Origin of the sequence: endosymbiont of Galathealinum brachiosum (assembly GCA_003349885.1) — a bacterium.
Classification (GTDB): Bacteria; Pseudomonadota; Gammaproteobacteria; order SZUA-229; family SZUA-229; genus SZUA-229.
The window spans coordinates 519,043-576,713 of the sequence record QFXC01000011.1; the positions used below are offsets into that span (position 1 = coordinate 519,043).

Below are 57,671 nucleotides of genomic sequence, written 5' to 3' on the forward strand. Positions count from 1 at the left end.
ATCTCTCTAAGGGCGCTGGAATACAATTCTCAGGCTTATCAGCCCTTACTGGATCTGTTTGCAGAAATGATTGATTTTCAAATAGAAAAAATGGGTGAGAGGACCTATTTAAAAAATTATTTAGATAAATTGTGATTTTTTTTCAGATAGTTATGGAAAATAAGTCGAGCATCATATAGACTGCGCGCCTCTTTGCAGAAAGAGCTAATTGTGGGTGATTAGCTCAGCTGGTAGAGCGTCGCCCTTACAAGGCGAATGTCGGGGGTTCGACTCCCTCATCACCCACCAACGGACCGGTAGTTCAGCTGGTTAGAATGCCGGCCTGTCACGCCGGAGGTCGCGGGTTCAAATCCCGTCCGGTCCGCCATACAAATAAAAAAGGCCCCCCTGTTTTCAGGGGGGCCTTTTTTATTTGTATGGATAACTGGAGAGCGTTGACGGGAGTCTATTTCGAAAAAATGCCTGAAGCATTTATAAGAACAACAGTACATAACTATCGGGGACAGACCTCGCTTTTTGAGCTCTGTCCCTTTAATCCATACCACCAGGAGTTGACAGGGCAAGTTACCGTCCCCGCAATGCTCTTGATAGCATCAAAGCAGGGTCCGGCTCGAGACTTTACCATTCATTTGAAAAATGACTAATTCAGTTAACCAATATCATTCAATATAAAAAGATTAACTATGACACAATACACATTATGAAATCACCTGTAGATAAATTATTAAAAAAACATCAGAAGCTCAATCAGAGTGACATGATGAAAGTTGAGTCTCATGTGCAGCGTGAGTCAGGTGAATGGATAATTAATACACTGATGATTGAAGGTTATGCTGTGCCTTTTAAATATAAACGTAAAAAGATGTATAAAGACCTGAAAGGGCAGCGGGTCAATTTAACATATTACACGGAAACAGAAAATGTAGCAGGGATGGAAATAGAAGTGATGAACGTGGTAAGAATAAAAGTCTCATAAAAAGTCAATTATTATAGTGGTTTTATTTGGTTAGTAGTAAAAGGTATAAAAATTGTTATTAAGGTTTTTTCTGTTAGTTACTGAGTTTTTTCCAGACTTTGTATTTTCAGGCTTACTTTTTTAGCACGATTAATTAACTGAATTAGCTCTTTGTTTTCAGGTTCTAGTTGAGCGGCCTGTTGCCATATTTTTAGTGCATCATCTATTTTGTTTTCACTGTAAAGTGTTTTCCCAGAAGATATTTTATTAGCTACAAGTTTACTAATTTCAGAATTTAGTGTGGACAGCAGTGCTTTTGCTTTTTCATGTGAAGGAGTCACGGTAAGCAAAGCACTAAGGTGGCTTTGTGCTTTATTGTACTCATGTTTATTATATGTAACTTCATATAAATCCAGCAATTCTTTCTGACGTTTTTTTATAGATTTATCTTTTAACTGTGCATTTATTTTACTAAGCCATAATTGTTTTTGTTTAGAGGGCGCTAGATTATCTGATAAAGCATAACAGTCTCGAGCTATTTCATATTGCATATTTTTTCTGGCCTGATCGCCACATCTTTTTAGATGGCTGGCCACATCAGTTCTATCGGCATTGTATCGATCTATATCAAACTGAGCATTATAGTCATAGGGTATAAGTTTATGAAGTTTGTCATATATTTTTCGATAAGAAATTAAAGAGTGTGCTCGTTTCATGAGCATATCTTTTTTCAGGGCCGTAATTTGTTCATCTCTTTCGCGAAGCAGGTTAGATCTTTCATGGGTTAATCTGGGCTCGTCCTGAATTTTTTCCAGGGCATCATCATAAACATTAAGAGCTTGTTGCCAATCATTAGATGATTTTAATTTTTGCGCGTTAACGGAGGTTTTTTCTATGAATTGATTTTTATTGACGACTATAGTTTCAGTTTTATCCAGAATAGATTTGAATGCTTTATCGTTTTTATCAATGTTCTGTAGTGCGTTATCAATTTCATCGTATTCGTTCTGGGTTAACCATTGTTTTAAGTCATGATCTAGTGATTCAGGTGTTTTATGCAATAGTGAGCAGGCTGGCATAAGAAAATATGCAAACATGAGAATAATAATCTGACAATTTTTTGTTAAAATATTCAACTATCAGTCTCATCAGAAATATTTAAGATATTATCTAGTTGTTTTTGCATGATTTTTTCCTGTTCAGGAACCATATTATTAACAAGCCAGGTTGATACAGGCAGTTCTTTACCGCGCACACGAATTATTTTATGTTTGTTAGCCAGTATCTGTGTCGATATATTATTCTGTTGGTATAACTCTTCAAGAATGAGGATCTGATCACTTTCAGCGATGCCTGCGAGTCGTGAAGCAATATTAACCGGGTCTCCTATTACAGTGTATTCCATTCTATCGCTTGATCCAAGATTGCCAGCTATCATGAGTCCGCTATTAACACCAATTCTAAAATGAATAGGAATTTTATTCTGTTTCTGGCGTATTTTATTAAGCCGGTAAACGGTTTCTCGAATCATAATGGCGCAGTTTATAGCGTTGAGGCTATGATTATCCGAAGAGTCGGGTACGCCAAAGACAACCATCGCACAGTCCCCCATAAATTTGTCTATGTGGCCATTGTATAACTGGGCAATACTTGATATATGTGAAAAATATTCATTGAGTAAATTGGCGATTTCTTCTGGTGGAAGCTTTTCAGATATACTGGTAAAGCCAACAATATCAGCAAATAAAACGGATGCATCAACGTGTTTTCCACCCAGTTCTACATCATTTAGATTTTGCAAAACTTTTTCTGCAACATTGCTGGAAACGTAACGTGAAAATACATCTTCAACCTGTGTCTTTTGTAATAGTCCATGAGCCATCTGGTTAAAAGCACAGGCAAGCTCACCGATTTCATCATTACGCCGTTCATTTAAACGGTATTCAAAATCACCAGAGCCAATTGCTTTACTTGCATCGACCAGGTTATGTATAGGCTTGGATAAGTGCCGACTCATAACAAAGGCAAGTAAAATGGCAATCAGGCTCATCAATAGTGTTGCAAAAATAATTACGAAACGAGAGTTTTTTAAAGAATGAACCATTTGCTGTTTGCTGAAAGTGATAATGACATGTCCAGCGACAAGCTGCTTGAACTTGATAGGACTATCAAAGCATATCAGTTTGTCTTGAGCGTTTTTAACAGCGGCCCACTCAAAAATATGTGCTGTATTTTTATTGCCTAATTGATGCTGAATATAACTAATAGAGGGTGTTAAGCCATTATTGGCCAGAATTTTTTTCTGATCAGATATAATCACAGCGCCTTTTATCTGGTTATTGTCTACAAGATTGTTTACCAGTGTTTGTAAGCCAAGATTGTCATCTGATAAAACCATTTCTGCAGCGCTAATTGAAACCTGTCTTGAAAGTGCAGAACCTATATTATTAATTTGCTGGCTCAAAACCATTTTCTGGTTTTCTAGTATGATAAATCCGAGCGTTGACATGCCGCTTACAATTAATATTGTAATGGCAATGGCGAGCTTTATGGCAATCGGGACTCTTATTTTAAAGCGCTTGTCATCGTTTTTTTCAGGTGTCTGTTTTATGTTCTGATCCAAATGTTACTCATTCGCTAAATTATATTAACCGGCTGAAATCATAGCATGTCTGGGTATGAACAGGTTTCTATTAATTATTTGAAATAGTTTGAACTAATTTAAAATAAATTCGTCTTAATATTTGCAAGCCAGCAAAGTTGGACAGGGGAGATGGTTTGTCCCTGTCCGTTTTTTGTCTGATTCTCGTTAGAGTAAAAATATCCCAGTTTGTTCCATTTCTTGTCTAGAATGTTTCTATATGCCCTATTTACAGAATTCGTTCTATGCAGCCAATACTTCAGGTAAATCAGTTATATAAGCAATTTAATCGGTTAAAAGCGGTTAATGGTATTAGTTTCGACGTGCCAGAAGGAATTTGTCTTGGCCTGTTAGGTCCAAATGGTGCGGGTAAGACTACTACAGTAGAGATGCTGGAAGGTATTAAAAGTCCAGATAAGGGAAGTATACTGTACCGTGGAAAATCGCTGGATTCCGAGTTTAAAAACAGGGCGGGCATTATGTTTCAGTCTACCGCACTGCAGGACTTCATAACCGTGCGTGAGTCTCTTGAGCTATTTCAACAGTTATACCCGAAAGTATCAAATTTAGAGCAAATTATTACGGACTGTGCATTAAACGGTTTTTTAGATCAGGATACAGCAAGTTTAAGTGGTGGCCAGCGCCAGCGCGTATTGCTGGCTATTGCAATGGTGAATGATCCGGAGATTATTTTTCTTGATGAGCCGACAACAGGGCTGGATCCGCAGGCACGTCATAATTTCTGGCGATTAATTGAGAAGATTAAACAGCAAAATAAGACAGTCGTGCTGACTACCCATTATATGGAGGAGGCTTATGAGCTTTGTGACAAAATTATCATTATGGACCATGGTGAAATAATAGCTGAAGGCACACCGGATGATTTGCTGTCAGAGCATTTCAATGATGTTGTGATACAGATGCCTTATTCTACTGCTCTTGAAATGTTACTTGAGCGGCTAAATAGCAGAGGAGTGCTTAGTTTTAGTTGCGAGCAGAAGCAGATTGAAATATGTACTTCAGACGTGAATCAGGCAATTGAATTGCTGCTCGCAGCAGATATTTCGCTGAATGGCTTACAGATAAGAGAGCGAACGCTAGAAGATTTGTTTCTTGAGCTGACAGGTAAGGGGCTCAGGCAATGAAATGGAGTCGATTTATTAGTGTGTTGAGGGCGAGAGACAGGGAGTTTTTGCGTGATAGAAGTGCGCTCGCCTGGAATGTCATATTTCCATTATTAATTATCTTTGGTTTTGCTTTTGCATTTACCGGAGATCAGTTAACTCAGTATAAAGTGGGGGTTGTAAATCAGACTGATGATGCGCAACTCGATTTCTACAGGTCTGAGTACATACAGTTTATACCGATAGTGGTAGCTGATAAAAATTCGGCTATTGATAAAGTGAAACGGCATCAGTTAGATATGCTGTTAGATGCAAAAGAGCGGCGTTATTGGGTGAATGACAGCTCTCCATCAGGTTATATGATAGAGAAAGTATTATCAGGCAGTGGTGGTGCAGGGTATCAGAAGCAGTTAGTGCAAGGTAAACAGATACGTTACGTTGACTGGCTCATTCCCGGTGTACTCGGTATGAATATGATGTTTAGTGCCCTGTTTGGCGTGGGTTATGTTGTTGTTCGATATCGAAAAAATGGCGTGCTTAAACGGCTTAAAGCAACCCCATTAAGTGCATTGGAGTTTCTATCTGCTCAGGTAGTATCCAGGTTGTGGCTGATTATGGTCATTACCACGGCCGTATTTATTGGTTGTGACCTCTTAATTGGCTTCGCTATGCATGGAAGTTATGTCAATTTATTCATAGTATATGTGCTGGGAGCCTTTTCTATGATCAGTATGGGGTTGATAGTGGCTGCGCGCGTTAAATCAGAAGAAATGGCGGGAGGGCTGTTAAATATGCTTTCCTGGCCTATGATGTTCTTATCTGGCGTCTGGTTTTCACTGGAAGGGCTTCATCCCTGGGTTCAAAAGATGGCACTGATATTCCCTCTTACTCACATAACCCATGCAGCGCGTGGTATAATGCTGGACGGAGTCGGCCTGTTAGCTATATTGCCAAATCTGGTTTCTCTACTCGTTATGAGTGTTATTTTTTTACTGCTAGGTGTGCTTTTATTCCGTTGGGAATGAAAGTCATATACTCTCCCCCAGAAAAGTGTATTTGCGTAGCAGATATTGTATTGAGGTTAAAACATGTTTCATTTAAGTGAAGAACGACAGGTTCTGCTAACGCAAAAAATTATGAGTAGTCTGGATGAATGGGGGCTTTGTGCCGCAGATCAGGTAACTGTTCTAAATCTGCCAGAAGGTGTTCGTACGCGTAAATTACGTGCATTTCATGAAAATACTCCGTTGCCAAATGATGATAACGTTGAGTTCAGGGCAATTCGTATTCTGGGTATTATTGATGCTTTACGCACAACCTATCCGAAAAATGAAATGATGGGTGCTCGTTGGATGAAAAAACCGCATCGTCGTTTTCAAAACCGTCCACCGCTTCAGGTGCTGGTTGAAGAGGGTAATACAGGGGTAGATAGCGTATTAGCCGAACTGGATTGCTCATACGCCTGGGAGCTAAGTGCTAAATAACCATTTTGCTTTTTATCCCGGGAAGGCTCATCTCTGCATTAAAGAGCATGTGATTAGCGTTACGAGTATGTTTTTTAAAGTAACCATCGGCCTTTCTGGGTTAGGCAGAGTGATTAATGGCATTATCTACAGCTTTTTCGTTCGCATCGTTGCTGTGAAGCGAGATATTGTTTAAATTCTTGATTAAATCACCGGCAATTATCTTTTCTCCTGTCTATACTCTTTTCCATACTAATAATAATTTTTTAAATTTCTGATTTGTGCTTAACGGGATTGTTGGCACTGTCTATTTCACGTAATTGGGTAATCTATAATGGAAATAACAACTACTATTCTATTATTGGGCTTTGTAGGCGCTCTGGTAATGGGTTTTGTTGCTCATAAAACAAATTACTGCACCATGGGTGGGGTTTCTGACTGGATTAATATGGGCAATACTGCTCGATTAAGTGCCTGGTTTTTCTCTATCGCTATTGCAGTTTTCGGTGTTCTTTTTCTTCAAAGTTTCAATGATGTTTCTGTCGAGAGTACTTTGCCGCCTTTTCTAACGGCTAATTTTGCCTGGCTTAGATATATAGTGGGTGGTCTTATGTTTGGTATAGGTATGGTACTTGCCGGAGGTTGTGGAAATAAGACACTGGTAAATATCGGAGGGGGAAGTCTTCGTTCATTGTTTGTTTTATTGATAGCATCAATAATGGCTTACCTGATGACTAAAACGTCTTTCTATGAAATGTTCTTTCATAGCTGGGTGAGTGCTACGAGTATTAACCTTGCTGACTTTGAAATTCAGAACCAGTCTATTGATCATTTAATTTCTGCTTTAACAGGTATGGAGCCTTCGACAAGTATTCATAATATTGTTGGTGCTTTATTAGGTGCTACTTTTTTATACCTGGCATTACGTTCTAAGCATTTCAGAAAAAACAGACAGTTAATGGCTGGTGCTGGCATTATTGGTTTAATGATCGTTATGGCCTGGTATGTAACAGGTGGTAGCATGGGGCAGGAAGCTATTGAAACGGTTGAGTGGCTGGATGAGAGACCAGTTGGTGTTGGTGTTCAGTCGTATACATTTATAAATCCGATGGGTGATACGCTTGCGTACCTAATGGATCCCGGCAACTTGCTTTTGATTAGTTTTGGAGTCGTAGCATTACTAGGTGTAATATTAGGTTCATTAATTTATTCATTGATAGCCGGCAAATTTCGTATAAGTGCTTTTTCTTCAAAAGAAGATTTTATTAAACACTTAATTGGCGGAATCTTAATGGGAGTTGGTGGTGTATTAGGTATGGGATGTACCATTGGGCAGGGTATAACAGGTGTTTCTACTCTGGCTTTTGGATCATTGCTTGTGCTGGGTTCAATTATTTTTTCTGCAGCGCTGACAATTAAGATCACATATTACAAAATGGCTTATGAAGAAGAAGCCAGTTTTATCGGGGCATTTATTAGTACGCTGGTAGATTTTAAATGTTTACCTGAGTCAGTTCGAAGGTTAGAAGAACCTTAATAAAATTTAATTTTAAATTATAAAAAATATTGGAGTAATTTCATGACAGATTTTCAAGTAGAAGTTGATGCAAGGAACCTTAGTTGCCCTATGCCGGTAATGAAAGCCAAGAAAGCGTTGAAAGGAGTTGCATCAGGTGATGTTTTGCATGTGATCGCAACTGATCCTGCCTCAGTGCAGGATTTAGAGATTTTATTAGAGTCTTTAGATGATGAATTGCTAGAGCAAACTGAAAGTGGCGGCGAGTTTCATTTTTATATTAAGAAAGCGTAAATAAAGATTTCAGCTACTTCTGTCTGATTTATGGACAGAGTAGCTTGATCGTATCATTCTTAACTTTCTTTTCATGTGTAAGTTTATATTAAAGCCAGGCCTGCACATTATGCGCTTCAACCAGGTCGACGAACCCATCATAATCTGTGGTTTCAACTCCTGCAATTAAATCATCAACTCCTCGTGCTTTAATGTCGGCACTAAGTGCATATACCTTGCAGGTTTTTAGTAATGATTCAACAAGATAAGATTTGTTAGTGTTACCTGTGGCGGCATAAACAGCGTCTTCAAATAACAGGACTACATCGTCAGCACTTACAAAACGTATGCAGCTTTCCAGGCTTGATGTGTTAAAGGGGGATTTATTAATAGTATGTAACATAAATATTTCTCAAAATATTGTTTTAAAAAGATAAAATAGTATCCTGCTGTTTCATCATTTCTTTTAGTTGATCTGTAGACAGTGCTCTGGGATAAACAGTTTCTTCTGTTTCATCATCTTCACCAACAGAGATGAGTTGATCTGTAGAAATATTTCTATCTTTAAGTGAATCAGAGTCTACATATACGTTTTTAACATCCCAGTCAGCAAGGGCGCCCAATGATGCGCTGAATCCTTTAATTCCCAGGTCTTTAGTGTCCTGTCCTTTTTTAACTGAGAAAACACCATCATCAATAAAAACGATAGATAAATCCATTTCAAAAGAAGCCATGATAAACATCACCTCTATAGCCTCCTGTACATAAATGGTTCCATGAGGGGCTTTACGTAATGTGATCATAAGTTTGTGAGCATCAGACATTTTTTCTCCTTAATCACCAAAAGTAACTAATCGGTCAGAGTTTTGTATCATATTCGCCAGCTGGCCTAGCCCAGAAATACGTGTGTTTTCTATTAGAATATCTTCGGTCATTCCTCTACGCTTTGCAGCTGCAATACAAACTACAATATCAACTCCCTGACTGCCAACTTCTGACCAGCGATTTGAAATGTGCCGGTCATCCTGGGGTGGCTCCATCATTTTGGTAACATTGTTTACACCATCATGATAAAAAAATATGCCAGTTATCTCGTGTCCCTTCTTTATAGCAGACTGTACAAATTGATAGGCGCTATCAGCAGCCTGATGATTGTATGGTCCCTCCTGAATTAAAATGGTTAATTTCATTATAAAACCCCTTAGTTATAAAATTACTGGTACGCTTTGTCGCATCGCGCAGCCATAATAAAATCGTTAATAAATAAGCCTGACAGGCTATGTGTCCACCAGCTTAAATTTACTGTTCCCCATTCAATACAAATGCAGGGATGGTGGTTCTCTTCTTCAGCAAGGTCGGTCACCATATTGGCAAATTTCATGGCTGACCTGAAATCTTTAAATTTGTAATTTTTTATTATTTTTTGGCTGTCTTGCTGGTAATTAAGAGTCCAGCCGTTGAGTTCCCTCAGGTGTTTTTCAATTTCTATTGTAGACAGTGCTAAACTATCTTTGTCGCAAGTTTTTAATGACTGTTCAGTTAAAGTGATCATGAGAAGGTCTCTTTATTCTAAAGGGAGCATATAAGTCGCTTTTTATTATTAGAAATGCCCTTTAATATATTAGTAGAAAATTAGAAAAAAACGAATTTAAAGAAAAGATGACAATGAAATATATGGCCGAGGTGGAAGAATTTCGTGACAAACTAAAGTCAGGTGGCAAGCCATTTTTATTAAGAAATAGACTGCCAGCCGTAAAAGTAGAGCTAGAGTTTGAAGGGCTACTTAATGGTATGCCTGTGGTATGGCACGCCTGCATTAGAACGGTGGAAGATTGTTCGTTGAATAATCAGGTTTCTGATGATCCAAAGCAATTTATAAAAATTGAAATTATTGACGGTAGACATGAACTTGAAGTTGCTTTAAATCTTAATGTCATTGATATGGCTACGCTAGAGCGTACTATAATTATGATTAGAAAATATAAGCGATTACAGCCCGGATGCCATGAATATGGTGCGCGAAGTAAGACAGAATAGATTTTAAAATTTATGGCTTAGGTTAACTGGTTAAGGATAGATATCAGCAATGAAGCGTATAGTTGTAATTAATACTAAAGGTGGGTGTGGTAAGACGACAGTCTCCACCAATCTGGCGAGCTATTATGCATCTAAAGGATTTAATACCGCATTATTTGATTATGATCCTCAGGGTTCAAGTATGCGCTGGTTGAAGCTTCGGGAAGGTGATATGTCGGATATATATGGTGTGGTTGCGCATAAAAATTCAGCCAAAGCAGTTACCATGAGCTGGCAATTGCGATTACCGGCAGAAACAGAACGGGTTATTATAGATACGCCACCGGGATTAAAAGGCCCGGAGCTCAAGGAGCAATTAAAAGGCGCAGATAAAATTCTAATACCTGTTCTACCTTCCCCTCTGGATATTTTTGCTACAGCTGATTTTATTCGTGATTTGCTGCTTGATGTTAAGGTTCGATTAAATCAGACCAGTATCGGCATTGTGGCAAATCGGGTTAGAAAAAATACGGTTGCTTTTCAATCTTTAGAGCGTTTTTTAAGTTCATTAAATATACCAGTAGTTGCTAGATTAAGGGATACGCAGAATTATTTACGTGCGACTGAAGAGGGTATGGGGATACATGAATTAAAGGGTAAAAATGTGTATCTGGATAGAACGCACTGGAAAGGTATAGTTGAGTGGCTGGACAGGAATGATCAGAATTTATAAATAAAAAAGCCAGCTTAAAGCTGGCTTTTTTATTATAAATCTTATTTCTTTTTTCTTCTGCTTATGAGGCCTAGTCCAGTGATTCCAGACAGGAGCAGTAAGAAGGCGGGTGGTAATGGAACAGGCGTAACGGGTGGAGATATACTTGTTATAGAAGAATTCAAAGCAGCTGTTAATGATAATGCCATTGGGCTAGTTGAGTTTGCCTGCAAATCAATAAACAAAGACTCGTTTAGCGTTTCCCCCAGTGAAATATCAAAATCAGATAAATCTATTGAAGCGGCCATTAACCGAACATTTGAATAAGTTGAGCCATCCCAGTCAACGCGATTAGCAACCTGTTCTGTGCCTGACGTGCTGAAAACATTGGAGACAGTTAATGCCTGGCTTACACCATTTATAGAAACGGTTGCATCATTTTGTGTCTGGTCCCAGATAAAAAAGAAGGCAAGATCATCGCCATTACCATTCAGGGCGAAAGTTTGGCTAAAGTCTAATTCCAGAGACAGGCTGCCGGCACCTTGCATTGCTGCTAAAGACGTGGACAGGTCAGAATCTGTAGTATCGTTAGGTGTATTGGTGTTAGCCCAGGCCTGACCAGTGTATGTTAGCCATGAGTTACTATCTCTGTTTCCTGCGTACCAGGATGTGCCGTTGTATGCTGTGCCCTGACCTGAAATGAGTTGATCGGCAACAGCATTATCTTCAAATGCATATGAGCCAATACTTGCAGCATTAACCTGTGAGCCTGCAGCAAGTGCTGCAAATAACAAAACGGGTTTTAAAATAACGTTAATGTTCATTTTCTTTACTCTTAATTTTTTTATAATTTAAATTTTCAGTATTGAGGTTCTACTGAAAAGGCGCCGGTGGCGGCGGCGGTAGTGTTACAGGAGTTGGTGGGGCAGAGATAACGGGCGTAGATGCATCTATATTGCTGAACCCGGCAATAGTGTTAGGTGTCAGTATTGCTTCACGCAGAAATGCCGAATTCTCATTTGGGCGGAAGTTAACGTTAGGTGTTTTAGCTGGTGGAGGCGTTACTCTGGCAACAGGGCCAGCAGCAGGTTTAAGTCCCTCAGACCATTTCCCCCATGTGTATACAGAGTCCTGCTCTATTGCTGATGCATGCATGGGTACAAGTAATGCGATTGCTAATAAATATATTCTTTTCATATTCTTAAACCTTATTGATATAGAAAGAATTAAAAGCAAATACGATGCCGATAAATATAAAACCTAACGTAAACAGTCACTTGTGTTCAATAGAATTGAAATGCATTTAATCCGTTATTTCTGTGGGCTTCTATCCCAGATTTGGAAGATTATAGTTATCGTAAAATGCCTGTCCATACCCCATTCGAGGGGGCGCTGAGGGATATTTATGTAACTAATTGATAATAAAGCGAATGTTTAAGCGTGAAGTTTGTTTTTTTAGATGAGCTGTTAAATTCAAAATGATTTGTACTTGCCTGTATTGTAAATACTACCGACAATGACTTGATTATAGTGTCGGTAATATTTACAGGGCATGTATATTAGAAGAAATAGCGGCGCATATTTAGCGCATAGGTATCTCTGTCATATTCGGTTTCTGCTATATTTGAATCATTATTAGTAAATGTATATTGAGCATTTAGTGTCCATGATCTCAATAAGCCTGTGCGGAAATCATGACTCACCCCTAATACAACAAGTAATTCTGTTTCATCACGTATTTCAGTAAAGCTATTGGCTGTATCTATGGCTTTATATTTGTAGTCTCGGCTACTGGCAGTTAAATAAGCCAGCGCATCATCCCAGGCGGGCATCTGTCCACCGAGATAATATTCGGCACCTGTGTAGTGAAGTGTGCCATCAACTGCACCATTATCGTGATACCTGATGCCCCCCTGAATCCCTATTGACTGGCGTTCAAAGAATTTTGCAAGGTCAATATTCCATGTTGTCATGGTGCCCCTGAGTCCCTGATCTTCCGGCTGATCATATTCCCGAATTGATGTTTTGTTTTCGAAAGTGATTTCAAGGTCTTTTGTGATGCTGTAGGTCGCTAAAGGATTAATGCCTATATATTGGGCATAGTCTTCCTTGCCAAATATGAGCTTGTCAATTTTAAAATTCAAAGCAGCACGCCATTTTTCTTCAGCTATTAGTGCAGGACCGGTGTTTAAGGTTAATACAGATAAATTGAAGTCAGTATCATCTGAGCCATAAACTCTGCTGAAAGCCGTTGCCTGAGTATGCCATTCAAAATCAACTATGGAGCCGCCCATGTGTAAGGCCTGACTCGCTCTTGAGCGGTGTGAATAAGTGAACATGAACTGGCCACCACTACCACTTTGCTCGAGTGTTTCTGGTGTGACGCCGGTTATATCTTTGCCAGGGCCCAGATTGATATTTGAATCAGTAAACATACCAGCAGAAATATACATGGAAGAGGTAGATCGTTGAGCAGCTGTTTTTATATCACCTGATAATTGAGCTAAATAAGCGGTTATAGATAATTTAACTTCATCAGGTGTTTCCGGGTCATTTAAAACAGTGGTTAATTCATCTTTTGCATCTTGATAACGACGTGTCAGGTGATAAGAGATGGCGAGTTCCAGACGCGCACGATTAAGGCCTGGCTGATTACTTAAAATAGTTTCAAATATTTCAATGGATTTGAATAACTCACCATCCTGACGATAACGCATCGCTTCGTTAAATAAAGTCTCCGGATCTACGGCTTCTTCAGCGTAGACAGGTGGTGCGAGAAGCGCTGTAGATAAACAGGCTGATACCAGAATTCTCCTGATCATTTAAATATCCTCAATACAATAAGTAATTTTTCGTGATATTGACGTTTTTTAGGTGTTTTTACAAGGAAAACCGTGATTCTTATCCCATATGGGGGGGTGTACTAATTAAGTGTGGGCAGATGAATCAGGTGGTATATACATGAAAAATTGATATTAAAGCCCGTCGCTAGCTATAAGCTATTTTTAAAAGCGTCCTTAGGCTATTATATTTAACGGTAATTAGCTTAAGCAGGTATGAGTTGTTGATCTACGTAAAGAAGGCGCAAGTTTGAGGCAAAAAAGTAAATATTTACTACATTTTTTGAGTTTGTTGTTTGTTGTGATTCCAGATATTGCTTTGGCAGGGCTTTTTGGATATCAGGAAAATGAACGTGAAAATTTAAAGATGTTTCCTCAATGGTTATCTGTCTTAGAACGAAATATCAAAGAAAGTGCGCCAGAGGGTAATTGTGAAAGTAGTCGGCTGGATAGTTGTCATGTGAAAAACTGGTTAAGTTTTCTGAAAAGCATTCGGCATCTTTCAAAAATGCAGCAGATAAATAAGGTTAATCTTTATGCCAATGAGCATGACTATATTTTAGATATAGAAAATTACGGTGTTAAAGATTACTGGGCGACTCCCAGAGAGTTTTTATACAATAATGGTGACTGTGAAGATTATGCAATAACTAAAATGCTCTCATTAAAAATGTTAGGTTTTAATATGAAGGGTATTAGGTTGGTAGTATTGCAGGATACAAACTTGAGAACACCTCATGCTGTTTTAGCATTGCACACTAAAAATGATATTTTGATAATGGATAATCAGGTGGATGAGGTTGTGTCACATAAACATATTGTACATTATGTGCCGGTTTATGCAGTGAATGAAAATAAGTGGTGGATGTTTTTGCCGCAACAATAATGCGAAATTAATCTGTTGTTTAGCTTGCTAAAGTATTTATAAGATAAATGTATGAAAGATAAAAGAACTTCAAAAAAAACAAATTCCCCTCCCTTGCTGGCAAGTATTTTTCTGGTGTTTTTTGTCGCGATAAGTTTGTGGTTGATTTTTGAGTATGCAGAAAAAGAGAGAAGTCGTGATTTAATAAACTGGAAAACCCGATTAGCTTTACTGGCTGAGATACGCGCGGCGGCTGTTGAAGACTGGATTGGATTGAGGAAAATCCAGTTGAATAAACTGGCGGAAAATGCCAGTTTAAGATTATATCTTTCGGCATATAATAATCGTGATGAAGTTGATAAAAATGTATTGGGCGCTGAGCAGGGGCACGTAAGAAACTTATTACGAGCAAGCGCGGATCGTTTTGGCTTTGCAGAAAATATAAGCGCGATAAATAAAAATAATTCAAGTGATTATGGACTAGCGATTTTAGATGCAAATCGCCAGCTTGTTATGTCTACAAAAGGTTTTCCAGATAATGTTGATATACATAGCGGTGTTATAGATAAAGTATATTCGACAGCAAAGTCGCTGATAATAGATTTATATGCGGGGGAAAATAAACAACCGGTTTATGGTTACATAATACCTGTATTTCAGATTCAGGATCTTGAAGCAGTGAATCCTGTTGGCGCAGTTATGCTGTTGCTGGATCCACAAAAGAATCTATTTTCTATATTAAAAAACAAACAAAGTGTAACGATTTCTGATGAAACATTGCTTGTTAAAAGAGATGGACCAAGCCTTGTTTTCTTAAGTCCGGTGAAAGGCGAGTTTAAACTGTTTTATCGTCTTCCTGATAATAACAATCAGTTAGCCGCATCTTATGCGTATCATAACCCGGGTGGTTTTAAAGAAATCAAGGATTATAGAGGAAATGACGTACTGGTGACGGGTCGTAAAATCAAGAATAGCCCCTGGGGGTTAGTGCAGAAAATTTCTTCTTCTGAAGCGTTAGCTGAATCGAACAAACATCAGGAGTTTTTAATAACAACATTTATATTGTTTGTGATTGGAGTCGCAGCCGCGTTTGTTGCAATCTGGCGTCACAGTACCAGTTTGCGTTTACAGTCTTTGAGTGATGAGCTTGAAGTTAGAACAGTTTTGCTAGATGCTGTTACGGATAATATAAAAGATAATATTCTTTTACTGGATCATGATTCAAAAATTATTTTTATAAATATTGCATTTGCAAAAGCCTTGTCGCTGGATGTTGATGAAATAAGATCAAAGCACATAACCAGTGTGCTTGGAAAGGAAACGGCAGAATCATTAGTTAATAGTTCATGTGAAGATAGTAAAGCATGTGTTATGGCGTTACAGATAGAGGCCAGTGAGCGTGTATACCATGTGTCATCTACTCGGCTGGAGTCGGGTGCGCATCAAAGTGCAACTTTATATGTATTGCACGATATAAGCGAGTTAAAGCAGGAGCAGGAAAAACGTGAACAACTGGGGCAAGGGATTATTCAAACTTTAGTTAAAGCGGTAGATTTGCATGATCCGTTTTGTATCAATCATTCTGAGCGTACGCGTGATGTTGCAGTAGAAATAGCTAAAGAAATGGATTTAACTAATATTCAGTTAGAGTCTCTTGAAATGGCGTCTTTACTTGCCAATATAGGTAAGTTATTCGTGCCGAAGGAGATCCTGATTAAAATGGAAGCATTGTCAGATGATGAGTCTAAACAATTGAAAAAGCATATTGAGTATGCTGTTGATATATTGTCAGGGCTTTCGTTTAATGGACCTGTTGTTGATATAATTTCACAGAAAAATGAACGACTTGATGGCAGTGGGTATCCTAAAGGTATAACAGGTAATGATATTATGCTTGAATCACGAATCCTGGCTGTAGCAAATGCATTCGTCGCAATGGCTAGTTCGCGAGCGTATCGAGAAGGCCGTGATGTAAAAGAAGTAATGAATATCCTTCTAGAACAGTCTGAATCATTATATGACCGTCATGTTGTTGCTGCTTTATTTCATATATCAGAGAATAAAGCAGACTGGAAAACGTGGCAGAGTATATAATATTTTCTAATTAAAATAAGTATATTAGCATTAACTGTTTGTCTTTTAAGTCAATGACAGACATTATTGATCTGTTAATAGAAATAAACGAAAGAATACAAGTCGGGAGCTTGTCACCACCATGTATGAATCTTTTTATGGGCTTACGGAAAAGCCATTTACATTATTACCTGATCCGGACTATTTATATCTGAGTCCTAAACATCAACGGGCGTTGACGCTTCTTGAATATGGCATGATGAATCAGGCTGGCTTTAGCGTAATCTGTGGTGATACAGGGGCTGGTAAAACAACCCTGATTCGACGTCTCTTGACTGAATTGGGTGATGACACCAAAGTCGGTCTTATAAATAATACCCATCACTCATTTGGTGAATTGCTTAACTGGGTTTTGATGGCATTTGGCATTGATGGTGACGGCAAGAGCAAAGCCCAGATGCACCAGATGTTCATCGACTTTCTGATTGAACAGTATGCTCAGAATAAACACACAGTTTTGATAGTTGATGAAGCGCAGAACATGAAGGCCGATACATTAGAAGAACTGCGCATGTTGTCGAATATTAATTCAGATAAAGATCAGGTGTTACAGGTTATTCTGGCGGGGCAACCTGCACTGCGTGAAACTTTACGCCAGCCTGAGTTAATGCAGTTTGCGCAGCGTATAGCCGTAGATTATTACCTTGAATCACTGAGTGTTGAGGAAACAAATGCTTATATTCATCACCGACTAAAGGTTGCGGGCACTGAAAATACGATTTTCACGGATGCCGCCTGTGAAGCAATATTTAAATACAGTGGTGGGACACCGCGACTAATTAACCTTCTTTGTGATACAGCACTTGTATATGGTTTTGCTGAGCAAAGCGAAGAAATAAGCGAACAATTAGTACATGACGTAGTGCGCGAGCAACATAGCAATAGCATTATACCTACGTTTAACACGGATCATTCTGGTTCGGTTTCCAATCCAGCTAAGAATAGCCCGGATCCTGCCCCATTAGTTGATGTGCCGATTACACAAAGTGATCAGAAAATAAGTGAGCAGAGTGCTGCTTATGAAAAAACAGAAAAAAAGGTCGTAGTTGCTGAGCCACCAGTTAACGAAGAAGATAGAGCAGAGAAATCAGCTGAATTACTTCAGCAAGCCAGTCAACAGACAGCCAGTGTGGTCGGTAGTGCTGAGTCGACAGCTCCAGTTTCTCATACAGAGTCTTTGTCTGGTATAGAAAAGGCACAGATTAGAAATACGGCTAATGACACTTCAAAAGATGAATCTAATGTAACACCGATAAAGGCTGTGCTGTCTGAAGCGGAAGAAGTAATTGAAGAGTTAGATGCGGCTGAATTAGAGGATGATACAGATCAGCAAGTTGCGTCTGACGTTAAAGAGCCTGAGCAGGCGAGATCAGATGAGACGTTTAAAGAGCCAGTTGATCAGGATCAGGAAAGCGGGTCTGGTGAAAGCTCACCAGAAGATATCCTTAGCCATAATGCCCCTGAAATGGGAAGGCGAAAAGAGGATGTTGAAGAAATAGCACCATATATGTCACGTAGAAAGCGTGATAACGAAGATGACGATGTTTATCCGATTGTGCATATAGAAGAGAATCCGAATAAGGGATTCAATATGGTAGTGATTGGCGTTGTTGGGGGAATGTTTGTTGCTTCCATTATAATGATGATAGCTGCCTGGACGATGTTTGGATCAAAAGATAATATTGATCAACAGGCTGTACAGAAAAACTTAAATCAGCAATTACAGTTAGAGGATGAAAGTCGTGAGCTTAAAGCATTGCAAAAAGAGCGTGATGCAGCTTTAGCCGTAACACGCGCGCTTGAAAGAGAGCGTGATGCAGCGATAACTGCAGCAAAAGCACAGGAAGAAATTCGTGCAGCCGAGTTACGTGCAGCCGAGATATTAGCTGAGCAGCAACGTAGAGCGGATAAGAAATTACAGCAGGCTAGAGCCCGAATAAGAGAGGCTGAACTAGCTGAGTCTAAGGCACTGGCACGAGAACATGAAATGCAGCTAGCAGCTGAAAGAAAAGAGTCTGAGTTAGAAAATGAGCGTCTTAGGCTGCTTCGTAAAGAACGGATAAGATTAGAAGCTCTTGCAGTTGATGAAGAAATGGCCGCAATACGTTTGAAAGAAAAACAAAGCCTTATAGAAGAGTCAGAAGTAGTTGATGAAGTAGTTGATGAAGTAGCGGATGAAGTAGCGGATGAAGATAAAGTCCAGACAAAACCCGAAGAAGCTAAGAGTTTTTCATCAAATCCATGTAATAGTCCTTCAGCAAAATTTTTGTCTACCTGTAAAAAGTAACAAACTAGCCCTGCTTATCTAGCAGGGCTGTCTAAAATAGTGATTGTATTAAACAGCAAAATCAAGACTAATTAGAGTCATTTCTAAAAAACTGCATTACTCATATTTATACAAACTCAAAGCTTAATTGAACTACACTATGTATACCTGATTTAATACGAGAATGATATGCAGACGTCTGAGGTTACAGAAAATATACACTTACATTGGCGTAGAACAAAAATCATAGCGACATTGGGGCCGGCGAGTAAAAGTGAAAAAAAAATCACCGAACTGATTGATGCGGGTGTAAATGTATTTCGTTTGAATATGTCGCATGGTACGCATGAAGAGCACAGATTATTAGCAGAGCGTATTCGCAAAATATCAAAACGGAAGAAAGAATATGTAGCCATACTAATGGATTTGTGTGGGCCAAAAATTCGTGTCGGTGACTTTGAAAATGGTGAGATAGAATTAAAATCAGGAGATGATGTTGTTGTGAGTTGCTCGGCAACTATTGGAATGGATGGACTGATAGCGTCACAGTATAGAAGCTTATATAAAGATGTAAAAAAAGATGAAAGAATATTGCTTGATGATGGGAAGATAGAGCTAAAAGTTAAAATGATTGATGAAAAGGATGTTAATTGTGAAGTTATATACGGAGGTATATTAAAAAATAAAAAAGGACTTAACCTTCCCGATTCAAATATTTCAACAAATAGTTTTACAGCTAAAGATAAAAAAGATACAGAATTAGCGATTGAATTAAATGCTGATTTTCTGGCGTTGAGTTTTGTCAGGGATGAAAAGTGCATTAAGACATTAAAGCGATATGTAAAAAAATCGGGTGGAGATATTCCGGTTATAGCAAAAATAGAAAAACCTGAAGCCATAAATAAAATAGAAGAAATTTTGTCTGAAGCAGATGGAATAATGGTGGCGCGTGGCGACTTAGGTATTGAAATGCGAGCACAACAGGTTCCGCTAATACAAAAAGAATTAATCAATAAAGCAAGGTTGCATGGCAAGCCGGTTATAGTGGCAACACAGATGCTTGAATCAATGATAACGAGCTCTAAGCCGACAAGAGCGGAGGTGGGCGATGTTGCAACAGCTGCTCTATCGAGTACAGATGCTGTAATGTTATCAGCGGAAACAGCGAGCGGAGATTATCCTGTACTGGCAGTAAATATGATGGATGATATTTTATGTGAAATGGAGGTGTATCAATGGCAGCATGGGAAGTTTGGAGAAGCTGATTTCGAACAGTGTGCAGAAATGATTGAACCTGATAGAAAAGCCGTAGCAAGAGCGGTTAAGTCATTATCTAATGAGTTAAAGTTGCAGGGAATAATAGTGCCTACAAGAAGCGGATCTACAGCTAGTATTTTGTCAGCAGACAGACCGGGCTCACCGTTAATAGGCGTAAGCAGTAATGAGGCCGTATGTAGAAGACTGGCATTATGCTGGGGTGTCGTGCCAATTTATATTAAAGAAAAAATAACACATGACTGGCAGGGCTTATGTAATAAAGTGGCTGATATGTGTAATATTGCAACCACAGGCAATCGAGTATTGCTTGTGTCAGGTTTTAGTGATGATGTTAGTTTAAATGAACCTGTTTTAAAGCTGATGAGAATTAAAGACTAAAAGACAGGTGAAGTTGTTTTATAAAATTATTAATTATCAGGCTCAGGTGCAAATCCCCGGCGCAATGTATTTTCACTAACACAGTAAGTGTGCATGAATTGCAACAGGTAACCGGCACCGCCTGCTTTGCTACCGGCACCGCTCATTTTGAAACCTCCAAAAGGATGTCTTCCAACAAGAGCGCCAGTGGTTTTTCTGTTCAGGTATAAGTTACCTACATCAAAGTTATCACGCGCATATTGCAGGTGAGATGGTTGTCGAGAGTATACGCCACCGGTTAAAGCGTAACGACTATTGTTTGCTATCTCAACAGCCTGTTTAAAGTCATCTGCTTCAATAACGGATAATACAGGTCCAAATATTTCTTCCTGCGCTAGCGGTGATGAAGGGTCAACATCAACAAAAACACAGGGTTTGATATAGTATCCGTTATCAGGGTTATTGCCATTTTCATAATTATACATAGTTGTGAATAATCGTGCATTTTGAATAGTTTTTAAAATCTTTTCGTATGCAATTTTATCAATGACCGGGCCGATTAAATTGTGAGATTTTTCAGGGCTTCCGAATGTAAGGCTATCTGTAGTTTCAATAAGTCGTTTAACAAATTTTTTATAAATATTACGCAGTACGATGACTCTGGATGCGGCGCTACATTTCTGCCCCTGAAAACAAAATGCAGAATGTACAACGCCCAGAACAGCATCATCCAGATCTGCATCGTTATCAATAATAATGGCATTTTTACCGCCCATTTCTACAATGACTTTTTTAATATGATTTTGTCCGGGTTGTATGTGTGAACCTATGCTTAGTAATTTTGTACCAACCTGTAGTGACCCGGTAAAAGTAATAATATTTATTTCAGTTTTTCTTGCGAGATATTCACCTACTATTTTACCTGGCCCCGGCAGGAAGTTGATGACGCCATCCGGGATGCCCACTTCCTGCCAGAGCTGCATGAATTTGGATGCTACAACAGGTGTAAGGCTGGATGGTTTAAGTATGCAGGTGTTGCCTGTAACAATTGAGGCGCTTAACATGCCACATAAAATGGCTAATGGAAAATTCCATGGGGGTATAACGAGACTGACGCCGTATGGTTTATAGTTTATATGATTATATTCTCCGCTTACATCGATGCTTTTTCCTTTTAAAATCAGTTCGGCCTGATCAGCGTAATAATTAAGAAAGTCGATGGCTTCGCATACGTCTCCATCAGCTTCCTGCCAGTTTTTTCCCGCTTCAAAAACCTGCCATGCAGAAAATTCCATGCGTTTTTTAATTAATAAAGAAGCGACTCTGCGTAAGTAGTCTGCACGTTGTTTTACTGGTGTATTTTTCCAGGATGAAAATGTTTCTACAGCAGACTTAAGTGCTGCATCAGCGTATGTGTGATTTGCGCAGGACACGCTGCCAATTAATTGAGTAGGTTTTGACGGATTATATGATTCAATTTTATCTTCAGTATAAATTTTTTCACCATTAATTATTAATGGATAGTTTTCACCAAAATGTTCCGATACTTTTAGTAAATTATTTTTGAAGTCATCACACTGCTGTTGTTTGATAAAACGTAACAAGGGCATATTTTTAAATGAGTGGTTTCCAATGGATTTAAATTTAGTAGTCTTAATAGGGGGTGTAGGTGCGTTAAAAGTATAATTATTTATCGGCTTGATATTATTTCCGATGCCGGAATCTATCATGCTTTGACCACTGGCATTTTCCAGCAGTCTGCGCACAAGGTAAGCCATGCCGGGAAGTGTTTCACCATAAGGGACATATATGCGTAAGCGATATCCAAGACTAACTAATGCGGGTTTCAAGGTGTCCGCCATTCCGTAAAGCATCTGGAATTCAAACTGGTCTTTGTTCAGATTTAATTTTTCGGTGAAAGCTATTGCAAAAGCAATGCTACGAAGGTTATGTGTGGCGATAGCAGTATGGATGACATGTTGGGAATTTAATAATAAGGTAAGGCATTTTTCATAATTGTAATCGGTATCATTTTTTTCTTTCCAGACAGGACATGGCCAGTTGTTCTGTTTCGCGATAACTGTTTCGTAATCCCAGTATGCACCGCGAACAAGACGCACTGTAACCGGTGTGGCACGGTTATTAAGCAGCTTAATTAGTTGTTCGATGTCATCATAGCTATCTTTTAAATAGGCCTGTATAGCAATACCGATATGAGGCCATGACTTAAATTCATCTTCCATAATTATTTTTGTAAAACAGCCGAGAACAATATTTTTAATATCGTATTGCTCCATATCAATGGTAATAAATGCATTGTTTTTAATGGCTGATCTAAGTATAGGTCTGAGCTTTTCACAAATAGCTAAAATAGAATATTGAGGAGAGACGCTTTGAATTTGTGAATAAAGAGAAGAGAGTTTAATAGAAAAATTGAGTCGGGGTGAGTTACTGCTGTGGCTTAAATCTAGTAAATCGTTTTGATTCCAGTTGCTTACAGGTTCAGATAGTTTGTCTAGCATTTCCAGGTATTGAAGTTGATAAGCTTTGCTTTCAGTTTCAGAAATAGTTGCTTCACCTAGTAAATCAAGAGTGAAATTCATTTTTTGATGGCGTAAACGACTGATGCTGGTCATTGCCTGATGTAACAGGTGTCCACCCATAAATTTGCGAGCCAGCCCCCGTAATGTATAACGGACGGTTGGTGCTGCGATTCGTGTTACCCATTGGGCATCAGTGTGCTTTAGTCCCCATTCAGCAATACGAGGTAGTTGTAAGTTGGAGAAATATTCCTGCAAATGCTCAGCCAGTACCTGGTCGTCATCGAGGCTGGGTAAAACATCAATAAAACGTAATGCCTGAATGCGGAAATCAGTCTCGGAAATAGTGCGATTAATCAGCTGTTCAAGCCAGTTATGTTGAGATTTAGATGGTGATATATTGTCTAATATGGCTTCACCAAGACGTTCTCCGCAGTCTGCTACATGCTGCTGAAAAGCTTCGGGTGTTGTGTGTAGAGCAGTCATAAGAGCATTGCCTTTTAGACTTGTCGTACTAAGGTAATAGCTGTTTAATGAGCTGCTTGCAAGTTAGAAAATGAGTATTGCGATATGCGGTGTAACGATTAAATATCGGTGTTCGATAAATCAATAACCTGGATAAGAGTATCCATTGTAGTGATAGCGAAAATAGGGGTTTAAGTGATTAAATCCTCAGGCAGGTTAAATTAACTGCTTGAGGCAATGGATCACATAACGGGGATATGAGTAGAGTTTACTCTAGAAAAACCAGACCAATCCCGTCAGGCTCATGCCGTACAACTTTTGCTCGGTTTACAGGTGGTTCTTCACCATCACCTAGCTGGTTTTTAAGGCGAACCTGCACTTCAGTATCAACTTTAGGAAGCTCAATATTATCAAGAATGAGATAAAGTCCTCCATCACTAATGTTGCGGGTGCGTACATTCATCATATCCTGACCTGGAAGTGTAAGTTCAATATCTACGATAAGGCCTATGCGTAAGTGTTTTCTATTTTCAGATGACATAATTCATTATTATTTTTTTAACAGACTAGGTATTAATAATAGCTGTCAATTTTGAATTTGCACAGATTTTAGTATTTGAGTGATATCTTCTAGCCACTTTTCAAATGTGGGTTTTAGTTCGGGCAGTTTAAACAGGTCATTATAAGTGGTTGGGTTAGCGCTAATTAGAATAGTATTTTCACCTTCAGCGAAGATCGCTATTTTTAAAGGCAAATAAGGTATTAATTGGGGGTATTTAAGGGAAAGTTCCTGTATTTGTTTGCCTTTGCCAAAAAAAACGACTCTGTATTTATCAGTTTCATAACCTTTAGCGCTTAAACCTACGTCTATTCGTTGTATTCTGCTTAATTCATACCCCTGATTACGAATAGCCTCCTGTAGCAGAGCCATCGTTTCTGGAAACGCTTCAGAAGAGCGCACCATAACCATTTCACCTGTTACTACAGCCTGGGCATTAGTTGTAGTGAGAAGAAAGCTTATAAGACAGGAAAAAAGCAGTTTTTGAATGATATTCACAGGCTGGCATCCTCCAGGATGCTGGTATATACCTCATACATCTGGTCACATGACTCATCCAGTTCGTCATTATTGAACAGTTGGGTCAGGTGTTTGGGGTTAATACTCATCATCTGAACCTTGTTGTTTTGTTCGATTACCGTAATACGACAGGGCAGGAACATGCCAGCCCGAGGATCAATTTTTAAAGATTCATATAAAAAACTAAAATTACAGAAATAAATAATGGTTTGCTTCGGGTTAACTGAAGTTTCAATATCAAAGCCATGAGTTAATGCCTGATTACGTATATGAACGAAATTTGAGCCGGTGATTGCGCGTTTTACATTCTCAACTGTTTCATCAAATGAATAAGGAGAGTCTTCAATCAAACTGGCTGGTTCTTCATGGTAAAGAGATTTGTGGGTAATGTTCTGAAGTTGAAAACTGCGTATATAACTAACCAGATTATTAATATCCTTGTCACTGAGGCCAAGTGCCTTAGCTGATGGCATGGGTGTTTCTTTGCGCCCATGGCTAATAATGTAATGCAGCATAGAGTCTGTAGCTGAATTTAACAGGCCCTGATTATTAAGAGCGGGAGGCGTGATAGGTAGACCATTTGTTCTTGAAAAATGCAATCCAGAGCCTTTGCCACCCTGAGCGTTATCACCATGACAAGATGCACATTTGCTTTTAAAGAGTTCTTTACCTGCCAGTTTATTGGCTTTTATAGTTTTGTTGTTCCAGATAGGTGCGGGTGTTTTTCTCCAGCTATCAAGGTAGTGAATAATTTCATCAATATCTGATTCAGGCATCCAGTAAAAAGAAGGCATAATACGATTGGGTCTACCTAATCTAATGGTCTGTTTTATGTAATCTGTTGATGCAGATTTAAGGAAATCATCCAGTGAAAGAGGGATTCCCATGCCGCCCTCACCTTCATTGCCATGACAGATGGCGCAGTTTTCCAGATAAAGATTTTCACCCCGACTTTCATCAGCCATACTTGTCTGGTTAATGAATATGCCAATAGTGATTAAAAGCAGTGCAAGCTGCAAAGGAAGCTTTGAAATGGGGGTTAAAGTGTTCATGAGTTTTAATAGCATAACATGTATAGGTATGCTTTTATTAAAGTAATTACCGTGTTTGATAAAGATGATAAAAAGCTGAATATCAGTACAAAGCATAAATCAGGCATCGGAAATATCATTCCAGATTTTCTTTAGTCTTTTTGCGGAAACGGGTGAAATCGTTTTGATTTCCTGTGCAAAAAGGGAAATGCGATACTCTTCAAGTAACCAACGATACTGTTCAAGCTGTTCTGATTTTTGATTGTTTTTAAGTAACATGTCCGATCGTTTTTTATAATCTTCCCATAAAGAAGAAATTTCTAATCGGGCTTTTCGATCACGCTCAGGGTTTGCCTGTATTTTCTCCAGTCTTTTGTCGATGGCGTTTAGATAGCGTGTATAGTTATTTAAATTATCGTCGTGTGTTTTCAGAATAAAATTATTATGCAATAAATGATTCAACTGGTTCTGAATGTCTGTCATTGCATCTAACCAGTTAAGGGGTGGGTTTTTTAGTTTTTTATTAAGCTGATGGAAAAGATCGAGTATTTTAGAGAGTTTACTTAAGGTGTCGGTGAGTGAGTCATCTATGTGTTTACGGTTATCCAGAAGAGCCGTGAATTCATTCTGTGTTGTTGGCATGTGGCGAGTAAAAAGATGATCAATTATTCTATGTATTACCTGAGATTTAAATTGTTCGCAGCTACCAATGGATATATATTTTGCACATAAATTTTGCTGTTTTTTTAAATTTAACTTTAAGTTCTTTACAGGTTGTGAAAGTGCATTAATAAAAAGCTGTCTAATTCCCTCGTAATGTTTTTTCTGCGCCTCAAGCTGTGAGGCTATTATCCGAACATTAACCTGTTTTCCTGAAGCGACAATAACGGGATAAGCTTTAATCATTATTCCGTTATTGTTTATTTCAATACTGTCAGGAAGATCATCAAGAATACTACTGTCGACATCATCCTGTTCCAGTTTGTTGTTCTTTGTCTCTGGCTCGGTAGTATCAGTGAAGTTTGAATATTCAATCTGAAGTTTAGTTAAATCTCTGCTTTGTTTAAGTGTTTTTCCATCAGCAGATATAACTCGATAATTAAAGAACAGATGGTCTGAAAGTTTGGCTTCCTGCCACGCGTCATATGCTATTTCAGTCCCGGTAATTTTTTTCAAATGATTAGACATGGCCATTGTCAGGGTGGTTGTTCCGGGTGATAAGGCGTCCAGACAAGCTTCAGCAAAATTAGGTGCAGGAACGAAATTTTTTCTTAACTGCTTAGGTAATGATCTAATCAGTTCGGTCATTTTTTCAAGCAACATACCTGGTACAAGCCAGTCGCAAGCATTTGAATTTAATGATGCCAGTCCGGCAGCAGGAGTGATTAGCGTTATGCCATCACAGTGATGACTGGGATCAAAGTGATAGTCAAGGGGGAATTGAATGTCATTAATAAGAATAGTATCAGGAAATAAGTTATCTGAAACATGATCGCCACTTTTTTTCATCAGATCATCAATTGATAATAATAATTTTTTAGAATCGTTGTTTTTGATCCATTTATTTAATTGAGGCCCACTATAAATATCTTCAGGTAAGCGTTGATCATAAAAATCATAAACGTCATTGTCATCTACAAGAATGTCCTGTCGACGTGATTTGGCTTCAAGTTTTTCGATTTCATTAATCAGATCACGATTCTTGTTGTAGAAATCATGCTTACAATCGAAATCACCCTGCACTAGAGCGCTACGTATAAATATCTCACGAGATTCTGCAGGGTTTATCGGTCCATAGTTTATTTTGACTCCTGGGTTAATAAGCAATCCGAATAGAGTTGATTTTCGAATGGCTGAGACCTGAGCCGGTTTTTTCTCCCAATGTGATTCTGTGTAACTATGTTTGATCAGGTGCCTGGCTTTATCCGCTATCCATTGGGGTTCAATCTTCGCAAGGTGTCGGGCATATACCTTTTGCGTTTCTACAATGTCAGACGCGACAACCCATTTAGGGCCTTTGTTAAATAATCCTGATCCTGGAAAAATATGGAACTTTCGTTGTCGACAGCCCTGGTATTCATGGCCCTCTTCTTTGAAGCCAAGCTGGCTTAAAAAGCCCGTTATTAATGCTCTGTGAATCTGGTTGTAATCAGCGTCACTGGTATTAGGTTTTAATCTTAATTCCGATGACATTTTTTTTATTTGTCGATGAGTATCAATCCACTCGCGCATACGCAACCACGAAATGTAATGCTCTTTACACCATTTACGTAACTGGTTGCCAGATAATTCATATTTTGCAGTATGGTATCCTTTCCATAAATTTAACCAGCTGATAAAATCTGATTTATTATCACTAAATTTTTTATGGGCTTCATCAGCTGCCTGTTGTTTATTAAGCGGGCGTTCACGAGGGTCCTGTACTGATAACGCAGAAACAATGATTAGTGATTCAATCAAACAGTTTTCTTTTACGGATTCGATTAAAATTCGACCCAGTTTCGGGTCGATAGGCAAGCGAGCTAATTGTTTACCCGTGTTTGTAATTTTATGATGGTGATCTATTGCACCCAGTTCATGTAATAATTTGTAACCATCAGTTATTAATCGACTATCGGGTGACTCAACAAAAGGAAAGTCTTCCACATGTCCTAACTGCATGTGTTCCATTTGTAATATAACAGCAGCTAAATTTGTTCGTTGAATTTCAGGCTCTGTGAATTCTTTACGTAGATTAAAGTCATCTTCAGAATAGAGGCGAAAACAAACCCCGGCGCTCACTCTGCCACATCGACCTTTACGTTGATTGGCTGAAGCCTGAGAAATTTTCTCAATAGGAAGGCGTTGTATCTTACTGCGCCAGGAATAACGTGAAATGCGTGCCAGTCCTGTGTCGATTACATATTTTATGCCGGGAACGGTGAGAGATGTTTCGGCAACGTTGGTGGATAAAATAATACGACGTTTTCCAGAGCTTCTAAATATTTTATTCTGTTCAGCTGCAGACAGTCGAGCAAGTAAAGGCAGGATTTCGGTGTTATGTAATTGTTGTTTTGTCAGATAATCAGCAGCTTCTCGAATGTCACGTTCACCACTAAGAAAAACCAGTATGTCGCCTCGGTCATAACGAGAGATCTCATCAACGCAGTCTGCAATTGCACGAGTCAGATCTTTAGATTCTCCATCTTCAGATTCGGTATCACGATATTCAACATCGACAGGGTATGTTCTTCCTGATACTTCAATAATGGGTGCATCATTAAAATGAGTTGAAAATCGCTGAGGATCGATAGTGGCTGAAGTAATTATAATTTTTAGATCATGGCGTTTAGAAATAAGTCGTTTTAGATAACCCAGTAAAAAATCGATATTTAAACTACGCTCATGTGCTTCATCAACAATAATGCAGTCATATTGATTAAGAAAGGCATCATGATGTGTTTCAGATAATAAGATACCATCTGTCATCAATTTGATTAACGCATTTTCACCCAGCGTATCGCTAAATCGTACCTTGTAACCAACAACTCTTCCGCTTTCGGTTTTTAACTCTTCTGCAATACGATTAGCAACAGAACGTGCGGCCAGTCGCCTGGGTTGTGTGTGACCAATCATTCCGCGGATACCGAGTCCGGCATCAAGGCACATTTTTGGTAATTGTGTTGTTTTACCAGAGCCGGTCTCACCGCAAATAATAATGACCTGATTTTGCTTAATGGCCTGAATAATTTCATCCCGTTTCTGACTGACAGGTAGTTCTTCCGGGTAAGTGGTTGTGGATTTGTTTTGTGCGCGTCGATGGAATTGGCTGGCAGATTTATCAATTAAATCCTGTAAATTGACAAGTAACTTTTCAACAGGTTTACTGGAATTAAGGCGTGACTGAAGACTCTGGATTTTACGTCTGGCTGAAAATTCATCTTTTAGCATGATTTGCTGAAGAGATTTTTTTAACTGCTCAACTTGTTTTTTGGGTGACATACTCATATGAACGGGTGATAAATTAACTATAAATGATTTAAATTGTGTCTAAAAGTGAAGAAAAACCTGTTTTTCTAAAGCATATGTTAAATATGAGCTATATAAATAGTGACAGGTTTTACTTATATTGGCCTGTTATATGCGTAGTTTAAGTGATTGTCAGTTTTCTGGCTCATAGTATGTGGTGATTTAGTAATAACATGAAATCAGCGATTATACAGTTTCTAAAGTTTTTTCCAGAGATACTTCTGGTAATGGCGTTGTTTTTCCCATTTTTGCTGCAGGCCGATTCAGATCGTGCGTGGCCTATTATTACTTTTACCTGTGACAAAGCCAAAAATGAAGTGAAATTAAAAAATGAAGTGAAATGGGGTGAGGCCGGGAAAAATTTTCAATTCAGTGCGGAGCAAGGCACCTATAATCCATGGTCTTTAGTTTCACTTGAAGATCGAGGTGAGAGAACCCTGATTTCAGAAAAAACACAGCTTGACCTTAAGTGTAGTTTGAGTGGAGCAGAGTATAAATTTGTTATTAAACCAAAAATATTCAATACAAATTTTAATGCAAAATGTGGAGATCGTTTATCGGTTAAAGTGAGTGTGTATAAAGGCTCTTCAATTCTGATACAGGATAAATCTATGGAAACCTTTTGTCATGGCAATGCACCTGTATTAAGGGGTATCAAGGTAAAAGGCGGGAATAATAAGGTGAAGTTCTATGAAGTGGCCCGTAGCCGGTTTTATTAGGATAAAGCTTTAGATTAAGAATGTTCCGGACATTTTTCCGAAATCAGTTCGAATCAGGACGCTAGAGCCCCCATATAAAAAAAGCCCTCTTAAGATGTGTGCACGCTTATATATCCTGGCCATATATAAGGCGCATAAATTGGCCATTTAGAGACTTATTTATTGAATTATTCCCCTAAGCTGGAATTTATAGAGGTGTTAATGAGTTACTGCTTACACCACAAAGTGGACATCAGAGATATGTGTATACTAGTCTCTAAACGACCCAAAGCAGACGTTCGTTGGTGCGTCTATGAATGCCTGTACATTTTGAAGCTGAATAAATGTCACCGTAAATTCAGCTCATTTGAATAAAAACTTAAAGTGTTTACGAAAGCTGCGTTACCAGTTCATCAATATCTCGATAAGCATCTTTAAGCGAGTTTTCATGTCTTTCATCTGCAAATTCTTGATACTCTGATTTAATTTCATAGAACTCCTCAACTCCAAGGTATTTACTGGCGGTTTTTACATGTGGCCCTAGATGATTCATCTTTTCTCTAATACCACCTATTTCAAAACCGAATTCTCCGCTTGACGAAATAAGCACAAGTTTCTTACCCGACATAATTGGCTCTATTGGAAAATCACCACGTGCTAAATCAAAAGTAAATGTTTTGCCGATACGTACTACCTGGTCAAACCAGGATTTAAGCGCGGCTGGCATGCCGTAGTTATACATAGGGGAAGAAATAACAATAATGTCTGCCTGATCAACCTCATCAATTAAGGTATCAGATAAGGCTAACAATGCTCTTTGCTCATCAGTTTTACTTTCATCAGGCGTAAAAACAGCGGCAATCCAATCTTGACTAATATACTCTGGTGGGTTTAACCCTATATCTCTATAGATAACTTCATCTTCGGTATTTAATGTCATCCACTTATCCATAAAGTGTGCCGCAAGTGTTTTCGAAATAGAGTTGAACTCTTGTATATCGTTATCTGTTCTTCTTGCGCTGGTATCTATATGTAATATAGTTTTCATTTTTTATCCTTTTTCAGTTTGAATAAGTTATGGATAAATTTTGCTTGTATAGGTAGTTATTGACAAATGATCAATATTGTCTTATAGATGAATAAAACTTATCTATGGTGTTTGTATATGTATGTCAATCTCCCCCCTTTAAATAGCATTAGGGTTTTTGATGCTGCGGCAAGAACAGGCAGCTTTAAAAAGGCCGCAGAAGAGCTTTACGTAACGCCGACGGCTGTTTCACATCAAATAAAAGCACTTGAAGCTGCGCTAGGCACTTTGTTATTTGTTCGAAAAACACGGGCAATTGAACTAACTCACGATGGTAATTTGTTAGCCAAAACTGCATATAATGTTCTACAACAGTTGGCGAATACAGTGAGTGAAATATCGAGCACTAAAAATATTATTACCGTAAGCACCACATCTTCTTTTGCAGCAATGTGGTTAGTACCAAATTTAACTAAATTTTATCAACTGCACCCTGATATAGAAGTCGCGGTAAAAACAGGTGAGCAACTTGATGATTTGGAAAAAGATAGAAGAGTTGATCTCGCTATTAGGTATGGCATTTATGACGAAACTTCAGTCAACGCATCTCTGTTGGTTACAGAAAAAATAGGCATGTACGCTACTCCAGGTTATATTGAAAATCTTGCCTCTGGGCAATCCATAAATCTATTAGAAACTAGATGGCAATTGCAAAATACAAACCTTCCAGTATTTACGTGGCATGCACTACGAAAAAACTCAGGAAATTATAAAAATATAGAAAGCGTTAGACAGTTCACTCAAGAGCATCACATTATTCAAGCTGCTCTCGCAGGTCAAGGTATTGCCTTAGTGAGCAATTTGCTTGTTAAAAATGTGCTAGAGCAAGGTTGGTTAACTCAATGTGACTATGTAGAAACTGATCAAGAAATTGAAGGATTAAGTTACTACTTATTAGTGCCTGAGCATAATGCTTATAGTAAAAGCATTATTTCGTTTAAGGATTGGCTTCTGGAAGAACTAAAGTAGTAGATATACTTAAGTGAATGGCTGCTATTACTAACAAAATTGCTCATGTAAATGGCTCCTAAGCCCATTCTGCAGAAGTCAGGTTAGCACTCCTTAAGAGTCAGCTACTGGCTGAAAATGCTCTGTCAGTGCTGATAAGCGAAGGTCTGTTAATGAGACATAAGCGACCGCCAGCAATACTAAATAGAAGGCTTAATAAAATTAGGTATCGTGGCCAGATTATACTGTCGTTTAACCATAATGTGGCCAAAACGGCCAACTTATGCCTTCGTGCACAGACGCAGAGGGCTTTTTTTATATGGCGCGCCCTAGAGGGTGAAGGCGTTAAGAAATTACGCATGTAATTTTAGCCTGAACGCCCGAAGGCTCTGCCGTAGGGCTGGACAATCCTCTTTCGCTATCAGTGTGAAATAAAGTGTATTGCGGGGTTAGAGGATTGCTCGTCTCATCCCTGAGACTCGGCCTTCGGCCCAGGGTATAAAAAAGCGCCATACCCTGTCAAAAAATGTTCCAGACATTTTTTTCGAAATCAGTTCGAATCAGGGCGCTAGAGCCCCCCATATAAAAAAAGCCCTCTTAAGACGCAAAGGGCTTTTTTTATATGGCGCGCCCTAGAGGATTCGAACCTCCGACTTCCACCTCCGGAGGGTGGCACTCTATCCAGCTGAGCTAAGGGCGCGTAGGCGACGGAGTATATCAGAATAACCATCTTCGACAATCTAATGTGGAGTGACTTAAGTCATCAGGGGGCGAGATAGACGTGAATATAACTTCAATCTGAAATATAATGTGCGCCTTTATAAAGTCTAAAATCAGAGAAAACACATGCCTAGCTCAAAGATTATCTATACCCAAACCGATGAAGCACCTGCTTTAGCAACTTATTCACTGCTGCCTATTGTTCAGGCATATAGCCGTGCTGCTGGCGTTGATGTGGAAACTCGGGATATTTCACTGGCAGGCCGTATTATTGCTAATTTCCCTGATAATTTAAAAGAAGAGCAGAAACAGAGTGATGCACTGTCAGAGCTGGGTGAGCTGGCTAAGACACCGGAGGCTAATATTATCAAATTGCCAAATATCAGTGCGTCTATTCCGCAGTTAAATGAAGCCATTAAAGAATTACAGTCACTTGGTTACGATGTGCCTGATTTTCCCGAGGATCCTCAGAATGATGCGGAGCAGGCAATTAAAGCGCGTTATGCAAAGGTACTGGGTAGTGCTGTAAATCCGGTATTACGAGAAGGTAATTCAGATCGTCGTGTTGCTGGTCCCGTAAAAGAGTATGCAAAGAAAAACCCTCATTCAATGGGTGTCTGGAATAGCGATTCGAAATCACACGTTGCTTCCATGTCTGAAGGCGATTTTTATGGCAGTGAACAGTCAGTCGTAATTGAAAATGCGGGTGATGTTAAAATTGAATTAATCACTGATGACGGTGCAACGACGGTATTAAAAGAAAAAACACCAGTGTTGGCTGGTGAAGTGATTGATTCGTCGGTAATGAGCTGTAACGCTTTACGTGCATTTTTTGAAGCCCAGGCACAGGATGCAAAAGAGCAGGGCATATTATTATCCTTACATATGAAAGCAACCATGATGAAAGTATCTGACCCGATTATTTTTGGTCATGCGGTAAGTGTTTATTATAAAGATGTATTTGAGAAACATGCGGCAACATTTAAAGAAATTGGTGTTGATACACGAAATGGATTAGGTGATGTATATGCAAAAATTGCTAACTTGAATGATGCGTTACGTCAGGAAATTGAAAACGATATTCAGGCGGTTTATAAAACTCGACCTGCATTAGCAATGGTTAACTCCAATAAAGGTATTACAAATTTACATGTACCAAGTGATGTGATTGTTGATGCTTCTATGCCAGCCGCTTTACGTTCATCAGGTCAGATGTGGAATAATGATGATAAGTTACAAGATACTAAAGCGATGATTCCTGATCGTTGTTATGCCGGTATTTATCAGGAAGTTTTTGTGTTTTGTAAAAAGCACGGTGCATTTGATGTTACAACAATGGGTAATGTAAGTAATGTCGGTTTAATGGCACAAAAAGCGGAAGAATATGGCTCGCATGATAAAACGTTCCAGATTTCTGATAACGGAACAGTTAAGGTAAGTGATGCTTCAGGTAATACTCTGATGGAGCATAAAGTTGAAACCGGTGATATCTGGCGTATGAGTCAGACTAAAGATCTACCGATCCAGGATTGGGTCAAGCTTGCTGTTAATCGTGCTAAAGCAACCGGTCAACCTGCAATATTCTGGTTAGATAAAAATCGTGCACATGATGCAAATATAATTGCTAAAGCAGAAACTTATTTAAAAGATCATGATACATCAGGTCTGGAAATTAAAATTATGTCTCCGGTAGATGCAATTCGATATACATTGGATCGTGTGAAAGCGGGAGAAGATACCATTTCTGTAACGGGAAATGTATTGCGTGATTACCTGACGGATTTGTTTCCTATTTTAGAATTAGGCACCAGTGCAAAAATGTTATCTATTGTACCGCTGCTTGCAGGTGGTGGTTTGTTTGAAACAGGTGCAGGCGGTTCAGCGCCAAAACATGTTCAGCAGGTATTAGAAGAAAATCATCTTCGATGGGATTCTTTAGGGGAGTTTCTGGCTATTGCTGTTTCACTGGAAGACCTTGCAGGAAAAACTGACAATGCATCTATAAACGTTTTAGCTGAAGCGTTAAATAAAGCAAACAGTCAATTTCTGACAAATAACAAATCTCCATCGCGAAAAGTAGGAGAGCTTGATACGCGTGGCAGTCATTTTTATCTGGCAATGTACTGGGCGCAGGCATTAGCAGAACAAACGGATGATAAATCTTTGCAGGAAATGTTTTTACCTATTGCAAAGCAGTTAACCGATAATGAATCTAAAATTGTTGATGAGTTAAGTGCAGTTCAGGGTAGCTCTGCGGATATTGGTGGGTATTTTCTTTCTAATGTAGCTAAAGTTTCAAACGTTATGCGTCCGAGTGTTACTTTGAATACGGTTATTGATAGTATTTAACCTGTCAGTTGCCTGTGTGCTGAAGCAATTTGCCCTGTCATGGCGCTTCCCCGGTGGAGAAGTGCCATGACAGTGGCGTTTAAGTTAAAGCATGAAAAATTGAGAGATAGTAGGCTAAGACATAAACCGATCTAACGAACGATAAGAAATTGCTTCAGTTAAGTGTTTTGCGTTAATTGTTTTTTCATTTTCCAGATCTGCAATTGTTCTGCTCATACGCAAAATTCTATGATAAGCACGAGCAGATAGTTTTAATTTTTCCATGGCGCTATCGAGAAGTTTTGTTTCGTTTGAGTTTAAATCGCAAAACTCATCGGTTTCTCGACTGGTTAATTCCGCATTAGGCTTTCCGCATCGTTTTAACTGTTTTTCAAATGCAGAAATTACACGCTGTTTTATTTTGGAACTCGTTTCATTATTATTTGTTTTTTCAGATAAAACTTTTCTATCAATTGCAGGCACTTCAATATGAATATCAATGCGATCAAGCAGAGGAGCAGAAATTCTGGAGCGGTGTTTTAATTGTTGTTCATGGGTGCATTGGCATAATGATTTCCCATCACAGTTATAACCCTGGGGGCAGGGATTCATTGCTGCAACTAACTGAAAACGAGCAGGGAACTCAGCTTGTCTTGCGGCTCTTGAAATAGTGATGCTTCCCGTTTCTAAAGGTTCACGTAAAACATCAAGGCTGTGCCTGTCAAATTCAGTTAGTTCATCTAGAAAAAGAACCCCATTATGTGCCAGAGAAATTTCACCAGGTTTAGGGTTAGATCCTCCACCAACTAACGCAACCCCTGATGCTGTGTGATGGGGTGCGCGAAAAGGTCGCTGCCCCCATTCATTTATATTAAAACCCTGATGGCTTATAGATTTAATCGCCGCGCTATCAATTGCCTGTTGTTCAGTTAAGGGAGGGAGCAAACTTGATAATCGAGATGCAAGCATAGTTTTACCAGTGCCTGGAGGACCAACCATCAGTAGATTATGTCTTCCAGCGGCTGCAATTTCTAAAGCTCTTTTTGCACGGTGCTGGCCTTTTACATCTTTAAGATCAAGAATGTGAGTTTCATTTTTGTAGAGTTGAATTTTTGGGCGTTGCAAGTCCTCCTGTTGATGCAGGTACCTGCAAATGTCTAATAAATATCTGGCCTGATAGATGTCTGCATCTTTAATCAGTGAGGCAATTTCAGCAGATTTATCAGGTAGTATTAAAGTATGCTTTAGTTTTTTTGCACCTATGGCAACAGGTAGTGCGCCACTTACCGGTCGAAGTTCACCACTTAGTGCTAATTCACCATGAAATTCAAATTGCTGTAATGATTCAACGGGAATTTGTTTTGAGGCGGCCAGAATGCCAATTGCAATGGGTAAATCATAACGGCCTCCATCTTTAGGTAAATCAGCAGGTGCAAGATTGACCGTAATTCGTTGCATGGGAAAATCAAAGCCAGAATTTATAATGGCAGCACGAACCCTGTCTTTACTTTCTCGAACGGCGGCTTCAGGTAAGCCAACGATAGATAAAGACGGCAACCCACTTGAAATATGAACTTCTACACTAACTGAAAGTGATGATACGCCGTTGAGGGCCTGAGTATTGATAGAAGCGTAAGACATGGATTCCTTTCCTGATGTAATTTAATTGTAGTGTGAAGAGCGCACTTAAGGTATTAACATTCTCCGTCCCTCATTGAATGTTAATTCTGCACTTCAATAATTATTTATTCTAAATCTTCAACCTTCTTTTCTAAATCTTTTAACTGTTTAAGTGTACGTTCCAGTAACGCAGTTTGTACATCAAACTCTTCCCGGCTAACCAGGTTCATCTGACGTAAGCTGGATTCAAGAATAGCCTTCATATTACTTTTCACATCAGATTGCAGGGTTTTAAAGTTGTCAGGTATGGCAGAAGACAGCTTGTCTGCAAGGTCATTCAGGTTTTGATTGTTGATCATTGCTTGGTCCGGCTAAAAATGTGTCTTTAGTTTACATTAAATATTATGCACCTGCTTTGTGCAAAATTGAGCACCAAAATAGAGCGCATTAAAATTATATGGTTCATTTTAGTGCATTCAAAGGGTTGGAAAATAACATCATGTATATTAGAAATGGCTGTAACTATATGTTTTTAAAGATTAACTTGTAGTTGGCACGTCTGCTGCTGTGTACTCTGTCACATTTTGTAATTAATGCTTTTAACAAACTAGGGTCTTGAACATGAAAAAATTAAACTTATTAGCACTTAGTGCAGCAGTAGCTGGTGCACTGGTAAGCGGTACAGCAGCAGCTGACCTAACAGGCAACATTGGTCTTTCTAATAATTATTTATGGCGTGGTGTTACCCAGACAGGCGATTCTGCAGCAATTAGTGGTGGAATTGATTATTCAAATGAATCGGGTGTTTATGCCGGTGTTTGGGTAGCTAATATTGATGATTTTGATAGTGACCCTGTAACAGGTTCTGCCTATGAAATGGATTTATATGCAGGTTATGCAGGAGAAGCTGGTTCTATTGGATATGATGTAGGTTTTATCACTTATCAATACCCACTATCAACAGACGTTAATTTTACTGAAGTTTATGTTGGTGTAGATGTTGTTGGTTTAGAGCTTGATGTTGCATTTACGGTTGATACGGATGCAGGCGGTGATGATGCTGATATTTATGCGTCTGTAGGTTATTCGTTTGATTTAGGTAATGATCTGAGTTTAGGTCTTTTATACGGCAACTATGCATTTGATGCCGCTGGATCTGAAGACTATAGCCATTATTCAGCTTCTTTAGGTAAGGGTGATTTCTCTTTTGCGCTTGAAGCAAATGATACTGATGCTGATGACGATATGCGCGTTGTTGTTGCATGGGGTCAGGAATTCGAACTTTAATTTAATATAGGCAAGCGTAAATCGCTTGCCTTTTTTGCCTGTTATACAGGCTTCTTCTGGAGATGATTAATGAAATTAATTTCTGCAATTATTAAACCTTTCAAGCTGGACGATGTGCGTGAAGCATTATCTGAAATTGGCGTGCAGGGTATTACAGTGACTGAAGTTAAAGGCTTTGGTCGTCAAAAAGGTCACACTGAGTTATATCGCGGTGCTGAGTATGTTGTTGATTTCCTTCCTAAGGTAAAACTGGATGTGGCAGTTGATGATGGCATTGTTGATCAGGTGATCGAAGCAATTCGTAACGCGGCGAATACAGGCAAAATTGGAGACGGCAAAATTTTTGTATCTCCAGTAGAGCAGGTTATTCGTATTCGTACAGGTGAAAGCGGTCCTGAAGCGCTTTAATTATTGAGGGTATAAACAGTGGAAAATCAAATTTTCGAACTTCAATATGCAATGGATACCTTTTACTTTTTGGTGTGCGGTGCATTAGTAATGTGGATGGCAGCTGGCTTTGCAATGTTAGAAGCGGGTTTAGTTCGTTCAAAAAATACAACAGAAATTTTAACCAAGAACGTAGCATTGTTCGCGATTTCATGTGTTATGTACATGGTATCAGGTTATGCAATTATGTATGACGGTGGTTACTTCCTTGCGGGTATTGCAGGTGGTGATTCATTAGTTAAAGATGCTCTGGCGTCTTCAGCTGAAAATGGTTTTGGTGGTGATTCAGTTTATTCTGGTGCTTCTGACTTCTTCTTCCAGGTGGTTTTCGTTGCTACGGCAATGTCTATTGTCTCTGGTGCAGTAGCTGAACGTATGAAGTTATGGGCATTCCTTGCGTTTGCAGTTGTTATGACTGGCTTTATCTATCCGATGGAAGGTTCATGGACATGGGGTGGCGCTTCTGTATTCGGTATGTTTACACTGGGCGATCAAGGCTTCTCTGACTTTGCAGGTTCTGGCATTGTTCATATGGCAGGTGCAACAGCCGCTCTAGCGGGTGTATTGTTATTAGGTGCACGTAAAGGCAAATATGGTGCAAATGGTCAGATACACCCGATTCCAGGTGCAAACTTACCAATGGCTACACTAGGTACATTCATATTATGGATGGGCTGGTTCGGTTTCAATGGTGGTTCAGTTCTGAAGCTAGGTGATATCGCAAGTGCTAACTCTGTAGCGATGGTATTTTTAAATACTAATGCAGCAGCAGCGGGTGGTGCATTAGCAGCATTAGTGGCAGCACGTTTACTGTTTGGTAAAGCTGATTTAACAATGCTGTTAAACGGTGCGTTAGCAGGTCTGGTTGCAATTACGGCAGAGCCTTCTACGCCAACAGCATTGCAGGCAACTATGTTTGGTGCGATCGGTGGTGTACTGGTTGTATTTAGTATTATTGCACTGGATAAGATGAAAATTGATGACCCTGTTGGTGCAATCTCTGTTCACGGAACATGTGGTTTATTAGGTCTTTTATTAGTGCCTATTACAAACCCAGAAGGTGCAACATTTGCGGGTCAGTTATTAGGTGCAGCAACTATCTTTATCTGGGTATTTGGTACAAGCTTCGCAGTATGGATGGCCATTAAAGTTGTTATGGGTATTCGTGTAAGTGAAGAAGATGAATACGAAGGTATGGATCTGGTTGACTGTGGTATGGAAGCCTACCCTGAATTTACGACCAAATAGCGTGGTTGATAAATACCAGTAGTTTAGACTCCTGCTGGATTGTGGTTGAAGCCGGTGCAATTGCACCGGCTTCTTTTTTTGTGAAAAATATATATAATTTAAAATTACTGCTAAATTCAAAATAAATAATTATGATAAAAAATACTGTGGCTATTCTATTGCTTGTATATTCCTGCTTTACGAATGCAGAAATATATAAATGGGTAGATGAGCAAGGAAGAACGCATTATGAGGATAAACCTGTTGGTAATGCTAAAGAGATGGAAATAAATACAGAAAAACAGGGGCATATTAAAGTAAACAAAGAAAGAGAATTAAAGCAGCAGAGATTATTAGAAACATATGAAGATGATCTGCAGAGAAAAAATGAAGAGATAGCTAGAAAGAAGAAAAAGAAGAAAAAACTGGCGCGAGAATGTTATCAGGCAAAAAACAGATTGAAACATTACGAAAGAGCAAGCTCACTGTATGATCTGGATAAGAATGGAAAGAGGATCACAATGTCAAATATTGAAAGAGAGAAAGCAACCGCAGTATTACGAAATAAAATAAAGAAGAGCTGTAAGTAATATAAAAGAAGTGGGTACGTTTTTGATTAAGGTCTACACGCTATTATTTAGCGCATTATCAACCAATTTTCTGAAACTGTGTCTTAGATGAAGGTTTGGTAAATAAATTGTCATGCTTGTAAACTTTTGATAATCCTCGATTAAGTTCTTCTACAAATTCATTTAAGTTCTTTTCAAGTTTTTTAATACCATTTCGATTTACGAAAATTAACACATCAGAATCCAGTTTAATTAATGAAAGGCGCAATCTGCGTGGCGGCGTAACATCGTCGATATAAATTTCACACCAGATACCAGGCTTAATTGAAGGTGGTAGAGAGCAACTGTTTGAGAGCGGAGATTTCTGTGTGTTTCCTGACGTTTTATCACTAGAAAAAGAAGATGTTTTCAGGATGGTATTGTAGTGCCCTATTAAAGATTTAATCTCGGTCTCTACTTTATCTTCCTGATGATAAAGCAATAACATATTGTTATTGCTTCGTGCAATGTTCATGTAATTTTCTTTTATATGAATATACTGGTTTGTATCGGCAAGGGGTTGAATAGAAGATAGCAACTCTTTATACATATTAATAGCGTTAATCCATTGAGCGCTAGTTTCTCCATGGGACTTTAATAATTTAAATAAAGCAATAGGCCATAATTTTAAAATAAGGCCCTGGCAGGGCTTTGGTATGTCATGGTTCAGAATGCAGCTTTTTATTTTATTGTTTAATATTTTCTTGGAAGTTAATGTTTGATTATCACGACTTGTTTGTAATAAAGTGATTAGTTTTTTAAGCTGAATATTTGCTATAGAAAATTTATTTACATCAGGTGCTGGTACGTGAAGTTCAGATAAAATAATGTCAATTTTACGGATTATAGATGTATTGTTTTTAGATAAAGCGGATAATTTTTTTGCAATAAATAAAGTGCGTCTCGCAGGGTGCTTCGGGTTATTGCTGAAATTAGAGTCGGATAAACTAATTTTGTGCATAGGTAGTTGTAATCGCAGTAGCGATATTTTCAAATCTGCAGGCATGGTTGGATCGCAGCTGACTGTATTGAATAATCGTTCAATAAGTTCAGAGTTTTTTTCAGTCATAATTCTGTAACCGTCATAAAGTTCCCGAAGACTAAAATAATTCTTAAGGGTTAATGCTCATGGATGACATCCATGCCAGTCAAATGGGCACACAAAAATGCAGAATCATCCCGCATTATCAGGGTTGAAATATACAGTCAAAGGTTAAAATAACCTGAACTGATAATTTCATTTTATATTTTGCTCATTTTAAGGTTTAAACGGTTACGGATAGTGAGTTAATGACCATGCCAAGAGCATGATCGAAAGCAGAATGGTCGGCTATAATTTGCGATTCATTAGAACGTAACTCACTGGTAAATATTTCAGCGTCTTTTTCTATGACTTTAATGCCGACTCTATCAACAAAAATCAACTTGGCTTCTTCCATTATAATGACTGATAATTTAACACGTCGTGCTGCAGATTCTTCGCCATTGTAAACTTTAAACCAGACGCCAGGTCGTACTTCATGAGGAAGATTGGCAATTTTTTCGCGAGCAACATTGATCTGCTCAAGGAGGGGGTCAACTATCTCTTCTTCAATTTCCAATATTGGCTCAGACATAGAGTAAAAATCATCTATTTCATTGTCTGCTTCATTGACAGAAACAAAGTAGGAGTTATGGTCAGACGTGTTTTCGGGATTGAAAGCACTTTCATTGAGCGTGCTTTCAAAGGTTAAAAATACATTATTAACTTCAGTTTCGATATCAACCGGATTTTGTTTTGTGTTTAGTAGGTTGGTGTGAATGGCATCGAGAGCATCATCTTTCTCAGTAGATAAAGTATTGTATGCCTGCGATGATTCGACAGGCTGTAATAATTTGATCAGGTTGTTTACTATGTGTACAGAGTCGCGCCAGTCGTCACTATTCTTGCCGTACTTTATGTACCGGTGATACATAAGTGTTGACCAGAATTTAAGGACTAATTTTTGTGAAATTTTAGGCAAGGTTTTATTTGTTACAAGGTGTTTCAGCTCTGCAAGAACGACTTCGCGAGCATGTTTTTGCAAGACTGATTTTTGAGTTTCTTTTTCTTCTTTAGCGGTTATTTGTAGCTCATCAAGCTCAATGGATTCTAACTGCGTTGTGGAATTTTCGAAGCTATTAATGTCAATATCAAAATCATTCAATAGCATTTCAACAACATCGTTTAATCTGGAAAAGAGAGAGTCATCTCTTGAAGTGAGGCCGCGACCAAGATGTGCTATAAGGTTAAGTGTAGCTCTGCATGGGTGTTCACCATCTGCAAAAAAGGTTTTGTCTAACATGGCTACTTTTATTACGGGTATTTGTAATCTAAGTAACAAGTTTGTAACGGGTTCTGAAATACTGATGTCTTCAGTAATGGCGTCAAATAACATTTCAATGAAGTCGATGGTTTTTTCATCAACCTGATTGACCTGTTTAGTGATAGCTCCACCACTGCGACTTCCCATGTCGGCTAACAGGGCTCGCTTGAAGTCGGCAGCATTTATCTGTTCTATAGGTTCGCTTGACTGTGAAACATTGTGTTGCAGGTTGGACAGTGCATTCATTACATCGCGGCGGTCATAATATTGCGTGCCAACTGAAGCGTGCGCATTATTTGTCGTTGTAAATGATGCTGGTATTCCTGGTCCAGAAGCGGTTAGTTCGCCATTTATAAATTGACTTATAACCTGATGCGGCTGTTGCTTTGTATTGTTTGATGAAGAATTGTAAATTTGACTTTGTTCAGAGCCTGTCGAATATGAAGACCCGGTGCCAGATGAATTGTAATTATAAGTGGAGCTCTGTGAGGCATTATAAGTCGGGTTTTCAATATAAACAGCATCTGTTTCTTTTGGTTGATCTACAGGCGCTACCTGTGCATTTATTTTAGACGATGTTTTATCTGTAGCATCCCCAAGTTTTATCTGAGGTAATATTCCCTGTTCTATGAATAGCTGATTTAAGTTTTTGTAAAGATCTTCCAGGTGTAAAATGACTTCCTGATCAAATAACTTATATAAAATTAATTTATTATTTGTTGAAAGTTCTATTTCAGATAGTGCGTCTTTAAATGATTCGCAAATGTTTTTAGGTTCAAGTGCATTCTTGATAAAAATATCGGAAGATTTAAGTGATAAAAATTCTATTCTGGCTTCAAGGTGACCAACAGCCTCGCCATATAAATTCATTGCTTTGGAGTGCATAGTGGATATGGCAACCATTTCCTCTAATTCGTCCTGATCAACAAGGCTTAGCTCATCTTCCTCGGTAGTATTTTGGTTGTTTTGGTTGTTTTGGTTATTGGCTGGTTGTAAGTATTCTTTTAAATTGACAGCGAAATTTTGCCCGATTTGTTGACGTTCAGTACGTAACATCCGCATCGTGTCAAAATACTGATTCTGGTCTTCGTTTGAATCCGCATTTTCGGCTAGCTGGAATAACATATCATCAGCACCGTCAAACATACGACCCATTAATTCAGATAACTCCTCATTGAGGCAGTATGCAATTTTACTTTTTAACTGTTTGAGGTTTATCTCAGCAGTCTGCCCGGGTGTTCGGGATGTGTTGTTAAAGTTGTGTATGATCGCGCTCATGTATTTTTCCATTCAGGAATTTAATTACATAATGGCACTATAGTTTCTAACCCAGAAAAAGCTTTTGGCTTGGTGTTAGTGCGCATCTTCTATAAAAGGGGTTAACCTTCCGATGCTTTTAACATTTGAGGCGTGTGGTGAATTAAGTATTGCACACCGTTACTTAATAATTTAGTTGCTTTTGCGGGTTTCTGTCGTGATCCTGTTCACAAAAGAGATAACCATATATCTAGCGGTCCAGTCGATAATTTTGACAGGACAGTTTTATTTTAGTTCTATTTCTAGAGAATAGTAGTAGAAGCAGACAATAATGAGGTTATCGAAGATGAGAGGTTAAATCGTCATCTTTTTGAATCATTAGAGCCCCTTGTGAGGCGCTCTAATGAGTGGCAGTTATACCCTGGGGCAGATAATGTCCAGCACCTCAGCGGCCTGTTCCCAGGCCTGCTCCATTACGTCGGGCAGGATTTTTAAATCCAGACCTGTTATTTCAAGAGATTTAGGTTCAAAACCTGGAAAATCATCGAGTAAGTGTTCATCTACTTCAATGTCAGGCCCCAGCGCGTTTACTACACAGTTTGCAATGTGCACAATAGAGGCCTCCATACGATAGTTTTTGGCTTTAAGGGGGGTATGGTGGTAGGCGACAACTTCTTTCAGGGTGTCTGATAGTTTCCAGGCTTCTATTAAAGCAGCACCAACGTCGCCATGGGTGAAGCCAATGATTTTTTGTTCTGAGCGAAATAACTGACCATCAGATTCAGCTGCAGCAAGTAATACCTCTTGTGATAACGCAGGTTCTTTAAAGTATAAAATTAGCTTACCAATGTCATGTAGCATGCCGGCAACAAACAGACGTTCACCGTGTAAAATATTGCAGTGTTTAGATAGCAGTCGTGAAACAATGCCTGTGTGTACGCTATGTCGCCAGAATAAATCTATATCAACCAACTGGTTGGGGATCCGCTTGAATGTATCAACGGCTGATGTTGCCAGAACCAGATTACGTAGATCGTCTTCACCAATAACCGATACAGCCCGACTAACGAGTTCTATTTTTGCTCTGAGAGAGTAATAAGCGCTGTTAACAATGCGTAAAATGCGTGCGGTAAGAGCCGGGTCGTGGCTAATTATTTCACCGAGTTGTTTGGCGTTATGATTTTGATCTTCAAGAATCTGGGAGACGCGAATATATATTTCAGGTAATGAAATAAGTTTGACGACGCCTTTTACGAGGTCTTCGGGCTTGCGAACCATTGTTTTCCCTAAGTTTGAGCAAAAAAAACCACCCGTTCGGGTGAGTTAGTAGTGAATAATGGCTTAAAATGCGTCGATTTTCTAGTTAACTATAAAAAAAACATAAAAATAGGGTGAAAATATGTGTTTTTACAGGTTAGTGTGAAATTTCAGCTCTTGCGATAAGTTCTCTAACAGTGCAAACGTGCTCACCAAAAGACAGGGTTTGTTCTAGATTGATATAACCTTCTTTGAAGCGCTTGCGTTTTCCGTGATCCATCAAGTAAGTGCCGTTAGTGGAATCCAGATCTGTTAAATACATTTGATCATTCAAAACAACTAACTCTGCATGACGTGAGCTTGTTGTTTTATCAAAAAGTTCTATATTGCCCCTGCGGCCAATAATATACGTCTTGTTTTCCATTTTTATCCTTTGGAATCTCGCGATTCTCTTCGTTTATCATTTTTATCTGACTAATAGTTATAGAACAGATTCAATTAAGTTGCGTGATTTATATCACAATGAAAGTAAAACAACTATGCCTTCCAGCCTTTATCACAGAAGGCCGACAGGTATATCAGAAAATCCTTACGTTGTTCCCTGAAAACTATCTGTTTCTCATAAAATCGGCGGTTTTATAGAATGCATCATATAAGATCTGTTTTAATTCGCTTTCAATGTTCATGTCAGTCATTGCTTGCTGTATACAGCTCATCCATTGGTCTCTCTCAATTTCTCCAATGACAAAAGAAATGTGGCGTTGACGAAGTCTGGGATGTCCGTATTTTTCTATATAGAGAGAGGGACCACCTAACCAGCCAGATAAAAACATAAACAGTTTTTTACGTGCTTCAGTTAAATCCGGGGCGTGTAATTCTCTTAATTCTGTCATATCTGACTTTTTGTCCATCAGGTCGTAAAAGCGGTCAACGAGTTCTCGTACTGATTTTTCTCCACCAAGGGACTCATAATGGGTGTTTTTCATAGCATTTTGTCAAATAAGTTCGAATATATGCATTCTACACTAATCATAAAGCTCTAATATGCTGTATAATTTGCCACCCTTTTTGATTGGCCGGAACAACTGGCCCATTTGCAACTATTTTTGGCCAGGAGCTTGAAGCAAACATGAAATTACGTAATGTCGCAATAATTGCCCACGTTGACCACGGTAAAACTACTCTGGTTGATGAATTGTTAAAGCAGTCCGGCACAATAGATGATAGCCGTGGAGACATGGATACCTGTGTTATGGATTCCAATGATCAGGAAAAAGAACGTGGTATTACTATCCTGTCAAAGAATACCGCTATTACCTGGAACGATTTTCGTATCAATATCGTAGATACACCGGGTCACGCGGACTTTGGTGGTGAGGTTGAACGTGTACTTTCTATGGTTGACTCAGTATTACTACTGGTTGATGCACAGGAAGGTCCTATGCCTCAAACACGATTTGTTACGCAGAAAGCTTTCGACATGGGTTTCAAGCCAATTGTTGTTATCAATAAAGTAGATAAGCCTGCTGCACGCGTTGACTGGGCGTTAGATCAAACATTTGAACTGTTCGATCAGTTAGGTGCAACAGATGAGCAGTTAGACTTCCCTGTTATTTATGCATCAGGTTTAGGTGGTTTTGCAAGTCTGGAAGATGACGTAATGGAAGGCGACATGACTCCGCTTCTTGAAGCAATTATTGAGCATGTGCCTGCTCCTGATGTTGATATTGATGCGCCTTTTCAGATGCAGGTCAGCTCACTGGATTACAACTCATATGTAGGTGTAATCGGAATAGGTCGTATTAAACAGGGTAAAATCAGACGTAATCAGGCTTTGTCATTGATAGATAGTGAAGGCAATATCCGTAATGGTATTCGAATGCAGCAAATTTTAGGCTTCCATGGTCTTGAGCGTGTTGAAGTCGATGTGGCGCAGGCGGGTGATATCATTTGCTTTAATGGTATCGATAAGTTGAATATTTCAGACACAATCTGTGATCCTGAAAATATTGTTGCGATGCCTCCACTATCTGTAGATGAGCCTACATTAAGCATGACGTTCCAGGTGAATAATGGCCCGTTTGCTGGTCAGGATGGTAAATATGTTACATCGCGTAATATTTCAGATCGTTTAGATCAGGAACTAATTCACAATGTTGCTTTAAAAGTAGAGCCAGGTGAAACAGGTGATAAATTTAAAGTGTCAGGTCGTGGTGAATTGCATTTATCTGTATTAATTGAATCAATGCGCCGTGAAGGTTTTGAGCTTTGTGTAGGTCGTCCTGAAGTGGTTATCAAGGAAGTTGATGGTAAGTTACAGGAGCCGTATGAAGCGTTGACGGTTGATGTGCCTGAGGATTCGCAGGGAACGATAATGGAAGCCCTGGGTATTCGTAAGGGTGAGCTGAAAGATATGGTGCCAGATGGCAAAGGCCGTGTTCGTTTAGATTATAAAATACCAACCCGTGGTTTAATCGGTTTCCGTACAGAATTCCTTACAGCGACACAGGGTAATGGTCTTATGTATAACGTATTTGATAGTTATGGCCCTAAGCTGGATGTGATTATTGGTCAGCGTAGTAAAGGTGTGCTTATCTCAAATGGTACAGGTAAGGCACTTTCCTTCTCAATTTATAACCTGCAAGAACGTGGCAAGATGTTCCTTGAGCATGGTGATGAAGTTTATGAAGGTATGTTAGTTGGTATACATGCGCGTGATAATGACCTGGTGGTTAACCCGCTTAAAGGTAAGCAGTTAACAAACGTACGTGCATCTGGTACAGATGAAGCATTGACTCTTGTTAAACCTATTCAAATGTCTTTAGAGCAGGCGCTTGAGTTCATCGATGATGATGAGCTGGTTGAGGTTACGCCTAATCATATCCGTAGCCGTAAGAAATTATTGACTGAAAATCTACGTAAACAGAGTTCGCGTGGTATGAAAGTAAGTTAGTACAATACCTGTCTTCTGGAGAATGCTTCTTCACTTATGAAGTGCAGGAGCATTCTCCAGATCACAATTTTTCTCCAGCTTGAGCGCTCTTCGTGCAAGCCCTGTCTATAACAGCTAAACTCCGGTAATCTAACAATAATTATCAGTAGTGGGTTTTAGTATCAGTGTCAGAAAATAATAAAGAAAATCAGGTCCTCGTTGTAGACGATTCCCGTGTGATTCGTCGTGCCGCAGTTAAAATTCTTCAGAAAGAGTTTGATGTAGTTGAAGCAGAAGATGGCGAAGACGCCTGGGATGAACTGCAGAAAAATTCAAATATATCCGTCGTATTCAGTGATCTGGGTATGCCTAATATGGATGGTTTTGAATTATTAGAAAAAGTACGCAATGCTCAGGACCCTGTGCTGGCTAAAATGCCAATAATTATTATTACGGGGGCAGAAGAGTCTGATGGGACTAAAGAAGAAGTGCTGCGATTAGGTGCAACTGATTTTATCTCTAAACCGTTTGATTCTATCTCTTTAAAATCCAGAGCATCGGCTCATATAAATTATCGTAATGAAGTGAAGTCACTGGAAAAAGGTGCTGCACTTGATAAATTGACCGGTTTATTAACTGAGGCTTCTTTTCATCAGCAGGGAGAGCAGGCGCTTGCTTATGCCAAACGACATTGTACCGAATTTACACTAGTACGATTTGATATCGACCGTTTTGCTGATGTTTTTGTAAAGCACGGTAAAGATATTGCAGAACAGATATTAGCTAAAGTGGCTTCATTAATTAATGAAGGTAAACGCACAGAAGATATAGCCGCACGTCTGGGTGTGTCACGCTTTGCTTTGTTGCTACCCTGTTCGGATCCGCAGGGGGCGGAAGTCGTCGTTAGTCGAATTTGTCAGCGAGTATCACGATTAAAATTAAAAATGGGCAAAGATGTTTTTAATATACAGTTTAGTACCGGTATAACTTCACCTGTACTGGATGATACGGAAGTTGTTTTTTCAGATCTGTTCAAACAGGCAGAAATTGCATTACAAAAAGCAGTAACTGATGGCAGTGGAAAAATCGTTCGATATCAGAGCGGCGAAAGCAGCGTTACAGAAAATACACCAGAATCACTGTCTGTTAGCGAAACAGAGGTTGATCTTGAAGATATTGTGATAAAACTGGCCAGAGAAGACGCTAGCGTAACTGATGAGCAACTGGCTTCAGCAATGCGAAAAATGCTGCCATTAATTGCGCACGCAGATAGCCGGCTTAAGCTGGGTTTAAGTAAGGTAATACTGCATCTTAAAAAGCGACTACACCATTAACTTGTGATGACAACAGTTGGTTAATAGTCGTTATATTAAAAAGGTATTTTTAGCAGAATTCGATAATATTTACAGCGATATTACTGGCCTTTAGGTACAATAGAGTCTTTTAAATTATCAGGATTTTACTGTTCCATGCTGTCTATCTCACAACGTATTGCCGAAGAATTATCCGTTAACGAAAAGCAGGTTATTGCTGCAGTTGAGTTACTGGATGAAGGCTCAACAGTTCCATTTATCTCTCGTTACAGAAAAGAAGTTACAGGTGGCCTGGATGATTCGCAGTTGCGGATGCTTGATGATAGATTGCGATATTTGCGTGAGCTTGACGATCGACGGGAAGCAATATTAAAAAACATAGATGAACAGGAAAAACTCACACCAGAATTAAAAGCCTCAATTATGCAGGCTGATACAAAAAACCGACTAGAAGATTTATATTTGCCATACAAGCAAAAACGTCGTACTAAAGCACAGATTGCAAGAGAATCAGGTCTGAAGCCATTGGCTATTACTTTATTCGAAGACCCCTCATTACAGCCAGAAACAGAAGCTGAAAAATATATTGATGAAGAAAAAGCAGTACCTGATATAAAAGCAGCGCTTGATGGTGCACGACAAATTTTAATGGAACAGTTTGCTGAAGAAGCTGATTTGTTACAAAATTTACGCGAATATCTGTGGCAGCAAGGTATTATTGAATCAAGTGTAATAGCTGGAAAAGAAATTGAAGGTGCAAAGTTTTCAGATTATTTTGAATACGAAGAAGCAGTAGAAAAAATCCCATCACATCGTGCTCTTGCATTATTCCGTGGCCGTAATGAATCAATATTACAAATGAATTTAAAAGTGCCAAATGAAGATGAGCTGGATACCCATCCTTGTGAAGCTAAAATTACAAATTATTTTAATATTGAAAATCAGGGTAGAGCAGCTGATAAATGGTTGCAGGATACCGTTCGCTGGGCGTGGAAAATAAAAATATTTAGTCATCTTGATGTTGAGTTAAAGATGAAGCTTAAAGAGGCGGCCGAAGAAGAAGCTATTAAAGTATTTGCTTCAAATTTAAATGATTTATTACTGGCAGCACCAGCAGGACCAAAAGCAACCCTTGGTCTTGATCCTGGCTTACGTACAGGCGTTAAAGTTGCTGTTGTTAATGAAACTGGGAAACTTGTTGATTACGCAACAATATATCCTCATGTACCAAAAAATCAGTGGGATCAATCTGTTGCGACATTAGCTGCATTATGCAAAAAACATAATGTAAAACTAATTAGTATTGGTAATGGAACCGCATCTCGCGAAACAGATAAATTAGCAAAAGAGCTGATAAGTAAATATCCTGAACTTAAAATGACTGCACTTGTTGTGTCTGAAGCAGGTGCTTCTGTTTATTCTGCATCAGAATTAGCGTCAAAAGAATTTCCTGATATAGATGTTTCAATTCGTGGTGCTGTTTCAATTGCCAGGCGCCTGCAGGATCCATTGGCGGAACTGGTTAAAATTGAACCTAAAGCAATTGGTGTAGGGCAATATCAACATGATGTCAGCCAGGTAAGGTTAGCGCGTCAACTAGATGCCGTGATAGAAGACTGTGTGAATGCAGTAGGCGTTGATATTAATATGGCTTCAGTCCCATTGTTAACGCAGGTGTCAGGTTTGAGTGTATCTATGGCTGAAAATATTGTTCAGTTCCGTGATGAAAATGGAGCGTTTAAAAACAGGAAGCAATTATTAAATGTGCCACGGTTAGGACCTAAAGCGTTTGAGCAATCAGCTGGTTTTTTACGCATATCTAAAGGTGACAATCCATTGGATAGTTCTTCTGTTCATCCAGAAGCGTATCCTCTGGTAGAAAAAATAGTTGAACAATCCGGCAAATCTATTAATGCCATTATTGGTGACACAAGTTTTCTTAAAAAATTAAGTGCTAATGATTTTGTTGACGATAACTTTGGTTTGCCGACTGTTGTTGATGTTATTGGCGAAATGGAAAAACCGGGAAGAGATCCGCGTCCAGAATTTAAAACAGCCGAGTTTAAAGATGGTGTTGAAGAGATAAAAGACTTAACCGCAGATATGATTCTTGAAGGTGTTGTGACAAATGTGACAAACTTTGGTGCATTTATAGATGTCGGTGTACATCAGGATGGTCTGGTTCATATTTCAGCATTGTCAAATACCTTTGTAAAAGATCCACGTGAAGTTGTTAAAACAGGTGATGTGGTTAAAGTGAAAGTGATGGAAGTTGATGTACAGCGTAAGCGTATAGCTTTAAGCATGAGACTGGATGATGATAGCCGTGATCAGGTTAAAGATATGTCTCGTGAAAAGAAACGTCCGCAAAAATCAAGACCACAAAATCAGTCTGCAAATAGTATGGGTAATTCAGCTATGGCTGATGCATTAGCTCAGGCGTTTAAAAAATAGTCGTAAGTCTTTGTCGTGAGTCATAAGTTTAACTGTCAGGCCAGGTTTAATTTTTGATTGTGACTTAAGGTTTATGACTTGTTAAGGTGCTTATAAATAAGCAGAAACTAAAAAGAAAAAACGAATGTTAACCCTCTCAAATCTCGCAATTCGTCGTGGAACAAAAGTTTTGTTCGAGCAGGCTAGTTTTAAAATACATCGTGGTAATCGCGTTGGTATTACAGGTGCCAATGGCTGCGGTAAATCTAGTTTGTTTGCGTTAATTTTGAAGCAGATTCACAGTGATGCGGGTGATTTAACAATACCTCAAAAAACGATCATTGCTCATGTGGCACAAGAAACACCGGCAACACAGAAGAGCGCTATAGATTACGCACTGGATGGTGACGTTGAGCTAAGAAATATTCAGCAACAATTAGCAGAAGCAGAAAATATTGATGATGGTGCAGCTCAGGCTGAGTGTCATAGTCGTCTGGAAGAGATTAATGCTTATACTGCTGAGTCGCGTGCGGGCAAATTATTGTTAGGTTTAAGTTTTACAACTGAGCAGTTAACTAATCCCGTTAGTAGCTTTTCTGGGGGCTGGCGTATGCGTTTGAATCTTGCGCAAGCACTTATGTGTCGGTCTGATTTGTTGCTACTGGATGAACCTACCAATCATCTCGATTTAGATGCGGTTATCTGGTTAGAGCAATGGTTGTTAAATTATACCGGAACCATGTTATTGATTTCTCACGATCGTGATTTTCTTGATAAGGTGACCAGCCATATTGTTCACATTGAGCAGCAATCTGTAAATCTTTATACGGGTAATTACAGTGCATTTGAAAAATTGCGTGCTGAAAAACTCGCGTTACAAAAATCTCAATATGATAAACAACAACGAGAAATAGCACATATAGAAAGTTTTATACGTCGATTTAAAGCTAAAGCCAGTAAAGCAAAACAGGCACAGGGACGGGTAAAAGCACTGGAAAGAATGGAAATGATTTCAGCTGCGCATATAGATTCGCCCTTTAATTTTTCATTTTTTAAACCTGAGAAATTACCTCATCCGTTAATGACACTAGATGATATTAACGTTGGATATGGGGATGTTGAAATATTGAAAGGTGCCAGTTTGAGTTTGCTACCCGGTGATAGAATTGCATTGTTGGGTCATAATGGTGCTGGTAAGTCGACTTTAATAAAATTGTTAGCTGGAGAGCTTCAGCCGCAGAAAGGTGAATTTGAGCAATCTTCTGAATTAAAAATAGGGTATTTTGCGCAGCACCAGCTAGAGCAACTTGATTTAGAAGCCAGTGCCCTGTTGCATTTGCAACGTTTAGATTCAAAATTAACGGAGCAACAAATTCGTAGTTATCTAGGTGGTTTTGATTTTCACGGTGATAGAGTGCTTGAATCAGTTGGGCCATTTTCTGGTGGTGAAAAGGCTCGATTAGTATTGGCATTACTTATTTACCAGAAACCCAATATATTATTACTGGATGAGCCAACCAACCATTTAGATCTTGAAATGCGGCATGCTTTATCGCTTGCTTTGCAGGAATATGAAGGCGCTATGGTTCTGGTATCTCATGATCGCCATTTATTACGTGCCGTTACTGATCAGTTTCTACTGGTTGATGAGGGTAAAGTTAAGGTATTTAATGACGATCTGGATGCATATAGGAACTGGTTATTACAGCCAAAAACAAGTATTGAAAATGAGTTAGATTCTAGTAATGAGCCAAAGGCAGTTAATAAAAAAACTCAGAGACAACAGTTGGCAGACCAGCGCAAGTTGTTGAATCCTTTGACAAAAGAGATCAAGTCGTTAGAAAAAGCAATGGGGTCTATTGAGCAGGAAATAGAAACGATTGAAGTTGAATTATCAAAGCCTGAAATGTATGAGGCAGAAAATCGTGAACAAATGGAGCAGTTATCAAAACACAGAGGTGATCTGAGTAACAAACTCGAAGAAATAGAAGAAAACTGGCTGCTTAAAAGTGAAGAGTTAACCCTGTTAACATCTCAGCAGACATCTGAATAATTAGTGAAACTGCAAGTTTCAGTGTTCTTACTGTCTTTTAGCACAGGAAATAGCCCGTTAGTCAGAATAGTGGAAAGCTGAAAAAGTAATTCTCTATAATAAATGTATATTCCCGGCACCCAATAGACATGGTCTTAATGGGGGAGAGCTAAATGTCTAAAAATAATTCAGTACATCAACTGGAAGCTATCGGTGCTAGTGCGCTGGCGAGTTTCTTTGTCAATTTTTCTTCATCACAACAGCAAATAGAGCAATCGCTATTAATGCTGGAAATGTCACCACAAGATGATGAATTAATTCAGGAGTTACAGCAGGGTGTTGAGTTAATTCAGCAGTCATTGAAAGACGTCGGTCTTGAAAAAATTGAACCTTTAACAGTTAGTTTGAATGGTCTGCTTCAGCAAATAAAATTAAAAAATCTGACATTTGAATCAATGTTAAGTGATTTGATATTGGTAGCCATTGATGACATTAAAATTATAATGGAAAAAATGATTGATGCTGAAGATCGCTGTGTGATAGTGACACGAATGCCAAGAATTTGTGAAAGCATAGATGCCATTAGTACAGCGGATGAGCTCAGTAGAAACGCAGTAATTAAGGATGCTTTATTATTGCTCGATCCAAGTATGGAAATTATTGAAACGAATATTTCTCATAATGATTCATTGGTAAATCTATTTTCTAAAGAGACGCCAGATGTAGAAGAGCTTGCAGCATATGGAGTTGAGGAAAGTGATGATTTTATTTTCTTTCGAGCGTTGTCTGAACCTTTAGAAACGCGAGCCAATTACTGGAGTGGGCGGGTTCATCGTATGTTACGCCTGGCTCTTAAAATGAATGACCATGCAGGCCGGCCAGTAAACCCCAACCAGCTTGCTGCTGCAATCTATATGCACGATGCAGGCATGGCTTTGTTGCCTTTAGAAGTTATTAATTGTGAAGATGAATTAACAGAAGGGCAACGAGTGCAGATTCAACAGCATCCTATTGTTGGTTATGAATTAATGCGATACATGAAAACCTGGCGTGAAGCGTCATTTATTGTATTGCAGCATCATGAACAGGTTGATGGTTGCGGTTACCCTTATGGTTTGAGTGATAATGATATATGTGATGGTGCAAAAATACTGGCTATAGTTGATGCGGTAGATGCGAGAACACATGAACGTGTACATGCTACATTATTAAAAAGACCATTGCTTCGAGCCGCTATAGAGCTTGGGCAAAATGAAGGAACCCAGTTTAGTGAAAAATGGGTGACAGTTTTTAAAGCTGTATTTCAGGAATTAAGGAAGCTAAAAACCTGATTATAGTTTTATGTATAGCTATTTTTAGAGTTAATAGACCTGACAATTACAGAAACATACTTTAATAGCATTAAATGCTGAAACAATTAAATATGAAAGAATTAAAACAACTAGAATTAGAAAGTCTTAATCATCTTTCTCCTCAGGAAGCGGTGGATATCCTCGAGCAGAAATCAAGTGCATTGCTGATTGATATTCGATCTAATATGGAATTTTTATTTGTTGGGCACCCTAAGGGCGCGTTACATGTTCCGTGGATTGATGAACCTGATTGGTGTGTTAATCCTTATTTTGAAAAAGAAATACGCCAGTTAATGTTAGGTGGTATTTGTGATCAGGGTGAAAGTACTCCCCCTATTATCTTGATTTGCCGTAGTGGGAAGCGTTCAATTGATGCAGGTAATGTTCTTCTTGAAGCGGGCTTTCATAATGTATGTCATATTACTGAAGGTTTTGAAGGTGATAGAGATTCTGAATATCATAGAAGTTCAACTGGTGGCTGGAGATACAGAGGTTTTCCGTGGGAACAGTGTTAATCGATAGAAACTAATCAGTAATAATAAATTAAATAACCAAAAATTAATTTTAAAATGACTAAAACAACTAAAACTAAAGAACAATGGAAAAAACAGCTCGATGAAGAAACTTATCGAGTGGCACGTGAGCAGGGAACAGAAGCTCCGTTTAGTGGAGCGTATTACGAAAATAAAGAAACAGGAACCTATAATTGTATCTGTTGTAATGCGCCATTATTTACTTCCCATGAAAAATATGACTCAGGAAGTGGCTGGCCAAGTTTCTGGCAGCCGGTTAGTGACTCAAGTATAACTGAAATACGAGATGTTTCGCTGGGTATAGAACGTGTAGAGGTCAGATGTGCAGAATGTGACGCACACCTTGGTCATGTATTTGAGGATGGCCCAAGGCCAACTGGCTTGCGCTACTGTATAAATTCGGTGTGTATGGATTTTAAGTCAGAGAAAGAATAGAAGAAAACTATAATTCAATACACTGATTATATTCAGCTATAACGGGTTTTATATTTAAATCTGTATTTAATTTTTCGGCAAGTATTTTTTGAGCCTCAGGCTCACCATGAACCAGTACTAATTGTGGGCGATTTTTAAAATTTTTATACCAGTCAATCAGTCCCTGTTGATCGGCATGAGCTGATAAACCTCCAGGCGTTGTTACTTTTGCATTTATTCTGATTTTTTCACCCCATAGTGTTAACCATTCTGCGCCATCAACCAATGACCTTCCCGGTGTATTTCTAGCCTGAAAACCGACAATAATTACATGGCTTTGATGGCGCCATAAATTATGTTTTAAGTGATGTTTGATTCGACCACCTGTGCACATGCCGCTACCGGCTATAATGATCGCACCAGATTGAATGCGATTTAAAGCCATTGAATCTTCAGTGGATGAGGTCATTGTTAGATTAGGTAGATTTAAAGGATTGCCACAGTTTTGTGCATCTTTACGTGCATCATCCTCGTATATAGAAGAGTATTTTGAGTAGATATTTGTGGATTTTATTGCCATCGGGCTATCCAGAAAAATTTTCCAGTTGTCGAGTTGCCAGTCATCATAATGCTTATTAAAGCAGTATAATAATTCCTGAGTACGCCCGACTGTAAAAGCGGGAATTAATATGTTACCTCGCTGGCTATGAGCATTGCGTATAGTTGATCCTAACTCTTCCCAGGTATCGTCCCAGTTTCTGTGTAGGCGGTCTCCATAAGTGCTTTCCATTAAAACAATATCGGCTTTAGTCAGGCAGGTCGGATCTTTTAGTATTGGAGCTCCGGCATGTCCAAGGTCACCGCTAAAAACAACTTTCTTTGAATGATTATTTTCATTGAGATCAAGCTCAACTATACATGAACCTAAAATATGCCCGGCATCGTGAAATTCAAGCGTTACACCGGACATTAAAGTGGTTTTATGAGTATAGGGGACAGGCTTGAAAAACCGTAAGCAATTACGTGCTTGCTGTTGTGTGTATAACGGCTCGACTAATTCTAATCCCTGACGTTCACGTTTTTTATTTTCCCAGAATGCACCCCGTTCATTTAAATAACCCGCATCCTCAAGTAAAACTTCGCATAAATCTATTGTTGCAGGGTGAGCGAATATTTCACCTTTAAATCCTCTCTCTATTAATAAAGGGAGTTTCCCGCTATGGTCAAGATGAGCATGACTTAAAATTACAGCATCAATTGATGCGGGATTAA

Annotated in this window: 51 protein-coding genes and 3 tRNA genes (2 of these 54 only partly in view); 30 read left to right on the top strand and 24 right to left on the bottom strand. The window is 38.9% G+C overall.

Translation table 11 applies throughout. The annotated features are described in order from the left end of the window. The 5 genes from DIZ80_10795 to DIZ80_10815 form a co-directional block, all read left to right on the top strand. On the top strand, nucleotides 1-135 hold the 3' portion of the coding sequence (locus DIZ80_10795; GenBank protein RDH82757.1) for a DTW domain-containing protein. The gene continues 486 nt to the left of window position 1, outside the view; the window shows 135 of its 621 coding nt (coding positions 487-621); the start codon falls outside the window, past its left edge; it ends in the stop codon at nucleotides 133-135. A 77-nt stretch (nucleotides 136-212) separates the two neighbouring features. Continuing rightward, nucleotides 213-288 (top strand) — tRNA-Val (locus DIZ80_10800). Nucleotides 289-290: 2 nt separating this feature from the next. Then, nucleotides 291-367, top strand: a tRNA-Asp gene (locus tag DIZ80_10805). Between the two features lie 49 nt (nucleotides 368-416). Continuing rightward, a complete protein-coding gene (locus DIZ80_10810; protein ID RDH82758.1) occupies nucleotides 417-644 on the top strand; it encodes a hypothetical protein in 228 nt (75 codons plus the stop codon). Between the two features lie 56 nt (nucleotides 645-700). After that, nucleotides 701-976: a hypothetical protein gene (locus DIZ80_10815; protein ID RDH82759.1), complete on the top strand. Its 276-nt coding sequence runs from the start codon at nucleotides 701-703 to the stop codon at nucleotides 974-976. Nucleotides 977-1,053: 77 nt separating this feature from the next. On the opposite strand, the gene DIZ80_10820 is transcribed toward DIZ80_10815, so the two are convergent. Both DIZ80_10820 and DIZ80_10825 read right to left on the bottom strand, forming a co-directional pair. Then, a complete protein-coding gene (locus DIZ80_10820) occupies nucleotides 1,054-2,052 on the bottom strand; it encodes a hypothetical protein (GenBank protein RDH82760.1) in 999 nt (332 codons plus the stop codon). A gap of 35 nt (nucleotides 2,053-2,087) precedes the next feature. Beyond that, nucleotides 2,088-3,578, bottom strand: coding sequence for a hypothetical protein (locus tag DIZ80_10825; GenBank protein ID RDH82761.1), 1,491 nt, complete (start codon nucleotides 3,576-3,578; stop codon nucleotides 2,088-2,090). 263 nt (nucleotides 3,579-3,841) lie between these two features. Between DIZ80_10825 and DIZ80_10830 the strand changes: the two genes are divergently transcribed. From DIZ80_10830 to DIZ80_10850, 5 genes are all read left to right on the top strand, one after another. Further along, nucleotides 3,842-4,741: an ABC transporter ATP-binding protein gene (locus DIZ80_10830; protein ID RDH82762.1), complete on the top strand. Its 900-nt coding sequence runs from the start codon at nucleotides 3,842-3,844 to the stop codon at nucleotides 4,739-4,741. Beyond that, nucleotides 4,738-5,745 carry an ABC transporter permease gene (locus tag DIZ80_10835; GenBank protein ID RDH82763.1) on the top strand — a complete coding sequence of 336 codons (1,008 nt, stop codon included), beginning with the start codon at nucleotides 4,738-4,740 and terminating at the stop codon, nucleotides 5,743-5,745. The genes DIZ80_10830 and DIZ80_10835 overlap by 4 nt, the downstream gene beginning before the upstream one ends. A gap of 63 nt (nucleotides 5,746-5,808) precedes the next feature. Next, nucleotides 5,809-6,204 (top strand): DUF2384 domain-containing protein, encoded by a 396-nt coding sequence (locus tag DIZ80_10840; protein RDH82764.1) that lies wholly within the window; start codon nucleotides 5,809-5,811, stop codon nucleotides 6,202-6,204. 313 nt (nucleotides 6,205-6,517) lie between these two features. Next, entirely contained in the window at nucleotides 6,518-7,720 is a 1,203-nt protein-coding gene (locus tag DIZ80_10845; protein ID RDH82765.1) for a hypothetical protein, read from the top strand. 42 nt (nucleotides 7,721-7,762) lie between these two features. Next, the gene (locus DIZ80_10850; protein ID RDH82766.1) at nucleotides 7,763-7,993 is read left to right on the top strand and encodes a hypothetical protein; all 231 of its coding nucleotides are present in this window, start codon (nucleotides 7,763-7,765) and stop codon (nucleotides 7,991-7,993) included. A gap of 88 nt (nucleotides 7,994-8,081) precedes the next feature. On the opposite strand, the gene dsrH is transcribed toward DIZ80_10850, so the two are convergent. From dsrH to DIZ80_10870, 4 genes are read right to left on the bottom strand one after another with little or no spacing between them, the layout of a single operon-like run. Next, a complete protein-coding gene (gene dsrH, locus DIZ80_10855) occupies nucleotides 8,082-8,375 on the bottom strand; it encodes a sulfurtransferase complex subunit TusB (GenBank protein RDH82767.1) in 294 nt (97 codons plus the stop codon). A gap of 22 nt (nucleotides 8,376-8,397) precedes the next feature. Continuing rightward, nucleotides 8,398-8,796 (bottom strand): sulfurtransferase TusC, encoded by a 399-nt coding sequence (locus DIZ80_10860; GenBank protein RDH82768.1) that lies wholly within the window; start codon nucleotides 8,794-8,796, stop codon nucleotides 8,398-8,400. A 9-nt stretch (nucleotides 8,797-8,805) separates the two neighbouring features. Continuing rightward, entirely contained in the window at nucleotides 8,806-9,162 is a 357-nt protein-coding gene (gene tusD / locus DIZ80_10865; GenBank protein RDH82769.1) for a sulfurtransferase complex subunit TusD, read from the bottom strand. 23 nt (nucleotides 9,163-9,185) lie between these two features. Continuing rightward, nucleotides 9,186-9,524, bottom strand: coding sequence for a 4a-hydroxytetrahydrobiopterin dehydratase (locus DIZ80_10870; GenBank protein ID RDH82770.1), 339 nt, complete (start codon nucleotides 9,522-9,524; stop codon nucleotides 9,186-9,188). A 113-nt stretch (nucleotides 9,525-9,637) separates the two neighbouring features. Between DIZ80_10870 and DIZ80_10875 the strand changes: the two genes are divergently transcribed. Next, entirely contained in the window at nucleotides 9,638-10,009 is a 372-nt protein-coding gene (locus DIZ80_10875; protein RDH82771.1) for a hypothetical protein, read from the top strand. A 49-nt stretch (nucleotides 10,010-10,058) separates the two neighbouring features. Further along, nucleotides 10,059-10,721 carry a partition-related protein gene (locus tag DIZ80_10880; GenBank protein RDH82772.1) on the top strand — a complete coding sequence of 221 codons (663 nt, stop codon included), beginning with the start codon at nucleotides 10,059-10,061 and terminating at the stop codon, nucleotides 10,719-10,721. A gap of 41 nt (nucleotides 10,722-10,762) precedes the next feature. On the opposite strand, the gene DIZ80_10885 is transcribed toward DIZ80_10880, so the two are convergent. From DIZ80_10885 to DIZ80_10895, 3 genes are all read right to left on the bottom strand, one after another. Then, the gene (locus DIZ80_10885) at nucleotides 10,763-11,524 is read right to left on the bottom strand and encodes a hypothetical protein (protein ID RDH82773.1); all 762 of its coding nucleotides are present in this window, start codon (nucleotides 11,522-11,524) and stop codon (nucleotides 10,763-10,765) included. A gap of 49 nt (nucleotides 11,525-11,573) precedes the next feature. Next, nucleotides 11,574-11,897: a hypothetical protein gene (locus DIZ80_10890; protein RDH82774.1), complete on the bottom strand. Its 324-nt coding sequence runs from the start codon at nucleotides 11,895-11,897 to the stop codon at nucleotides 11,574-11,576. A gap of 362 nt (nucleotides 11,898-12,259) precedes the next feature. After that, nucleotides 12,260-13,522 (bottom strand): hypothetical protein, encoded by a 1,263-nt coding sequence (locus DIZ80_10895; GenBank protein ID RDH82775.1) that lies wholly within the window; start codon nucleotides 13,520-13,522, stop codon nucleotides 12,260-12,262. Between the two features lie 310 nt (nucleotides 13,523-13,832). On the opposite strand from DIZ80_10895, the gene DIZ80_10900 reads away from it, so the two are divergent. The 4 genes from DIZ80_10900 to pyk all read left to right on the top strand — a co-directional run bounded on the left by DIZ80_10900 (nucleotide 13,833) and on the right by pyk (nucleotide 20,460). Further along, the gene (locus DIZ80_10900; GenBank protein ID RDH82776.1) at nucleotides 13,833-14,426 is read left to right on the top strand and encodes a hypothetical protein; all 594 of its coding nucleotides are present in this window, start codon (nucleotides 13,833-13,835) and stop codon (nucleotides 14,424-14,426) included. 51 nt (nucleotides 14,427-14,477) lie between these two features. After that, a complete protein-coding gene (locus DIZ80_10905) occupies nucleotides 14,478-16,499 on the top strand; it encodes a hypothetical protein (protein RDH82777.1) in 2,022 nt (673 codons plus the stop codon). 121 nt (nucleotides 16,500-16,620) lie between these two features. After that, nucleotides 16,621-18,825, top strand: a complete 2,205-nt coding sequence (locus DIZ80_10910; GenBank protein ID RDH82778.1) for a hypothetical protein — start codon at nucleotides 16,621-16,623, stop codon at nucleotides 18,823-18,825. Between the two features lie 168 nt (nucleotides 18,826-18,993). Then, nucleotides 18,994-20,460 carry a pyruvate kinase gene (gene pyk / locus DIZ80_10915; protein RDH82779.1) on the top strand — a complete coding sequence of 489 codons (1,467 nt, stop codon included), beginning with the start codon at nucleotides 18,994-18,996 and terminating at the stop codon, nucleotides 20,458-20,460. Nucleotides 20,461-20,489: 29 nt separating this feature from the next. Here pyk and DIZ80_10920 read toward each other — a convergent pair whose 3' ends face one another. From DIZ80_10920 to hrpA, 5 genes are all read right to left on the bottom strand, one after another. Then, a complete protein-coding gene (locus tag DIZ80_10920; GenBank protein ID RDH82780.1) occupies nucleotides 20,490-23,465 on the bottom strand; it encodes a 1-pyrroline-5-carboxylate dehydrogenase in 2,976 nt (991 codons plus the stop codon). Nucleotides 23,466-23,712: 247 nt separating this feature from the next. Then, on the bottom strand, nucleotides 23,713-23,985 hold the full coding sequence (locus tag DIZ80_10925; GenBank protein ID RDH82781.1) for a pilus assembly protein PilZ: 273 nt from the start codon (nucleotides 23,983-23,985) through the stop codon (nucleotides 23,713-23,715). 45 nt (nucleotides 23,986-24,030) lie between these two features. Then, nucleotides 24,031-24,501: a DUF302 domain-containing protein gene (locus tag DIZ80_10930; protein RDH82782.1), complete on the bottom strand. Its 471-nt coding sequence runs from the start codon at nucleotides 24,499-24,501 to the stop codon at nucleotides 24,031-24,033. Beyond that, entirely contained in the window at nucleotides 24,498-25,670 is a 1,173-nt protein-coding gene (locus DIZ80_10935) for a cytochrome C (protein ID RDH82783.1), read from the bottom strand. The genes DIZ80_10930 and DIZ80_10935 overlap by 4 nt, the downstream gene beginning before the upstream one ends. Nucleotides 25,671-25,673: 3 nt before the next feature. Next, entirely contained in the window at nucleotides 25,674-29,534 is a 3,861-nt protein-coding gene (hrpA, locus tag DIZ80_10940) for an ATP-dependent RNA helicase HrpA (GenBank protein RDH82784.1), read from the bottom strand. A 200-nt stretch (nucleotides 29,535-29,734) separates the two neighbouring features. On the opposite strand from hrpA, the gene DIZ80_10945 reads away from it, so the two are divergent. Beyond that, nucleotides 29,735-30,280 (top strand): hypothetical protein, encoded by a 546-nt coding sequence (locus DIZ80_10945; protein RDH82785.1) that lies wholly within the window; start codon nucleotides 29,735-29,737, stop codon nucleotides 30,278-30,280. Between the two features lie 367 nt (nucleotides 30,281-30,647). Here DIZ80_10945 and DIZ80_10950 read toward each other — a convergent pair whose 3' ends face one another. Then, on the bottom strand, nucleotides 30,648-31,307 hold the full coding sequence (locus DIZ80_10950) for an ACP phosphodiesterase (protein RDH82786.1): 660 nt from the start codon (nucleotides 31,305-31,307) through the stop codon (nucleotides 30,648-30,650). Between the two features lie 117 nt (nucleotides 31,308-31,424). Between DIZ80_10950 and DIZ80_10955 the strand changes: the two genes are divergently transcribed. After that, nucleotides 31,425-32,315 carry a LysR family transcriptional regulator gene (locus DIZ80_10955; GenBank protein RDH82787.1) on the top strand — a complete coding sequence of 297 codons (891 nt, stop codon included), beginning with the start codon at nucleotides 31,425-31,427 and terminating at the stop codon, nucleotides 32,313-32,315. A 602-nt stretch (nucleotides 32,316-32,917) separates the two neighbouring features. Here the strand turns inward: DIZ80_10955 and DIZ80_10960 are convergent. Continuing rightward, a tRNA-Arg gene (locus DIZ80_10960) sits at nucleotides 32,918-32,994 on the bottom strand. Nucleotides 32,995-33,140: 146 nt separating this feature from the next. Between DIZ80_10960 and DIZ80_10965 the strand changes: the two genes are divergently transcribed. Then, entirely contained in the window at nucleotides 33,141-35,363 is a 2,223-nt protein-coding gene (locus DIZ80_10965; protein RDH82788.1) for an NADP-dependent isocitrate dehydrogenase, read from the top strand. Between the two features lie 114 nt (nucleotides 35,364-35,477). Here the strand turns inward: DIZ80_10965 and DIZ80_10970 are convergent, their stop codons facing one another. Both DIZ80_10970 and DIZ80_10975 read right to left on the bottom strand, forming a co-directional pair. Next, complete coding sequence (locus DIZ80_10970) at nucleotides 35,478-36,983, bottom strand: ATP-dependent protease (protein ID RDH82789.1); 1,506 nt, start codon at nucleotides 36,981-36,983, stop codon at nucleotides 35,478-35,480. 104 nt (nucleotides 36,984-37,087) lie between these two features. Next, nucleotides 37,088-37,321, bottom strand: coding sequence for a hypothetical protein (locus DIZ80_10975; protein ID RDH82790.1), 234 nt, complete (start codon nucleotides 37,319-37,321; stop codon nucleotides 37,088-37,090). Between the two features lie 262 nt (nucleotides 37,322-37,583). Between DIZ80_10975 and DIZ80_10980 the strand changes: the two genes are divergently transcribed. The 4 genes from DIZ80_10980 (at nucleotide 37,584) to DIZ80_10995 (ending at nucleotide 40,513) form a co-directional block, all read left to right on the top strand. Beyond that, the gene (locus tag DIZ80_10980; protein ID RDH82791.1) at nucleotides 37,584-38,249 is read left to right on the top strand and encodes a hypothetical protein; all 666 of its coding nucleotides are present in this window, start codon (nucleotides 37,584-37,586) and stop codon (nucleotides 38,247-38,249) included. A 69-nt stretch (nucleotides 38,250-38,318) separates the two neighbouring features. Further along, a complete protein-coding gene (locus DIZ80_10985; protein RDH82792.1) occupies nucleotides 38,319-38,657 on the top strand; it encodes a P-II family nitrogen regulator in 339 nt (112 codons plus the stop codon). A gap of 51 nt (nucleotides 38,658-38,708) precedes the next feature. Beyond that, nucleotides 38,709-39,944, top strand: a complete 1,236-nt coding sequence (locus DIZ80_10990; GenBank protein ID RDH83155.1) for an ammonium transporter — start codon at nucleotides 38,709-38,711, stop codon at nucleotides 39,942-39,944. A gap of 131 nt (nucleotides 39,945-40,075) precedes the next feature. After that, a complete protein-coding gene (locus DIZ80_10995) occupies nucleotides 40,076-40,513 on the top strand; it encodes a hypothetical protein (GenBank protein ID RDH82793.1) in 438 nt (145 codons plus the stop codon). A 58-nt stretch (nucleotides 40,514-40,571) separates the two neighbouring features. Here DIZ80_10995 and DIZ80_11000 read toward each other — a convergent pair whose 3' ends face one another. The 5 genes from DIZ80_11000 to DIZ80_11020 form a co-directional block, all read right to left on the bottom strand. Beyond that, nucleotides 40,572-41,600, bottom strand: a complete 1,029-nt coding sequence (locus tag DIZ80_11000; protein ID RDH82794.1) for a hypothetical protein — start codon at nucleotides 41,598-41,600, stop codon at nucleotides 40,572-40,574. A 196-nt stretch (nucleotides 41,601-41,796) separates the two neighbouring features. Then, nucleotides 41,797-44,166, bottom strand: coding sequence for a hypothetical protein (locus DIZ80_11005; protein ID RDH82795.1), 2,370 nt, complete (start codon nucleotides 44,164-44,166; stop codon nucleotides 41,797-41,799). Between the two features lie 381 nt (nucleotides 44,167-44,547). Next, nucleotides 44,548-45,411 (bottom strand): phosphohydrolase, encoded by an 864-nt coding sequence (locus DIZ80_11010; GenBank protein ID RDH82796.1) that lies wholly within the window; start codon nucleotides 45,409-45,411, stop codon nucleotides 44,548-44,550. A gap of 136 nt (nucleotides 45,412-45,547) precedes the next feature. Continuing rightward, nucleotides 45,548-45,814 carry a hypothetical protein gene (locus DIZ80_11015; protein ID RDH82797.1) on the bottom strand — a complete coding sequence of 89 codons (267 nt, stop codon included), beginning with the start codon at nucleotides 45,812-45,814 and terminating at the stop codon, nucleotides 45,548-45,550. 184 nt (nucleotides 45,815-45,998) lie between these two features. Then, nucleotides 45,999-46,376 (bottom strand): hemoglobin-like protein, encoded by a 378-nt coding sequence (locus DIZ80_11020; protein RDH82798.1) that lies wholly within the window; start codon nucleotides 46,374-46,376, stop codon nucleotides 45,999-46,001. A 143-nt stretch (nucleotides 46,377-46,519) separates the two neighbouring features. On the opposite strand from DIZ80_11020, the gene typA reads away from it, so the two are divergent. The 7 genes from typA (at nucleotide 46,520) to msrB (ending at nucleotide 56,420) form a co-directional block, all read left to right on the top strand. Then, on the top strand, nucleotides 46,520-48,343 hold the full coding sequence (gene typA / locus DIZ80_11025; GenBank protein RDH82799.1) for a translational GTPase TypA: 1,824 nt from the start codon (nucleotides 46,520-46,522) through the stop codon (nucleotides 48,341-48,343). A 164-nt stretch (nucleotides 48,344-48,507) separates the two neighbouring features. Next, on the top strand, nucleotides 48,508-49,656 hold the full coding sequence (locus tag DIZ80_11030; protein RDH82800.1) for a hypothetical protein: 1,149 nt from the start codon (nucleotides 48,508-48,510) through the stop codon (nucleotides 49,654-49,656). Between the two features lie 135 nt (nucleotides 49,657-49,791). Beyond that, complete coding sequence (locus DIZ80_11035) at nucleotides 49,792-52,089, top strand: RNA-binding transcriptional accessory protein (protein ID RDH82801.1); 2,298 nt, start codon at nucleotides 49,792-49,794, stop codon at nucleotides 52,087-52,089. 124 nt (nucleotides 52,090-52,213) lie between these two features. Further along, the gene (locus DIZ80_11040; protein RDH82802.1) at nucleotides 52,214-54,121 is read left to right on the top strand and encodes an ABC transporter ATP-binding protein; all 1,908 of its coding nucleotides are present in this window, start codon (nucleotides 52,214-52,216) and stop codon (nucleotides 54,119-54,121) included. Nucleotides 54,122-54,273: 152 nt separating this feature from the next. Continuing rightward, nucleotides 54,274-55,431 (top strand): hypothetical protein, encoded by a 1,158-nt coding sequence (locus DIZ80_11045; protein ID RDH82803.1) that lies wholly within the window; start codon nucleotides 54,274-54,276, stop codon nucleotides 55,429-55,431. 92 nt (nucleotides 55,432-55,523) lie between these two features. Then, nucleotides 55,524-55,967: a sulfurtransferase gene (locus DIZ80_11050; protein ID RDH83156.1), complete on the top strand. Its 444-nt coding sequence runs from the start codon at nucleotides 55,524-55,526 to the stop codon at nucleotides 55,965-55,967. A 54-nt stretch (nucleotides 55,968-56,021) separates the two neighbouring features. After that, nucleotides 56,022-56,420 (top strand): peptide-methionine (R)-S-oxide reductase, encoded by a 399-nt coding sequence (msrB, locus tag DIZ80_11055; protein RDH82804.1) that lies wholly within the window; start codon nucleotides 56,022-56,024, stop codon nucleotides 56,418-56,420. Between the two features lie 7 nt (nucleotides 56,421-56,427). Here msrB and DIZ80_11060 read toward each other — a convergent pair whose 3' ends face one another. Continuing rightward, nucleotides 56,428-57,671, bottom strand: partial view of an MBL fold metallo-hydrolase gene (locus DIZ80_11060; protein ID RDH82805.1) — the 3' portion only. It continues 145 nt past the right edge of the window; the window shows 1,244 of its 1,389 coding nt (coding positions 146-1,389); its start codon lies beyond the right edge, outside the window — the gene reads right to left on this strand; its stop codon occupies nucleotides 56,428-56,430.

Excerpts from the sequence above, each read along its gene's own strand:
- DIZ80_10810 (RDH82758.1), top strand. The coding sequence starts at position 417 with ATGGATAACTGGAGAGCGTTGACGGGAGTCTATTTCGAAAAAATGCCT.
- DIZ80_10815 (RDH82759.1), top strand. The coding sequence starts at position 701 with ATGAAATCACCTGTAGATAAATTATTAAAAAAACATCAGAAGCTCAAT.
- DIZ80_10820 (RDH82760.1), bottom strand. The coding sequence starts at position 2,052 with ATGTTTGCATATTTTCTTATGCCAGCCTGCTCACTATTGCATAAAACA.
- DIZ80_10830 (RDH82762.1), top strand. The coding sequence starts at position 3,842 with ATGCAGCCAATACTTCAGGTAAATCAGTTATATAAGCAATTTAATCGG.
- DIZ80_10835 (RDH82763.1), top strand. The coding sequence starts at position 4,738 with ATGAAATGGAGTCGATTTATTAGTGTGTTGAGGGCGAGAGACAGGGAG.
- DIZ80_10840 (RDH82764.1), top strand. The coding sequence starts at position 5,809 with ATGTTTCATTTAAGTGAAGAACGACAGGTTCTGCTAACGCAAAAAATT.
- DIZ80_10845 (RDH82765.1), top strand. The coding sequence starts at position 6,518 with ATGGAAATAACAACTACTATTCTATTATTGGGCTTTGTAGGCGCTCTG.
- DIZ80_10850 (RDH82766.1), top strand. The coding sequence starts at position 7,763 with ATGACAGATTTTCAAGTAGAAGTTGATGCAAGGAACCTTAGTTGCCCT.
- dsrH (RDH82767.1), bottom strand. The coding sequence starts at position 8,375 with ATGTTACATACTATTAATAAATCCCCCTTTAACACATCAAGCCTGGAA.
- DIZ80_10860 (RDH82768.1), bottom strand. The coding sequence starts at position 8,796 with ATGTCTGATGCTCACAAACTTATGATCACATTACGTAAAGCCCCTCAT.
- tusD (RDH82769.1), bottom strand. The coding sequence starts at position 9,162 with ATGAAATTAACCATTTTAATTCAGGAGGGACCATACAATCATCAGGCT.
- DIZ80_10870 (RDH82770.1), bottom strand. The coding sequence starts at position 9,524 with ATGATCACTTTAACTGAACAGTCATTAAAAACTTGCGACAAAGATAGT.
- DIZ80_10875 (RDH82771.1), top strand. The coding sequence starts at position 9,638 with ATGAAATATATGGCCGAGGTGGAAGAATTTCGTGACAAACTAAAGTCA.
- DIZ80_10880 (RDH82772.1), top strand. The coding sequence starts at position 10,059 with ATGAAGCGTATAGTTGTAATTAATACTAAAGGTGGGTGTGGTAAGACG.
- DIZ80_10885 (RDH82773.1), bottom strand. The coding sequence starts at position 11,524 with ATGAACATTAACGTTATTTTAAAACCCGTTTTGTTATTTGCAGCACTT.
- DIZ80_10890 (RDH82774.1), bottom strand. The coding sequence starts at position 11,897 with ATGAAAAGAATATATTTATTAGCAATCGCATTACTTGTACCCATGCAT.
- DIZ80_10895 (RDH82775.1), bottom strand. The coding sequence starts at position 13,522 with ATGATCAGGAGAATTCTGGTATCAGCCTGTTTATCTACAGCGCTTCTC.
- DIZ80_10905 (RDH82777.1), top strand. The coding sequence starts at position 14,478 with ATGAAAGATAAAAGAACTTCAAAAAAAACAAATTCCCCTCCCTTGCTG.
- DIZ80_10910 (RDH82778.1), top strand. The coding sequence starts at position 16,621 with ATGTATGAATCTTTTTATGGGCTTACGGAAAAGCCATTTACATTATTA.
- pyk (RDH82779.1), top strand. The coding sequence starts at position 18,994 with ATGCAGACGTCTGAGGTTACAGAAAATATACACTTACATTGGCGTAGA.
- DIZ80_10920 (RDH82780.1), bottom strand. The coding sequence starts at position 23,465 with ATGACTGCTCTACACACAACACCCGAAGCTTTTCAGCAGCATGTAGCA.
- DIZ80_10925 (RDH82781.1), bottom strand. The coding sequence starts at position 23,985 with ATGTCATCTGAAAATAGAAAACACTTACGCATAGGCCTTATCGTAGAT.
- DIZ80_10935 (RDH82783.1), bottom strand. The coding sequence starts at position 25,670 with ATGCTTTGTACTGATATTCAGCTTTTTATCATCTTTATCAAACACGGT.
- hrpA (RDH82784.1), bottom strand. The coding sequence starts at position 29,534 with ATGTCACCCAAAAAACAAGTTGAGCAGTTAAAAAAATCTCTTCAGCAA.
- DIZ80_10945 (RDH82785.1), top strand. The coding sequence starts at position 29,735 with ATGAAATCAGCGATTATACAGTTTCTAAAGTTTTTTCCAGAGATACTT.
- DIZ80_10950 (RDH82786.1), bottom strand. The coding sequence starts at position 31,307 with ATGAAAACTATATTACATATAGATACCAGCGCAAGAAGAACAGATAAC.
- DIZ80_10955 (RDH82787.1), top strand. The coding sequence starts at position 31,425 with ATGTATGTCAATCTCCCCCCTTTAAATAGCATTAGGGTTTTTGATGCT.
- DIZ80_10965 (RDH82788.1), top strand. The coding sequence starts at position 33,141 with ATGCCTAGCTCAAAGATTATCTATACCCAAACCGATGAAGCACCTGCT.
- DIZ80_10970 (RDH82789.1), bottom strand. The coding sequence starts at position 36,983 with ATGTCTTACGCTTCTATCAATACTCAGGCCCTCAACGGCGTATCATCA.
- DIZ80_10975 (RDH82790.1), bottom strand. The coding sequence starts at position 37,321 with ATGATCAACAATCAAAACCTGAATGACCTTGCAGACAAGCTGTCTTCT.
- DIZ80_10980 (RDH82791.1), top strand. The coding sequence starts at position 37,584 with ATGAAAAAATTAAACTTATTAGCACTTAGTGCAGCAGTAGCTGGTGCA.
- DIZ80_10985 (RDH82792.1), top strand. The coding sequence starts at position 38,319 with ATGAAATTAATTTCTGCAATTATTAAACCTTTCAAGCTGGACGATGTG.
- DIZ80_10990 (RDH83155.1), top strand. The coding sequence starts at position 38,709 with ATGGATACCTTTTACTTTTTGGTGTGCGGTGCATTAGTAATGTGGATG.
- DIZ80_10995 (RDH82793.1), top strand. The coding sequence starts at position 40,076 with ATGATAAAAAATACTGTGGCTATTCTATTGCTTGTATATTCCTGCTTT.
- DIZ80_11000 (RDH82794.1), bottom strand. The coding sequence starts at position 41,600 with ATGACTGAAAAAAACTCTGAACTTATTGAACGATTATTCAATACAGTC.
- DIZ80_11005 (RDH82795.1), bottom strand. The coding sequence starts at position 44,166 with ATGGAAAAATACATGAGCGCGATCATACACAACTTTAACAACACATCC.
- DIZ80_11010 (RDH82796.1), bottom strand. The coding sequence starts at position 45,411 with ATGGTTCGCAAGCCCGAAGACCTCGTAAAAGGCGTCGTCAAACTTATT.
- DIZ80_11015 (RDH82797.1), bottom strand. The coding sequence starts at position 45,814 with ATGGAAAACAAGACGTATATTATTGGCCGCAGGGGCAATATAGAACTT.
- DIZ80_11020 (RDH82798.1), bottom strand. The coding sequence starts at position 46,376 with ATGAAAAACACCCATTATGAGTCCCTTGGTGGAGAAAAATCAGTACGA.
- typA (RDH82799.1), top strand. The coding sequence starts at position 46,520 with ATGAAATTACGTAATGTCGCAATAATTGCCCACGTTGACCACGGTAAA.
- DIZ80_11035 (RDH82801.1), top strand. The coding sequence starts at position 49,792 with ATGCTGTCTATCTCACAACGTATTGCCGAAGAATTATCCGTTAACGAA.
- DIZ80_11040 (RDH82802.1), top strand. The coding sequence starts at position 52,214 with ATGTTAACCCTCTCAAATCTCGCAATTCGTCGTGGAACAAAAGTTTTG.
- DIZ80_11045 (RDH82803.1), top strand. The coding sequence starts at position 54,274 with ATGTCTAAAAATAATTCAGTACATCAACTGGAAGCTATCGGTGCTAGT.
- DIZ80_11050 (RDH83156.1), top strand. The coding sequence starts at position 55,524 with ATGAAAGAATTAAAACAACTAGAATTAGAAAGTCTTAATCATCTTTCT.
- msrB (RDH82804.1), top strand. The coding sequence starts at position 56,022 with ATGACTAAAACAACTAAAACTAAAGAACAATGGAAAAAACAGCTCGAT.